General features: G+C 59.2%; 58 protein-coding genes, 1 pseudogene and 1 riboswitch (2 of these 60 cut by a window edge). Of the genes and pseudogenes, 39 read left to right on the top strand and 20 right to left on the bottom strand.

Annotated features, from left to right (window positions below; genetic code table 11):
* From rbsD to VE934_RS04705, 5 genes are all read left to right on the top strand, one after another.
* Positions 1-24, top strand: the final stretch of a protein-coding gene (gene rbsD, locus VE934_RS04725; protein ID WP_324884835.1) for a D-ribose pyranase. It extends 372 nt beyond the left edge of the window; the window shows 24 of its 396 coding nt (coding positions 373-396); the start codon falls outside the window, past its left edge; its stop codon occupies positions 22-24.
* Positions 25-213: 189 nt separating this feature from the next.
* Positions 214-624 carry a MerR family transcriptional regulator gene (locus tag VE934_RS04720; RefSeq protein ID WP_324884833.1) on the top strand — a complete coding sequence of 137 codons (411 nt, stop codon included), beginning with the start codon at positions 214-216 and terminating at the stop codon, positions 622-624.
* A 55-nt stretch (positions 625-679) separates the two neighbouring features.
* Positions 680-1,258, top strand: a complete 579-nt coding sequence (locus VE934_RS04715) for an NAD(P)H-dependent oxidoreductase (RefSeq protein ID WP_324884831.1) — start codon at positions 680-682, stop codon at positions 1,256-1,258.
* Between the two features lie 81 nt (positions 1,259-1,339).
* Positions 1,340-1,999 carry an HAD family phosphatase gene (locus VE934_RS04710; protein ID WP_324884829.1) on the top strand — a complete coding sequence of 220 codons (660 nt, stop codon included), beginning with the start codon at positions 1,340-1,342 and terminating at the stop codon, positions 1,997-1,999.
* 28 nt (positions 2,000-2,027) lie between these two features.
* Entirely contained in the window at positions 2,028-4,067 is a 2,040-nt protein-coding gene (locus VE934_RS04705) for a DUF2868 domain-containing protein (protein ID WP_324884827.1), read from the top strand.
* A gap of 180 nt (positions 4,068-4,247) precedes the next feature.
* Here the strand turns inward: VE934_RS04705 and VE934_RS04700 are convergent, their stop codons facing one another.
* Entirely contained in the window at positions 4,248-5,132 is an 885-nt protein-coding gene (locus VE934_RS04700) for a LysR family transcriptional regulator (RefSeq protein ID WP_324884825.1), read from the bottom strand.
* Between the two features lie 79 nt (positions 5,133-5,211).
* On the opposite strand from VE934_RS04700, the gene VE934_RS04695 reads away from it, so the two are divergent.
* The 6 genes from VE934_RS04695 (at position 5,212) to VE934_RS04670 (ending at position 8,446) form a co-directional block, all read left to right on the top strand.
* On the top strand, positions 5,212-5,634 hold the full coding sequence (locus VE934_RS04695; RefSeq protein WP_324884823.1) for a DoxX family protein: 423 nt from the start codon (positions 5,212-5,214) through the stop codon (positions 5,632-5,634).
* A gap of 14 nt (positions 5,635-5,648) precedes the next feature.
* The gene (locus tag VE934_RS04690; protein ID WP_324884821.1) at positions 5,649-6,326 is read left to right on the top strand and encodes a glutathione S-transferase family protein; all 678 of its coding nucleotides are present in this window, start codon (positions 5,649-5,651) and stop codon (positions 6,324-6,326) included.
* A gap of 64 nt (positions 6,327-6,390) precedes the next feature.
* Entirely contained in the window at positions 6,391-6,693 is a 303-nt protein-coding gene (locus VE934_RS04685) for a type II toxin-antitoxin system HigB family toxin (protein ID WP_324884819.1), read from the top strand.
* A 2-nt stretch (positions 6,694-6,695) separates the two neighbouring features.
* Complete coding sequence (locus VE934_RS04680) at positions 6,696-7,148, top strand: helix-turn-helix domain-containing protein (protein WP_324884817.1); 453 nt, start codon at positions 6,696-6,698, stop codon at positions 7,146-7,148.
* Positions 7,149-7,238: 90 nt separating this feature from the next.
* Entirely contained in the window at positions 7,239-7,946 is a 708-nt protein-coding gene (locus VE934_RS04675) for an SOS response-associated peptidase (protein ID WP_324884815.1), read from the top strand.
* A 119-nt stretch (positions 7,947-8,065) separates the two neighbouring features.
* Entirely contained in the window at positions 8,066-8,446 is a 381-nt protein-coding gene (locus VE934_RS04670; RefSeq protein ID WP_324884813.1) for a YciI family protein, read from the top strand.
* A gap of 105 nt (positions 8,447-8,551) precedes the next feature.
* On the opposite strand, the gene VE934_RS04665 is transcribed toward VE934_RS04670, so the two are convergent.
* Positions 8,552-9,625, bottom strand: a complete 1,074-nt coding sequence (locus VE934_RS04665; RefSeq protein ID WP_324884812.1) for a hypothetical protein — start codon at positions 9,623-9,625, stop codon at positions 8,552-8,554.
* Between the two features lie 232 nt (positions 9,626-9,857).
* The gene (locus VE934_RS04660; protein WP_324884810.1) at positions 9,858-10,907 is read right to left on the bottom strand and encodes an AraC family transcriptional regulator; all 1,050 of its coding nucleotides are present in this window, start codon (positions 10,905-10,907) and stop codon (positions 9,858-9,860) included.
* Between the two features lie 191 nt (positions 10,908-11,098).
* Here VE934_RS04660 and VE934_RS04655 point away from each other — a divergent pair, with 191 nt between their 5' ends.
* From VE934_RS04655 to VE934_RS04590, 14 genes and pseudogenes are all read left to right on the top strand, one after another.
* A complete protein-coding gene (locus tag VE934_RS04655) occupies positions 11,099-12,721 on the top strand; it encodes a carboxyl transferase domain-containing protein (RefSeq protein WP_324884808.1) in 1,623 nt (540 codons plus the stop codon).
* 3 nt (positions 12,722-12,724) lie between these two features.
* Positions 12,725-13,516 carry an enoyl-CoA hydratase/isomerase family protein gene (locus tag VE934_RS04650; protein WP_324884806.1) on the top strand — a complete coding sequence of 264 codons (792 nt, stop codon included), beginning with the start codon at positions 12,725-12,727 and terminating at the stop codon, positions 13,514-13,516.
* Between the two features lie 8 nt (positions 13,517-13,524).
* Positions 13,525-14,187, top strand: a complete 663-nt coding sequence (locus VE934_RS04645; RefSeq protein ID WP_324884804.1) for a DUF4126 domain-containing protein — start codon at positions 13,525-13,527, stop codon at positions 14,185-14,187.
* Between the two features lies 1 nt (position 14,188).
* On the top strand, positions 14,189-16,177 hold the full coding sequence (locus VE934_RS04640; protein WP_324884802.1) for an acetyl/propionyl/methylcrotonyl-CoA carboxylase subunit alpha: 1,989 nt from the start codon (positions 14,189-14,191) through the stop codon (positions 16,175-16,177).
* Positions 16,178-16,445: 268 nt separating this feature from the next.
* Positions 16,446-17,375 carry a glyoxylate/hydroxypyruvate reductase A gene (locus VE934_RS04635; protein WP_324884800.1) on the top strand — a complete coding sequence of 310 codons (930 nt, stop codon included), beginning with the start codon at positions 16,446-16,448 and terminating at the stop codon, positions 17,373-17,375.
* A gap of 4 nt (positions 17,376-17,379) precedes the next feature.
* Positions 17,380-18,288, top strand: coding sequence for a hydroxymethylglutaryl-CoA lyase (locus VE934_RS04630; RefSeq protein WP_324884798.1), 909 nt, complete (start codon positions 17,380-17,382; stop codon positions 18,286-18,288).
* An 87-nt stretch (positions 18,289-18,375) separates the two neighbouring features.
* Positions 18,376-18,882, top strand: a pseudogene (locus VE934_RS04625) (YbaK/EbsC family protein); the annotation flags it as partial.
* The gene (locus VE934_RS04620) at positions 18,859-19,128 is read left to right on the top strand and encodes a DUF1289 domain-containing protein (RefSeq protein WP_324884945.1); all 270 of its coding nucleotides are present in this window, start codon (positions 18,859-18,861) and stop codon (positions 19,126-19,128) included. The pseudogene VE934_RS04625 and the gene VE934_RS04620, both read left to right, overlap by 24 nt.
* A complete protein-coding gene (locus VE934_RS04615) occupies positions 19,125-19,766 on the top strand; it encodes a 2-hydroxychromene-2-carboxylate isomerase (protein WP_324884796.1) in 642 nt (213 codons plus the stop codon). The genes VE934_RS04620 and VE934_RS04615 overlap by 4 nt, the downstream gene beginning before the upstream one ends.
* A gap of 179 nt (positions 19,767-19,945) precedes the next feature.
* On the top strand, positions 19,946-21,622 hold the full coding sequence (locus VE934_RS04610) for an MFS transporter (RefSeq protein WP_324884794.1): 1,677 nt from the start codon (positions 19,946-19,948) through the stop codon (positions 21,620-21,622).
* A gap of 293 nt (positions 21,623-21,915) precedes the next feature.
* Entirely contained in the window at positions 21,916-22,365 is a 450-nt protein-coding gene (locus VE934_RS04605; protein WP_324884793.1) for a hypothetical protein, read from the top strand.
* Between the two features lie 397 nt (positions 22,366-22,762).
* Positions 22,763-28,663 carry an excinuclease ABC subunit UvrA gene (gene uvrA, locus VE934_RS04600; RefSeq protein ID WP_324884791.1) on the top strand — a complete coding sequence of 1,967 codons (5,901 nt, stop codon included), beginning with the start codon at positions 22,763-22,765 and terminating at the stop codon, positions 28,661-28,663.
* A 124-nt stretch (positions 28,664-28,787) separates the two neighbouring features.
* Positions 28,788-29,618, top strand: a complete 831-nt coding sequence (locus VE934_RS04595) for a DUF4399 domain-containing protein (protein ID WP_324884789.1) — start codon at positions 28,788-28,790, stop codon at positions 29,616-29,618.
* A 110-nt stretch (positions 29,619-29,728) separates the two neighbouring features.
* Positions 29,729-29,974 (top strand): DUF6139 family protein, encoded by a 246-nt coding sequence (locus tag VE934_RS04590; protein WP_324884787.1) that lies wholly within the window; start codon positions 29,729-29,731, stop codon positions 29,972-29,974.
* 21 nt (positions 29,975-29,995) lie between these two features.
* On the opposite strand, the gene VE934_RS04585 is transcribed toward VE934_RS04590, so the two are convergent.
* Positions 29,996-30,826 carry an HAD-IIB family hydrolase gene (locus VE934_RS04585; RefSeq protein WP_324884785.1) on the bottom strand — a complete coding sequence of 277 codons (831 nt, stop codon included), beginning with the start codon at positions 30,824-30,826 and terminating at the stop codon, positions 29,996-29,998.
* Positions 30,827-30,859: 33 nt separating this feature from the next.
* Positions 30,860-30,935, top strand: a riboswitch (S-adenosyl-L-homocysteine riboswitch).
* A gap of 105 nt (positions 30,936-31,040) precedes the next feature.
* On the opposite strand from VE934_RS04585, the gene ahcY reads away from it, so the two are divergent.
* From ahcY to VE934_RS04565, 4 genes are all read left to right on the top strand, one after another.
* On the top strand, positions 31,041-32,471 hold the full coding sequence (ahcY, locus tag VE934_RS04580; protein ID WP_324884783.1) for an adenosylhomocysteinase: 1,431 nt from the start codon (positions 31,041-31,043) through the stop codon (positions 32,469-32,471).
* A 114-nt stretch (positions 32,472-32,585) separates the two neighbouring features.
* Positions 32,586-33,596: a TlyA family RNA methyltransferase gene (locus VE934_RS04575; protein WP_324884781.1), complete on the top strand. Its 1,011-nt coding sequence runs from the start codon at positions 32,586-32,588 to the stop codon at positions 33,594-33,596.
* A gap of 15 nt (positions 33,597-33,611) precedes the next feature.
* Positions 33,612-34,463: a methylenetetrahydrofolate reductase [NAD(P)H] gene (metF, locus tag VE934_RS04570; RefSeq protein ID WP_324884779.1), complete on the top strand. Its 852-nt coding sequence runs from the start codon at positions 33,612-33,614 to the stop codon at positions 34,461-34,463.
* 183 nt (positions 34,464-34,646) lie between these two features.
* Positions 34,647-35,078 carry a septal ring lytic transglycosylase RlpA family protein gene (locus VE934_RS04565; RefSeq protein ID WP_324884777.1) on the top strand — a complete coding sequence of 144 codons (432 nt, stop codon included), beginning with the start codon at positions 34,647-34,649 and terminating at the stop codon, positions 35,076-35,078.
* A 48-nt stretch (positions 35,079-35,126) separates the two neighbouring features.
* On the opposite strand, the gene VE934_RS04560 is transcribed toward VE934_RS04565, so the two are convergent.
* The 6 genes from VE934_RS04560 to VE934_RS04535 form a co-directional block, all read right to left on the bottom strand.
* Entirely contained in the window at positions 35,127-35,630 is a 504-nt protein-coding gene (locus VE934_RS04560; RefSeq protein WP_324884775.1) for a GNAT family N-acetyltransferase, read from the bottom strand.
* Positions 35,631-35,692: 62 nt separating this feature from the next.
* The gene (locus VE934_RS04555; RefSeq protein ID WP_324884773.1) at positions 35,693-36,061 is read right to left on the bottom strand and encodes a glyoxalase superfamily protein; all 369 of its coding nucleotides are present in this window, start codon (positions 36,059-36,061) and stop codon (positions 35,693-35,695) included.
* 113 nt (positions 36,062-36,174) lie between these two features.
* Entirely contained in the window at positions 36,175-36,678 is a 504-nt protein-coding gene (locus tag VE934_RS04550) for a DUF2199 domain-containing protein (RefSeq protein WP_324884771.1), read from the bottom strand.
* 91 nt (positions 36,679-36,769) lie between these two features.
* A complete protein-coding gene (locus VE934_RS04545; protein ID WP_324884769.1) occupies positions 36,770-37,054 on the bottom strand; it encodes a hypothetical protein in 285 nt (94 codons plus the stop codon).
* 26 nt (positions 37,055-37,080) lie between these two features.
* Positions 37,081-37,479 (bottom strand): hypothetical protein, encoded by a 399-nt coding sequence (locus tag VE934_RS04540; RefSeq protein ID WP_324884767.1) that lies wholly within the window; start codon positions 37,477-37,479, stop codon positions 37,081-37,083.
* A 26-nt stretch (positions 37,480-37,505) separates the two neighbouring features.
* Positions 37,506-37,886, bottom strand: a complete 381-nt coding sequence (locus tag VE934_RS04535) for a hypothetical protein (protein WP_324884765.1) — start codon at positions 37,884-37,886, stop codon at positions 37,506-37,508.
* 334 nt (positions 37,887-38,220) lie between these two features.
* Here VE934_RS04535 and VE934_RS04530 point away from each other — a divergent pair, with 334 nt between their 5' ends.
* From VE934_RS04530 to VE934_RS04510, 5 genes are read left to right on the top strand one after another with little or no spacing between them, the layout of a single operon-like run.
* Positions 38,221-38,826: a GbsR/MarR family transcriptional regulator gene (locus VE934_RS04530; protein WP_324884763.1), complete on the top strand. Its 606-nt coding sequence runs from the start codon at positions 38,221-38,223 to the stop codon at positions 38,824-38,826.
* 2 nt (positions 38,827-38,828) lie between these two features.
* Positions 38,829-40,244 (top strand): cytochrome ubiquinol oxidase subunit I, encoded by a 1,416-nt coding sequence (locus VE934_RS04525; protein WP_324884761.1) that lies wholly within the window; start codon positions 38,829-38,831, stop codon positions 40,242-40,244.
* Positions 40,237-41,277 (top strand): cytochrome d ubiquinol oxidase subunit II, encoded by a 1,041-nt coding sequence (locus VE934_RS04520; RefSeq protein WP_324884759.1) that lies wholly within the window; start codon positions 40,237-40,239, stop codon positions 41,275-41,277. Before VE934_RS04525 ends, VE934_RS04520 begins: the two co-directional genes overlap by 8 nt.
* A 43-nt stretch (positions 41,278-41,320) precedes the next feature.
* Positions 41,321-41,680: a DUF6463 family protein gene (locus tag VE934_RS04515; protein WP_324884757.1), complete on the top strand. Its 360-nt coding sequence runs from the start codon at positions 41,321-41,323 to the stop codon at positions 41,678-41,680.
* A 54-nt stretch (positions 41,681-41,734) separates the two neighbouring features.
* Positions 41,735-42,067 carry a hypothetical protein gene (locus tag VE934_RS04510; protein WP_324884755.1) on the top strand — a complete coding sequence of 111 codons (333 nt, stop codon included), beginning with the start codon at positions 41,735-41,737 and terminating at the stop codon, positions 42,065-42,067.
* Between the two features lie 75 nt (positions 42,068-42,142).
* On the opposite strand, the gene VE934_RS04505 is transcribed toward VE934_RS04510, so the two are convergent.
* The 8 genes from VE934_RS04505 to VE934_RS04470 all read right to left on the bottom strand — a co-directional run bounded on the left by VE934_RS04505 (position 42,143) and on the right by VE934_RS04470 (position 51,074).
* A complete protein-coding gene (locus tag VE934_RS04505; RefSeq protein WP_324884753.1) occupies positions 42,143-43,264 on the bottom strand; it encodes a 2Fe-2S iron-sulfur cluster-binding protein in 1,122 nt (373 codons plus the stop codon).
* A gap of 11 nt (positions 43,265-43,275) precedes the next feature.
* Complete coding sequence (gene paaD, locus VE934_RS04500; RefSeq protein WP_414693811.1) at positions 43,276-43,836, bottom strand: 1,2-phenylacetyl-CoA epoxidase subunit PaaD; 561 nt, start codon at positions 43,834-43,836, stop codon at positions 43,276-43,278.
* Positions 43,830-44,597: a 1,2-phenylacetyl-CoA epoxidase subunit PaaC gene (gene paaC / locus VE934_RS04495; RefSeq protein WP_324884751.1), complete on the bottom strand. Its 768-nt coding sequence runs from the start codon at positions 44,595-44,597 to the stop codon at positions 43,830-43,832. The genes paaD and paaC overlap by 7 nt, the downstream gene beginning before the upstream one ends.
* Positions 44,594-44,953 (bottom strand): 1,2-phenylacetyl-CoA epoxidase subunit PaaB, encoded by a 360-nt coding sequence (gene paaB, locus VE934_RS04490; protein WP_324884749.1) that lies wholly within the window; start codon positions 44,951-44,953, stop codon positions 44,594-44,596. Before paaB ends, paaC begins: the two co-directional genes overlap by 4 nt.
* Complete coding sequence (gene paaA / locus VE934_RS04485) at positions 44,950-45,954, bottom strand: 1,2-phenylacetyl-CoA epoxidase subunit PaaA (protein ID WP_324884748.1); 1,005 nt, start codon at positions 45,952-45,954, stop codon at positions 44,950-44,952. The genes paaB and paaA overlap by 4 nt, the downstream gene beginning before the upstream one ends.
* Before the next feature lie 95 nt (positions 45,955-46,049).
* Positions 46,050-48,101 (bottom strand): protein kinase domain-containing protein, encoded by a 2,052-nt coding sequence (locus tag VE934_RS04480; protein ID WP_324884746.1) that lies wholly within the window; start codon positions 48,099-48,101, stop codon positions 46,050-46,052.
* Positions 48,098-49,999: a PAS domain S-box protein gene (locus tag VE934_RS04475; RefSeq protein WP_324884744.1), complete on the bottom strand. Its 1,902-nt coding sequence runs from the start codon at positions 49,997-49,999 to the stop codon at positions 48,098-48,100. The genes VE934_RS04480 and VE934_RS04475 overlap by 4 nt, the downstream gene beginning before the upstream one ends.
* A gap of 76 nt (positions 50,000-50,075) precedes the next feature.
* A complete protein-coding gene (locus VE934_RS04470) occupies positions 50,076-51,074 on the bottom strand; it encodes a 23S rRNA (adenine(2030)-N(6))-methyltransferase RlmJ (protein WP_324884742.1) in 999 nt (332 codons plus the stop codon).
* 304 nt (positions 51,075-51,378) lie between these two features.
* On the opposite strand from VE934_RS04470, the gene rplM reads away from it, so the two are divergent.
* From rplM to erpA, 5 genes are all read left to right on the top strand, one after another.
* Positions 51,379-51,807 carry a 50S ribosomal protein L13 gene (rplM, locus tag VE934_RS04465; RefSeq protein WP_324884740.1) on the top strand — a complete coding sequence of 143 codons (429 nt, stop codon included), beginning with the start codon at positions 51,379-51,381 and terminating at the stop codon, positions 51,805-51,807.
* A gap of 10 nt (positions 51,808-51,817) precedes the next feature.
* Positions 51,818-52,210 (top strand): 30S ribosomal protein S9, encoded by a 393-nt coding sequence (gene rpsI / locus VE934_RS04460; RefSeq protein ID WP_324884738.1) that lies wholly within the window; start codon positions 51,818-51,820, stop codon positions 52,208-52,210.
* 160 nt (positions 52,211-52,370) lie between these two features.
* Positions 52,371-53,081: a DUF6776 family protein gene (locus tag VE934_RS04455; RefSeq protein WP_324884736.1), complete on the top strand. Its 711-nt coding sequence runs from the start codon at positions 52,371-52,373 to the stop codon at positions 53,079-53,081.
* A gap of 34 nt (positions 53,082-53,115) precedes the next feature.
* Positions 53,116-53,517, top strand: a complete 402-nt coding sequence (locus VE934_RS04450; protein ID WP_324884734.1) for a polymer-forming cytoskeletal protein — start codon at positions 53,116-53,118, stop codon at positions 53,515-53,517.
* Between the two features lie 119 nt (positions 53,518-53,636).
* Positions 53,637-54,002, top strand: a complete 366-nt coding sequence (gene erpA, locus VE934_RS04445; protein WP_324884732.1) for an iron-sulfur cluster insertion protein ErpA — start codon at positions 53,637-53,639, stop codon at positions 54,000-54,002.
* A 40-nt stretch (positions 54,003-54,042) separates the two neighbouring features.
* Here the strand turns inward: erpA and VE934_RS04440 are convergent, their stop codons facing one another.
* Positions 54,043-55,206 carry an anhydro-N-acetylmuramic acid kinase gene (locus VE934_RS04440; protein ID WP_324884730.1) on the bottom strand — a complete coding sequence of 388 codons (1,164 nt, stop codon included), beginning with the start codon at positions 55,204-55,206 and terminating at the stop codon, positions 54,043-54,045.
* A gap of 185 nt (positions 55,207-55,391) precedes the next feature.
* Positions 55,392-55,410, bottom strand: partial view of a M23 family metallopeptidase gene (locus tag VE934_RS04435; RefSeq protein ID WP_324884728.1) — the end only. Its footprint extends 1,361 nt past the window's final position; only the last 19 of its 1,380 coding nucleotides appear in the window; its start codon lies beyond the right edge, outside the window — the gene reads right to left on this strand; its stop codon occupies positions 55,392-55,394.

Here is a 55,410-nt window from a genome sequence, read left to right as displayed (position 1 = left end):
CTCAGCGCCGGCGTCGTGTTCTAGAAGATCAGGGCATCGCGACTTCTACAATCCCTGCTTCAGGCGTATGTGCTGCTGGGCGTTATCCGCCGGCAGTTGTTGATCAAAACGGCCGTTCGCCCTTTAAGTACGGGCGCAAGTAGCTATCAAAAAAGTAGCGTTACGCTGTGAGTGACCGGCGGCTGAAACCACACAAGCATCATCTGGAGGCCCATGTTCATCGGAGAAATAGCACGGTTGACGGGCGCATCACCCAAGGCGGTCCGGCATTACGAAGGGCTGGGCCTGCTGGGCAAGGTCAACCGCGCCGGGTCCTATCGGGTGTACTCAGATGACGACGTCAGGCAGGTCAAGCTGATCCGGCAGGCGCAGGCGCTGGGTTTTCGTCTGGCGGATCTTCACCTTGTCCTGCAAGGTGATTCAAACCAGCCTGACTGGGATGGTCTGTCGCAACAAATCGCGCGCAAGCGGGAAAGCATCCAGCAGGAAATCAACGGGCTGCGCAGCCTGGACGAACAGCTGAAGCTGATAGACGCAGAAATCCGCTCATGTCCTGATACCGCCGCCAACATCGGTCAGGCCTGCGAAGCTGACGCACCTTTGCGCCGCAAAAAAAGTTCTTGACTCTGCCCCAAGGGGCAAGCTTTACCCTGACTCTTTTACTTAAGGGCAGGGCAACATGGGCAAACAGATTCTGGTGATTTTGGGTCACCCTTCAAGCGATAGTTTTTGCGGCGCGCTGGCGGGCGAATACGTTCATGCCGCTGAACAAGCTGGCCATGAAGTGAGGTTGCTGCGGCTGGGCGACTTGAAGTTTGATGTGGTTCTGCACGAGGGGTTCAAGAAAATCCAGCAAGTGGAGACCGACCTGGTGTTGGCGCAAGAGGCCATTCAATGGGCCGAGCATCTGTGTTTTGTTTTCCCGATCTGGTGGGGCGGCGTGCCTGCGCTGTTGAAGGGCTTTCTCGATCGGGCATTTCTGCCAGGCTTTGCTTTCAAGTACCGCGCAGGCGCTGCGTTTCCAGACCAGCTTTTGAAAGGGCGCTCAGCCCACATCCTGGCAACCATGGACACGCCGCCCTGGTATTTCAGGTGGATTTACCGCATGCCCGCTATTCACCAGATGCGGAAAACCACGCTGGAGTTTTGCGGAATCAAACCGGTCAAGGTGTTGAGCTTTGGGCCAGTGTTGGGCTCCAAGCCGGCGCAGCGCGAGGCGTGGCTGGAAAAGGCGCGCATTGCCGCGTCTCGTATTTAGCCTGATGGCAGGTGGGCGTTCCTGCCACTTCTACAATCACATCCATGGCGCCCATCGCGGCGTTGAACATGGAGAACATCAGTGCGTTTTGAAGCTGTGCTTTTTGATTGTGATGGTGTGCTGGTAGACAGCGAGCCCATCACCAACGGTGTTTTGCGCGACATGCTTGAAGAGGCTGGCTGGAAGCTCAGCCCGGCTGAGTGCATGCGACTTTTTGTTGGAAAGGCGGTCATCGACCAGACGGTCCTGATTGAGGCCAACACTGGTAAACCGCTCACCTCCGAATGGCTTGACGAGTTCCGGGAACGCCGCAACCAGGGGTTGGTTGCAGGCCTTGTCGCCATTGATGGGGCCGTTGAAGCTGTGGCGAAAATCCACAAGCTGAGCAACGGACGCATTGCCTGTGCGTCAGGCGCGGACCGCTTCAAGGTGGAAATGCAACTGGAAAAGTGTGGCCTCATGCCTTACTTCAAAGGCCACATTTTCAGCGGCCACGAAATGCCGCGCTCCAAACCCGCCCCTGATGTGTACCTGGCCGCCGCTGCCGCGCTGGGTGTGGACCCCAAACGCTGCGCGGTGATCGAAGACACGGTCACCGGCGTGATGGCCGGCATTGCGGCCGGCGCCACGGTCTTCGGCTACAGCCCGGCAGAAGCGGGACATGACGCGCCTGCTGCGTTGATCGAAGCCGGCGCCAGCCTGATCTTCACCGACATGGCAGCCTTGCCAGGCATGTTGTGAACACTTGCTTCGCTCCGGACGCTCTCCGATGACTGAAACTGAGCACCGGGCCCGCACAACCGTGCTAGCGCAGGCGCTGGAGAACGATGACCCCCGGGGTGATCTGGTGGACCTGGCCGCGCGCAAGGCTGCTGCATTGGCGGCCATGAATGAGCTCGGCCAGATTTCGGCAGATGGCCGTGTTGTCCCCGATGATCAGCTGCTTGCCACACGTGCCAGACACCTGGTGGATCTGCTGGCGGCAAAACATCCGGCCTTGGCTGCACTGCAACGCCCTGGCACCCTGAGTACCAGGCTGATGCTGGCGCTCCCGGTGCTGGCCTTGCTGGCAGGCTTCGCCACCGACCGTATCGGCAATCCCCATCGGGTCGACCTGCTGTCTGCGCCCTTGTTGATCATCATCGGCTTCAATCTGGTGGTTTATGGCGTGCTGGCCGTACTGGCTTTGCGGTCAAAACCGCTGGCGCGCGCATCGTGGCTATCTTCCCTGCTCCAGCAGGTCGATAGCTGGCGCTCGCGTCAGCCCGGGCCCAGCGCCAGAGTGATGTCCGGTTTCCATCAGCGCTGGCAGCTTGTGGCCGGCCACCTCAACGCCCATTGCCTGAAAACCGTGCTGCATGTTTCTGCCGCGGCGTGGGGCGCAGGCGTCGCCTTGTCGCTGGCGGGCCGCGGATTGTTTGTTCAGTACAAGGTCGGCTGGGAAAGCACGTTTTTGAGTGCAGAAACCGTGCACCGCCTGCTGGACCTGATTTTCTGGCTGCCGACCCGGGTGTTCAATCTCACACCGCTCACTCTGGGTGAAGTGACGGCATTGCGCAACTTCCAGAACGACAGTGTGGCCGGCGCGCGTTGGGTCTGGATGTACGTCGGGTTAACGGCCTTGCTGGTCATTCTGCCGCGCTTGCTGCTTGCCGCCTGGTCCGCCGTGCGCGCCCGCACAGCGAGCCACCAGCTGCGGCTGGATCTTTCTGCGCCGTATTACCAGGGCGTTCTGGCCTCCATGCGGCGCGTCCACTTGAAGATCGGTCTGGCCTTTGCCAGTGCCGCGACGCATGCGCAGTTTTTCGGCCTGGCACGGCTGGTGGCGGACGATCCGCTGGCGCAGCAACTGGCGATCTCGACGCCCGAGGGAGATCGCCTGCAGTGGGTCGAAGAGCCAGTCGCCGCTTCGCCGGTGGACTGCGTTTTGTCTACCGATACCGGTGGACTGCTTGAAAAGCCCGTGCCACCCGTCTGGTCCGGTCTGCCCTCCGTGGTGGTTCCGGCTTATCGATTGACGAACAGCTGGCCACAGTGGCCGGTGTTGACGCGGGCCCTGGCGCTTGCAACGGGCTCCGGTTCCCAGGCGGGGTGGGATCGCCTTGAGAGCAAGCTGCAGCACGGGCAACAACAGCGCCTTGAACGCAGCATGACGGCAGTGGCGACCTGCCTGACCGGCATTGCGGTCCACATCAACGGCGACGGCTCGGTAACGGCCATCGAAAAAGCGAGGGACGAACTGTTTCTGGCCTTGCAGCAAATACATCGCCTGGACCGGGCGACAGGTCTGGCACTGGCCGGACAAGTGGTGCAGTACAACTCCCCCGCCTCCACCATGGGGAAGAAGTCGCTCACTGCGGCCAGCGCTGCGACCGGCGCCAGCGTGGGTGCAGTGGTGGATGCATCGACGGGATTTTTGACCCTGGGCGCGGGCACTGCGCTGGGTGCGCTTCTGGGAGCCGGCATCGGCTGGGTGACCGCGCTGCGGCACAAGAAGGGTGTTGATGCCGATGTGATGAGGCGTCTGACGGAAGCTGCCCTGCTGCTGTATCTGGAGGTTTCCAATTCGGTCAGGGTGCATGCCGACATGCGGGGACCCCGGGATGCCTGGGAAAGAGAGCTGGCCAAAGAGATCCAGCAGCGAGAGGAGGCGCTGTCGCGTCTCTGGTCCGCCAGGGAGGGGGCGGCCACAGATGCCATCGCGTCCGAGGCGGAGCCCGTGCTCATGGCAGCCGTGCAGGCAGTGCTGGCCACCCTCTACCCGCCCACGACTCCCGTAGAGGTCGTCGGCCCGGGCGCACAGCTTTAAGGCAGCGCTGACCCAAGCCCTGCGCCGCGCGATCAGCCGTATCAGGGTTTTGGGTTTTTGAGGCGAGTTTGTGCATCAAATTAGCCTCTAGCCCTTTTTTGGCGGGCGCAACCAGCTATCCAATTGATAGCAAATAGGGCCCGGCGGCGTATTGCTCACATAGATTTGTACGCCACGCGCCTAAGTCAACACCATGTGTTTCGCCAAGTGGCTGAACACCGTAGACACCCGCCGCAGGTGGCGTGATTCGGTGTGCGTCAAAAGCCAGAGTTCTGTCTGGCACTCGTCCAGCGCCGCTGTCAGCGCCACCAGGTCAGATCGGCCGTTTGCCATGAACATCGGCATCAGGCCGATGCCCACGCCTTGCGCCACCAACTCTGCCACCGTGAGGATGCTGTTGACCCGGTAGCGCGGCATCACCCTGGGAAAGTGCTTTTTGCGCCACGCCACAGAAGGGTGGTCGGGCAGTGCGTCGTCCGGTGCAATCCAGTTGGCGGTGCTGGCCATGTCTGCGTCAAGGCGCTTGAGCCTGCTTTTTTTAGCGGCATACACAGCCATGCGAATCGGCCCCACATGTTTGCCCACCAGGTGTTGTGGCGGGCGGCGCGTGGCACGCACGGCAATGTCCGCGTCGCGCCGCGTCAGGCTGGCCGGCTCATTGCCGGCATGCAGCTCATAACTGAGCAGGGGGTGGGTTGGCAACAGCAGCTTCAGTGCCGGTGCCACCAGCCCGTGCAGGATGGTGTCCGTGGTGGTGATGCGCACGCTGCCGGACACCTGCTCTGGCTCCGCTTGCGCGGCAGAGCGCGCGGACTCCAGCTGCACTTCAAGTTGCTCACCGTGCGTGGCAAGCACCTGCGCCAGCTCCAGCGCTTGATAGCCCGTGCGCGACCGCTCAAACAAGCGCTGGCCCAGCCCTTTCTCAATGTGTTGCAGCGAGCGGAACACGGTAGACGCATCTACGGCAAGCCGTTCACCCGCCTCTGCCAGCGTCTTGGTGCGCACCAGGGCCAGCACCACCTCTACATCCGGGGCACTGAGTTTGTATTGCGTTTGTGCAGTCATGGTTTGCGTGTGCGCCTATTTTCATTGCGTAATTGCAATACTACATTAGCTCCATCAACTTACCCAATGGAGAAACGCAATGACCCAAATTCAAACCACCAACACCGCCGACTACGGCGTGAGCCTGCTCCGCATCAGCCTGGGCGTGATGTGGATCGCCCATGCCTTGTTGAAGTTATTCGTTTTCACGCTGGCGGGCACCGCACAGTTTTTTGAAAGCGTGGGCATTCCCGGCTTCCTGGCTTACCCCGTGTTTGCTGCAGAGCTGCTGGGCGGCGCGGCCATATTGTTTGGTGTTTACGCACGGCAGGTGTCGCTGGCACTGGCGCCTGTCATGGCTGTGGCGGCGTCGGTGCACTTTGCCAACGGCTGGCTGTTTACCAACAAGGGCGGTGGCTGGGAGTACCCGGTTTTTCTGGTCGTCGCATCGCTTGCGCTGTGGCTCGCAGGCGACGGCGCCCTGGCGCTGCGCCGCAGCCAGCGCTTTGTGCCCGCCGTGTGACCAAGAGGCACGCCATGACACCCCACCTCACATTGATCAGCCACAAGTTGTGCCCCTATGTGCAGCGCGCGGCCATCGTGCTGGCTGAAAAAGGTATTGCCTTCGAGCGCAAAGACATTGACCTTGCCAACAAGCCCGACTGGTTTCTAAAACTTTCGCCGCTGGGCAAAACGCCGGTGCTGCTGGTGAACGGCGAAGCCATTTTTGAATCCGCCGTCATTTGTGAATATCTTGAGGACACCGCCGCTCCGCGCCTGCACCCAGAGGACGCACTGCAGCGCGCTCGGCACCGCGGCTGGATGGAGTTTGGCTCAGCAGTGCTCAACAACATCGGCGCTTTTTACAACGCACCTGATGAAGAAGCCCTGGTAACCCGCGCAGCCGAGTTGCGTGCAAAGTTCCAGCTGATTGAGGTTGCGCTTGGCAAGGGGCCTTACTTTGCGGGCGGACACTTCAGCATGGTCGATGCGGTTTTTGGTCCGGCGTTTCGCTACTTCGATGTGTTTGACGAGATTGGCGATTTCGGTGTCTTTGCCGATATGCCCAAAGTCAATGCCTGGCGCCGCGCGCTTGCGGAACGTGAGTCAGTGCGCAGGGCGGTGGGGGCTGACTATCCGGAACTGCTTCGGGCTTTTCTGCAGAAGCGCGGCTCGGCGTTGTCCAGGCGTATGGCTGTCTCGTTACCGGCTTGAGGGGCCAGTTTTGTGAGCCGCAAGGGTGCTTGCATGATACATATCATTTTGATATAATCAATGCATGCACGTGATTTCCATCAAGATGCTTCGGGAATTTTGGAAGAAGCATCCACAGGCAGAAAACGTTCTACGCGAATGGCACTCAGTTGTTGAGCATGCCGCGTTTGAAGACTTCAACCACTTGCGTGAATTTTTCAATTCAGCGGATTACGTGCCGCCGTTCACTGTGTTTGACGTTGGTGGAAACAACTATCGCGTGGTGGTCATTGTCCGGTACCGATTCAAAAAGGTTTTTGTACAAAAGGTCATGACGCATCGAGAGTACGACGACTGGAACAAGCTTTATCGGAAAGGCAAGGTGTGACCATGCAAGCAGCCACTGCTCATCGCGGAAACAGAACCAAAAAGGGGATCGACATCCCAGCCCTGCAGGCCTCCTGGCAGGCATTTGACACTGTCGCACACCTGCGTCCCATTCACAGCGAAGCTGACTACGACCGCATGGTCGCCATGATGAATGCGCTGTTGGACGTGGCTGGAGACGATGAAGACCATCCCTTGTCTGGCTTGGTGGAACTGCTTGCTGATGTGGTGTCCCGGTACGAGCAGGAGCACCACGCAATAGAGGCGGCCAGCCCCAACGACACCCTGCGGTTTTTGATGGAGGCGCGGGGCCTGAAACAGGACGATCTCTCGGCCATTGTTCCCCAAAGCAACCTGTCAGCGATTCTGGCGGGCAAGCGAAAAATCAGCGCCACCATGGCAGGCAAGTTGGGCGGGTTTTTTGGTATCAGCCCGGCCGTGTTTGTGCCCAAGTAGGCAAGCCTGATGAAACCGCAACGCTTCGTCTGACAATTTGCGACGTTGCCTGGCGCAACAGTTTCTGCCGTCGCAACTCCGCACCCGACCATGTGTTCCAACTACCTCCCCGTCACGCGCTCTGACAGACTGCTGTCTTTCTTCGGGGTCGAGCGCGCTCGCGACGAAGCGCCTGTAGATGTATGGCCTCTCGGGCTGGCCCCTTTTATTCGGTTGGCTGATGACGGCTCGGGCAGCCGTGTCATTGACGACGGCATCTTTGGCCTGTTGCCTGACTTCGCCGCCGAACTGGCCGCCGGCCGGAGAACCTACAACGCCAGAAGCGAAACAGTAGCCCGCCTCCCCAGCTTTCGCGAGTCATGGGCCAAAGGCTGGCGCTGCATCATTCCTTCCGAAGTTTTTTACGAGCCCAACTGGGAGAGCGGCAAGGCTGTGCGCTGGGCCATCCAGCAGCCCGGCCAGGTGCCCATGGGCATTGCCGGCATCTACCGCAAATGGCGCCACCCCAACGGTCGCGAAGACTTCACGTTTGCAATGCTCACGGTCAACGCAGACGGGCACCCCGTGATGCAGCGCTTTCACAAGCCTGGAGAAGAAAAGCGCATGGTGGTGATATTGGCGCCGCAAGACTACGGCAACTGGCTATCGTGCCCCGTGAAAGAAGCCGCCAGCTTTTTCAAGGCATGGGCTGGGCCACTTGAGGCGGCCGCCGCCGCTCTGCCCCCGCGCGCTCCAAAAAGCAGCAGCGTGCTCACCTCGCGTATGCCGCCCCCGCCTGACACGGGCGAGCTGTTCTAAAGCGGAGGGTTTTACCCTGACCTGAAGAAATAAATGTCGAGAATCGCGCCGACTGTTCGTCATGCAGAGGTGACGGCGTTAAAAGCCGCATATCAACCCCAACCCGAAGGACTTCCGTTATGAAATACCTGTGCCTTGCCTACTACGACCCCGAAAAAATGGACGCCATGGCGCCTGCCGACATGCAGGCACTTGTGGAGGCCCTGCCCGCCAAGGACGCCGCCCTCGCAGAGACGGGCAAGCTGGTCTGGAGCGGCTCGCTCGAAGGCCCCAAAGCCACCTTCGGCATGCGCCCGCGCGGCGGCAAACCTGTGGTGACCGACGGACCTTATGCGGAAGCCAAAGAGATGGTCGGCGGCTTTTTTGTGATCGAAGCTGCCGACAAGGAAGAGGCGGTGCGCATCGCCTCATTGCATCCCGCAGCCACGTTGGGCGAGCACATCGGATGGGGGATTGAGGTGCACCCGATTGGCACCTGTTCGGTCAAGACACAAAAATAGAAGGCGCAGGCTTGCAATTCAAAAGAGGAAAAATCGATCCCGTTGCTCAGAGGACAAGCGTTTTTGATCGCATGTGCGAGGGTGTCGTTGAAGCGCCATAAGAGGCTATTTTTGCTGCGCCCTACGAAGGCTCAGTGTGAAGTTTGGTCCCCGACCAGAAAAGGTAGCGACAAGTTTTCCATCGTGGCCCATAGTGAGGGAAATTTGCGAGTCTGCCGCAGGGGTTGAAGAGAATGTGGCTCCATCTAAAGTCATGTTAAGTCGCCTGCCTTTGTATGGTTTGCTTCGCCCTTTCGCAATCATCAATACGGTTACTTCATTCGCGGAAACAAATTCCTCGAATGCAAACAGAATTTCTCCAGCTAGCAACAAATTCCCTGACCACCATCCTGTGAGTTTTCCCGGGAGTTCGCCAAGCGATGGCGAGGGATTTTTGATTGAGAAACCTTGCGGGAGTTCTACATCATCAAGCACGATCCCCACAACTTGCGGCGAGGCGTTTTCCATTGCAGGAGCTGCCTGTGACAGCGTTCGGGCATGGTGACGCTCCAAAATCCTGTCACCTTCAGCTTCTAGTGCCAGTAAAAGGTCTGAACTTCCCTTTACTTTGACTTGGGTATCTATCGCGCTATTGGGGCAACGCTCAAGCCAGGCGTTCTTTGCAGTTGAAAGATCTATCTTCGCTCCTGCTTTTTCTAGCGCCTGACGGGTTTGCAGGTACGGCTTGTCTTCAACAGGGGATTTGTAATAAGGCTGGACCTGGAAGATGGGAACCCAAGAAAATGGGTCGCTGAGTATTTGCGGCCTGCAGGCCCACAAAGTCTGGCGGAAAGCAAAGTTCGCAAACATCCATGACGTCGTGTTGTTCGGTCCGATGTCGTTGATGGACGCTTTGACTTTCTCCGATTTGAGCAACTCGTTGACTAGGCCCGGAAAGCCATGCGCCGACGCGAGCATCAACGGGTTTACGCCGTCCAGATCTTTTCTGGTCAATGCACGATCAGAAGGATCCTTCGCAACTAGTTGACGAAGCTCTTCTGCTGATTCTGTCTCAGCAGCTCGGTAGTCAGCCTGACTAGCTGTTTGCGTGCTAATCCATTGAATTTTCTTTCGGAGGTTTTCAATGACATGTACGACATCGTCGGCAACGGTCTGAGCCCCGACTAAATGCGGGGCCATAAACCCGACCGCTAGCACACCTCTTGCAAAACGGCAGAGCCTCATGGCGTACTTTCGGAGTCAACGTCGGCCGCGCAAGGGCTGCAGTCAGCATAGGTTTGAATGACAGGTCGAGCATTCATTGTTGCCTCTAAATCTTTGATGTCGGCAGTCTAACGGGTATAACTCTCGAACTCAGTTTCGTCGAGAGATGACCTATGACGGTTTCATCCCAAACGCTATTGCAACGACTTCATCCCAGCGATGAGCGTCTGAACCCCGCAGGAGATACCGCCGTCGCCTCCCGAAAGGCCCGCATAAAGCTTTTTTCGTTCTTGAAACCAGCCGCTGTCGCAACCTGCTTTATCGGCTGGTCGCCGCGATTCAATAAGTCTTTGGCTCGGTCAAAACGAACTTCGTCTTTCAATAGTTGCAGTGACGCGCCTTCTTCCTTCAGTTGCCGATGCAACGTCCGCGTAGAAATATTTAACAGCGACGCAACACCCTCAGCGTTGCGCGCGCGATCAGGATAAGAACTTAACACCTGCCTCACCTGCTGCACCAACAACCTGTCCCGCCGGTACTGCAGCACTGTCAGCGGCAACGCCCGCTGCAGCATCTGCTGTAAAGCCTTCTCATCACGACGTAGCGGCAGTGCCAGGTAGCGCGCATCAAACCTGATCTCTGCCTGCGCAGCGTCAAAACGCAGCGGGCCGGGAAACATCAGCTCATAAGCATCTCCATGCGCAGGCGCAGCAAACGGAAAACGTGCACCCTGTAGCGGAATGCGTGAATCGATGTACCAACATGCCAGCCCGTGGATGTTGCGCAATACGTGCACCAGGCAAAACTCTCGGGCGCCTCGTTCAAGTCGGTCCAGGGCGGCGCTCTCCTTGATCTGTATCGCTGCACTGTCGCCGCTGGTCACCACCTTGAGGGTGAGGTCATCTGCCAGCAGGCCGTGGTGGCGGCACCAGCGTTTCAGGGCCACACCCAGGTTTGGCGCGCTGAGTGAGGCTCGGGCCAGCATGCCGTAGCTGCCCCAGGGCAGCTTGCGTGAGAAGGCACCCAGCCCTTCGTCGTCCAGCTCTTGCATGGCCGTGCCTGAGAGCACTTCCATCTGGCGGGCGGTGATTCTGGCGTCTGATTGCTGCAGTTTTGATGGCGTGATCTGTGCCTGCTTCAAGGCCTTGGCCGGGTTTTGGCCGTGCTTTTCGTATGCCGCTGCAATCACCCGTGCAAGGGCCATGGGGGTGGCGGCCACGGGCTGTGAAGCAGGGGCAGGTGGGCGACGGCTAGGCATCAGGCAAGTTTGCGTGAAGTTGGCACGATTTGCAACCTCTGCGGCGCTTGCTGAGGAGTTGTGGCGGTCCGCGCCGGGCGGTTTGGAGGTAAGGTGTGGCTTCGGGCCAGAGCCCGAAATGGCTTCGACAGGCTCAGCCCGAACGGGAGATGGGTTGTATCGAGGTCGCGCGATTCGAATCGAGGAGACACATGCCAGTTCTGGAGACAAAACTCAACGCCCGCTCTGCGGACTTTCAGGCCAACGCCGCTGCCATGCGCGCGCTGGTTGATGACTTGAAACAGCAGGTGGCCAAGGCCGCTGCTGGCGGTGGCGAAGCGGCTAGAGCCAAACACGTGGCGCGCGGCAAGCTGCTGCCGCGTGAAAGGGTGCAGATGCTGCTGGACCCGGGCACGCCCTTTCTGGAACTGGCGCCGCTGGCTGCGCTGGCCATGTACCCCGACCGTGACGGCACAGACAGTGCACCCTGCGCAGGCGTGATCACCGGCATTGGCCGCGTCAATGGTGTGGACTGCATGATTGTGTGCAACGACGCCACCGTCAAAGGCGGCACCTATTACCCCATGACGGTGAAAAAGCACTTGCGCGCGCAAGAGGTGGCGCAGCAAAACTGCCTGCCCTGTGTGTACCTGGTGGACTCGGGCGGCGCCAATCTGCCGAATCAGGACGAGGTGTTTCCCGACCGCGACCACTTTGGCCGCATCTTTTACAACCAGGCCAACATGAGCGCGCAGGGCATTGCGCAGATTGCAGTTGTCATGGGCAGCTGCACGGCGGGCGGTGCTTATGTGCCCGCCATGAGCGACGAAAGCATCATCGTCAAAGACCAGGGCACCATCTTTTTGGGGGGCCCGCCACTGGTCAAGGCTGCCACCGGCGAAGTGGTCACGGCTGAAGACCTGGGCGGTGGCGATGTGCACACCCGCCTGTCAGGCGTGGCCGACCACCTGGCGCAGGACGACCTGCACGCGCTGGCGCTGGCACGCAACTGCGTCAAGAATTTGAATAAAAACAAGGCTCCGGCCCAGTATGTACGAGCGCCAGTAGCTCCTGAATTCATAGCAGAAGAGCTTTACGGTGTGATCCCCGTGGACACACGCAAGCCGTTCGACGTGCGCGAGATCATTGCCCGCATCGTCGACGGCAGCGAGTTTGACGAGTTCAAAGCGCGGTATGGCACCACGCTGATCTGCGGTTTTGCGCACATTGAAGGCATGCCGGTCGGCATCATTGCCAACAACGGTATTTTGTTCAGCGAGTCGGCACTCAAGGCGACGCACTTTATCGAGCTGTGCTGTCAGCGCAAGATTCCGCTGGTGTTTTTGCAGAACATCACCGGCTTCATGGTGGGCCGCAAATACGAAAACGAAGGCATCGCCCGCAACGGCGCCAAGATGGTGACCGCTGTGGCCACCGCACAGGTGCCCAAGTTCACCATCATCATTGGCGGCAGTTTTGGCGCAGGCAACTATGGCATGTGCGGCCGCGCTTACTCACCGCGTTTTCTCTGGATGTGGCCCAACGCGCGTATCAGCGTCATGGGTGGCGAGCAAGCCGCCGGCGTGCTGGCAACAGTCAAGCGCGATGGGATTGAGGGCAAGGGTGGCAGCTGGAGCGCCGAAGAAGAAGAAGCTTTCAAAGCCCCGATACGCCGCCAGTACGAAGACCAGGGCCACCCCTATTACGCCACCGCCCGGCTGTGGGACGACGGCGTAATTGACCCCGCCGACACGCGCCGGATGTTGGCGCTAGGCTTGAGCGCCGCGCTCAATGCGCCGATTCCGGATACGAAGTTCGGCCTGTTCAGGATGTAAACCGTGCAAAACCTGCAACTCCAAGTAGAAGACAGCGTTGCCACGGTGACCCTGAATCGCCCCGAAGTCCGCAACGCCTTCAACGACGAAACCATCGCCGAAATGACGGCCTGCTTTAACGAGCTGGCCACGCGTGACGACGTGCGTTGCATCGTGCTGGCCGCCAACGGCAAGGCCTTCAGCGCCGGGGCTGATTTAAGCTGGATGAAACGCATAGCCACTTACACACGCGACGAAAACCTGTCCGACGCCGGCGCGCTGGCTGAGATGCTGCGCGTGATCTACACCTGCCCCAAACCCACCATTGCCAAGGTGCAGGGCGATGTGTATGCCGGCGGCACGGGCCTGGTGGCGGTCTGTGACATGGCTGTATCGGTCGACACCGCAGGCTATTGCCTGAGCGAAGTCAAACTGGGGTTGATTCCGGCCACCATCAGCCCCTATGTGATTCGCGCCATGGGCGCGCGTGCGGCGCACCGCTACTTTTTAACGGCAGAGCGCTTTAGCGCAGCCGAGGCCTTGCGCATCGGTTTCATCCATGAGGTGGTGACAGCTGACGCGCTGGACGCCAAGGTGGCAGAGCTGACCACGGCCCTGGTTAATGCCGGTCCCGCTGCTGTGCGTCTGTGTAAAAAGCTGGTGCAAGACGTGGCTGAGCAGGCCATTACGCCGGCGCTGATTCAAATGACGGTAGACAGCATCGCCGACATCCGGGTGAGTGCGGAAGGTCGTGAAGGCGTGCAATCGTTTTTGCAAAAGCGCAAGCCAAACTGGTTGCCCGGGCAAACTGAATAGGAGTCAACATGCAAGCCATGGACACCGTACAACTGATTGCCCTCGCAAGCGCACTGGGTTGGGCCAGCGGGGTGCGCCTCTACCTGGCGGTGCTGCTTACTGGGCTAGCCGGTTTTATGGGCTGGATCCAGCTGCCGCAGGGCCTGCACCTGCTGGCCAACCCTGTTGTGTTGGGTGCCAGTGGCTTCATGGTGTTTGTCGAGTTTTTTGCCGACAAGATTCCTGGCCTTGATTCACTGTGGGACGTGGTGCACACGCTGATCCGCATTCCGGCCGGCGCTGCGCTGGCAGCGGGCGTGTTTGGCGCTGACAGCGGTGCGATGGCCCTGGTGGCCGCGCTGATGGGCGGCACACTGGCTGCCACCAGCCATGCGGCCAAGGCAACGACGCGCGCCGCCATCAATACGTCGCCCGAACCGTTTAGCAATGTGGGCGCGTCATTGCTTGAAGATGGCCTGGTGCCCGCAGGGCTGTGGCTGGCGCTTGCGCACCCGGTTGTGTTTGTTGTTGTGCTGGTGCTGGTGTTGATTCTCAGCGTCTGGCTGATTCGCACCTGCTGGCGGTTTTTGTCGCAGCTTTTCGCGCGTGTGGCGCGCATCTTCAGCGGCAAGCCAGATACCGGGCCAGCGCCCGCCTTCACTCTCAAATCTCCCTTCTCAAAGAACGACTGACATGTTTAAAAAAATACTGATCGCGAACAGAGGCGAGATAGCCTGCAGGGTAGCGGCCACCGCGCGGCGCATGGCCATCCAGAGCGTGGCTGTGTATTCGGACGCCGATGCCAACGCCAAACATGTGAGCGTGTGCGACGAGGCCATTCACATCGGGGGCAGTGCGCCCAAGGACAGCTATCTGCGCTGGGAAAAAATCATTGAGGCGGCCAAAGCAACCGGTGCGGACGCCATTCACCCCGGCTATGGATTCTTGAGCGAGAACGAAGAATTTGCGCAGGCCTGCGCGGCCGCTGGCCTGGTTTTTATCGGCCCTCCGGCCTCGGCCATCAAGGCCATGGGCCTGAAGGCTGAGTCCAAACAACTGATGGAAAAAGCCGGCGTGCCGCTGGTGCCCGGCTACCACGGCGCGGACCAGGACCCGGCGCTGCTTAAACGCGAGGCTGACCGCATTGGCTATCCGGTGCTGATCAAGGCCAGCGCAGGCGGCGGCGGCAAGGGCATGCGGGCGGTGGACAGGTCTGAAGACTTTGACGCGGCACTGGCTTCGTGCAAGCGCGAAGCCATCAACAGCTTTGGCGACGATGCGGTGCTGGTCGAAAAATACGCCCAGCGCCCACGGCATATCGAGATTCAGGTGTTTGGTGACATACACGGCAACTACGTTTACTTGTTTGAGCGCGACTGTTCTGTGCAGCGTCGCCACCAGAAGGTGCTGGAAGAAGCACCCGCGCCCGGCATGACGGAGGCGATGCGCAAGCAGATGGGCGAGGCCGCGGTGGCTGCGGCGCGCGCCGTCAACTATGTGGGGGCCGGTACGGTCGAGTTCATCGTTGAGCAGCGAACCGACGGCAGCATGAACTTCTTCTTTATGGAGATGAACACGCGGCTGCAGGTGGAGCACCCAGTGACCGAAGCCATCACCGGGCTTGACCTTGTGGAGTGGCAGCTGCGCGTGGCGTCGGGGGAGAAGCTACCTTTGATGCAAGACCAGTTGCGCATTCACGGCCACGCTTTGGAAGCACGCATTTGTGCCGAAAGCCCGGACAACAACTTTTTGCCCGCCACCGGCACGTTGCATGTGTATGGCCTGCCGGCTTCAGTTTCCTTTGAGCGCGGGCTGGTGCGCGTGGACGCCGGCGTGCGCGAGGGCGACGCGATCTCCCCGTATTACGACTCGATGATTGCCAAACTCATCGTGCATGGCGACACGCGTGAGCAGGCGCTGGCCCGCATGGACGAGGCGTTGGCGCAAGTACACATCGTGGGCCTGAGCACCAATGTGCAGTTTTTGCGCCATGTGGTGAACAGCCGCTCGTTTGCAGAGGCTGATCTGGACACGGCGTTGATTCCGCGCGAGACAGCGGTGCTTTTCAATCAGGAAAAAATCGGTTTGCCGCTGGCTGCAGCAGCCGCCGTGGCCCTGACCCTGCTGGAAGAAAATGCGCAGGAGACGGCAGACCCTTTCAGCAAGCGTGACGGATGGCGATCACACGGCGTGGCGCTGCGGCGGTTTGAGTTTGAGTTTCATGGCGAGACTGCGCAGGCTGAACTGAGCTATCTGCACGATGGCGCGCTGCAGCTCGCAGCCGGTGGCGTGTCGGGACTGCTCACATTTGCGCGCGGCGGGGGCGCTGTGACTCTTGGTTTTGGCGCACTGCGTCTGGCCGCAACCATTTACCGCCGCGGCGAGGTGGTGCACGTATTCGCGCAGCGTGGCGCCACGCAGATCACGGTGATCGACCGCCTGGCTCACGCGGGCGAAAGCCACGGCGAGGCTGGCCGCCTGACCGCGCCCATGCCGGGCAAGGTTGTGTCCTTCTCGGTCAAGGCCGGTGACAAGGTTGAAAAGGGCCAGGCGCTGGCGGTCATGGAAGCCATGAAGATGGAGCACACCATTGCCGCGCCCGCCGACGGCGTTGTGCAGGAGCTGCTGTATGCGCCGGGTGATCAGGTGGCCGAAGGCGCAGAGCTGCTGAAGATGGCCTGAGGATTTGTGATTGCTATTTAATCGATAGCGAACTGTTCCCGTGAATAAAGGGCGAGGTGCCGATTTCTTTCCAGGTCTGAGGCGAAGAGGCTCTGGTTGGCCAAAACGCCGGTATCTCGGCTGGGCACCGGCTTTGGTTTGCCGGCATGGATTGCCGGTCAAGCCGGCAATGACACAGTCGGGGGGCGAAAGTCTGTCATCCCCGACTCGATCGGGGATCCATGCCGCATGAGCCACCGCCCCAACACGACAAGAGAGAATGCAACCCATGCGAATCACTTTCTGCTGCACCGACACCAACGCCGAACCATGGCTGGCGGGTCTGCGTGCCGCCTTTCCGAACGACACGGTTGAACTCTGGGCTCCCGGCGCTGCGGCCGCCGACTACGCAGTGGTGTGGGCGCCGCCACAGCAGTTTCTGGATGAGCAATCAGGGCTCAAGGCCATGTTCAACATAGGCGCTGGCGTCGATGCATTAATGAAACTGCGCTTGCCGCCCGGCGCTGCCGTGGTCCGGCTGGATGATGCGGGCATGTCGGTACAGATGGCCGAGTATGTGAGCCATGCGATGATCCGGCATTTCCGTGAGCTTGACGGCTACGAAGCTGACGTGAAGCAGGGCAAGTGGTCCTTCCGCAAGCCCCGCGCGCGGGCCGATTTTCCGGTCGGCGTGATGGGGCTTGGCGTACTGGGTCAGCGAGTGGCCCGGACGCTGCTGCAATTTGATTTTCCGGTGCGCGGCTGGAGCCGCTCTGGCAAAACCGTGGAGGGCGTTTATTGCTTTTCAGGTGAAGAGGGCTTTGACGAATTTCTGGCCGGCACTCGTATCCTGGTGTGTCTGCTGCCGCTGACGCCGGAGACACAAGACATCATGAACCGGCAGACACTCTCACGACTGATGCCCGGCGGCTATGTCATCAACGTGGCGCGTGGCGGGCACCTGGTGGAAGATGACTTGCTGGCATTGGTGGACAGCGGGCACCTGGCTGGGGCGATGCTTGATGTTTTTCGCACAGAGCCGCTGCCAGCGGGCCACGCCTTTTGGCAGCACCCGAAAATTTCCGTGACGCCGCATACCTCGGCCCGCACACTGCGTGATGAAAGCATTGCGCAGATCGCAGGAAAGATTGCCGCGCTGGAGGCCGGGCAGCCTATTGCCACACTTGCCGGCGTGGTTGACCCTGAAAAGCGATACTGAACATATGACCCTCCCAACCAAAGTAAAAATCGTCGATGTCGGCCCACGCGATGGCCTGCAAAATGAAAAAGGCGCGGTGCCTGCTGCAGTCAAGATTGAGCTTGTGCACCGCTTGCAGGACGCTGGCTTGACAGAAATTGAAGTCGCCAGTTTTGTCTCGCCCAAGTGGGTACCGCAGATGGCTGATAACGCCGAGGTCATGGCGGGAATCAGGCGCAAGCCCGGCGTCCGTTACTCGGTGCTCACGCCCAATATGAAGGGATTTGAAGCGGCGGTGGTGCACAGACCCGACGAAATTGTGGTGTTTGCCGCTGCAAGCGAAGCCTTCAGCCAGCGCAACATCAACTGCTCCATCGAAGAAAGCATTGAGCGCTTTCGCCCCGTGGCTGAGGCGGCCCGCGCCGCCAACATCTATGTTCGTGGCGCGATCTCCTGCGCTGTGGGTTGCCCTTACGAGGGTGAGGTGTCTACTGAAAGGGTCGAGATGGTGGCGCGCCTGCTCAAGGGTATTGGTGTACAGCATGTGGGCGTTGCCGACACGATTGGCGTGGGCACGCCGCTCAAGGTGCAGCGCGCCATGGAAGCCGCGCTGCGGCACTACAACATCAACGACGTGTCAGGCCATTTTCACGATACCTATGGTCAGGCGCTGGGCAACACGCTGGCCTGCCTGCAGATGGGCGTGTGGCAGTACGACACTTCGTGCGCCGGGTTGGGCGGCTGCCCTTACGCCAAGGGTGCAACCGGCAATGTGGCTACAGAAGACGTGGTCTACATGTTGCAGGGCATGGGTATAGAGACCGGCATTGATCTGGACAAACTGATCGACGCGGGCAAGTTCATCAGCGACTTCCTCGGCCGCAAACCCAACTCGCGCGCTGCGACTGCCTTGCTGAACAAGAGGGCCGGGTAGTGCGCCGCGCCGGGCCGCCCCAAGCAAGCACAGCCCCCTCGGGGGGCAGGGCGCTACGCCAAGCGAGCAACCGTGGGGGCTTTTAACGTGTGTGGAGCTGAGCTCAAGGTTCTTCCCGAGGGCGTGCAGCGTGTCGCTTCGGTGCTGCAGTCCAAAGGCCATCCCCACATGCCCGTGATGCTGGACGATGCAGCCCGCACGGCGCAACAGGCTGCCGATGCGCTGGGTATTGGGCTGGGGCAAATCGCCAAAAGCATCATCTTTCGCCGCAAATCCGATGACGCGGCCGTGCTGGTCATCACTTCTGGTGATCAACGCGTGGACGAAAAGAAGATTGAGGTATTGCTCGGCACCGAAGGCAGGCGTCTTGGTCGCGCGGATGCTGCCTTCGTCAAGGAAAAAACGGGGTTCTCGATAGGCGGCGTGTCGCCGGTTGCGCATGTCACGCCCAGCATCACCCTCATCGACAAGCTTCTATTTCGCTTTGAAGAAATTTGGGCTGCGGCCGGCCATCCGCATGGCGTCTTCAAACTCAGCCCGCAGCAACTGGTGTCGCTCACCGGCGCGCCGGTGGCCGACGTAGCGGTTGATCCCGTGCTGGAAAAGCAGGCGCTTGCGCACGCTGTTGGGCTGGTTAGTGAACGGGCCCGAGAAATCAAAGGGCAAGAAACAGATCTGCCGTCGCCTTGCATATCGGTGTGCCGCATGGATGCCCGTGGCTTGTGCGAGGGCTGCTTTCGCACGGGCGCCGAAATTGCCGCATGGAGCCAGGCGAGTGATGCACACAAGCGGCAGGTGTGGACACTGATTGAGCAGCGGATGCTCGCCATTCAAGCATGAAACACATTACCTTCTATCTGGATTTCATCTCGCCCTACGCTTACCTGGCGTTTGAAAAGCTGCCGGAAACGCTCAAGGGAATTACCCATAGCGTCACGTACAAGCCGTTGCTGTTTGCGAGCCTGCTCAAACACCATTGGCAACTCGGACCGGCTGAAATTGAAAGCAAGCGCGACTGGACCTATCGGCAAGTGTTGTGGCTTGCATCGCAACAAGGCACTGCTTTGCAGATGCCCGCAAGCCATCCGTTCAACCCTCTGGCCTTGTTGCGTCTGGCGATTGCTTCCGATGCGCAAGGCGCGCCAAATCGTTACGTGTGTGAAACACTCTTTCGTCATGTCTGGCTCGGCGGTCATGAGGCCGCTGATGTGCAGCGCCTCGAAGCCGTGACTGCGCAGCTGGCCCCGCAGCGGGCCGCGAACAGTGACGAGGTGAAGGCCCAGCTAAAAGCACACAGCGACGAAGCGATTGCAGCCGGTGTGTTTGGTGTCCCGACATTTGTGGTGGATGGCAAGGCCTTCTGGGGCCTGGATGCGCTGCCCATGTTGCGCGATTACCTCTGTGCCGGCGCTTTTTTTGCTGAATCAAACTGGGATTCTGTCAGCCAGGTTTCTCAGGGTATTCCCCGAAGAAAATAGCCGCGCTCGCTCCGATATCCGCATGCTGAAAAAATTCTCGGGGGTTTTCCCTTGAGTTGTCAGCCGCTGTTAAGTTTGGTGCAAGCTCCTGTTGGTTTCAGGTCAGGGTTGGGTCAGTGTCTCGCAAAACAATCGCCTCAGCTCCCATGTTGGGCGCGTTAATTATTGGAGACAACATCATGTCAACAGCCATAGACAACAGGCCCATGAGCAAGGAGCAGAAGAAAGTTATCTTCGCTTCTTCGCTGGGTACGGTATTTGAGTGGTACGACTTTTACCTGTACGGCTCGCTCGCGGCAATTATTGCCAAGCAGTTCTTCTCGGGCCTTGACCCTTCCGCCGCTTACATCTTCGCCTTGCTGGCGTTTGCTGCCGGTTTCCTGGTGCGTCCGTTCGGCGCCCTGGTGTTCGGCCGTTTGGGCGACATGATTGGCCGCAAGTACACCTTCCTGATCACCATCGTGATCATGGGTGCGGCGACCTTTATTGTTGGCTTGCTACCCAACTACGCCACGATCGGTATTGCCGCTCCTATCATTCTGGTTGCCTTGCGCATGCTTCAGGGCCTGGCGCTGGGTGGTGAGTACGGTGGTGCTGCTACCTATGTGGCCGAGCACGCGCCGCATGGCAAGCGCGGTTTTTACACATCATGGATTCAAACCACTGCGACGCTGGGCCTGTTCCTGTCGCTGATGGTGATTCTGGGTGTGCGCCAAGCTGTTGGCGAAGCCGCTTTTGCTGACTGGGGCTGGCGCGTTCCGTTCCTGGTGTCCATTTTGCTGTTGGGCGTGTCGGTCTACATTCGTCTGTCGATGAATGAATCCCCCGCCTTCCAGAAAATGAAGGCCGAAGGCAAAACTTCCAAGGCGCCGTTGTCCGAGTCTTTCGGTCAGTGGAAAAACCTGAAGATCGTGATCATCGCCTTGCTGGGTCTGACCGCTGGTCAGGCTGTGGTTTGGTACACCGGTCAGTTCTACGCGCTGTTCTTCCTCACGACCATTGCCAAGGTTGACGGCGTTACCGCCAATTTGCTGATTGCTGCCGCGTTGGTGATCGGTACGCCTTTCTTCATCTTCTTTGGCATGTTGTCCGACAAGATTGGCCGCAAGTCCATCATCCTGGCTGGTTGCTTGCTGGGCGCGGTGACTTATTTCGCCGTGTTCCCGATGTTGCTGCAGTACGCCAACCCCGCGCTGAAAGCTGCACACGACACCGTGACCGTGACCGTGACTGCCGATCCAAAAACCTGCTCCTTCCAGGGCAGCCCGATTGCACGTGAGATCGACTTCACCAGCTCTTGCGACCAGGCCAAGCGTGTACTTGCACAGAACTTCATCCCGTACAAGAACGTTGCTGGTCCTTCGGGCTCCATCGCTTCGGTTCAAATCGGAACGACGTCGGTGCCTTCGCTGAACGCCACTCTGAACGACAAGCGCAATGCCTTCTCTCCCGAGAGTGCAAAGGGCATTGCCGACTTCAAGAAGGCAGTGCTTGACAACGCCAAGACCGCTGGCCTGACCACCAAGGCTGACGACAAGAGCATGAACAAGCTCATGATCGGCGTCATTCTTGTGTACCTGGTCATCCTGGTGACCATGGTGTACGGCCCGATTGCAGCGATGCTTGTTGAAATGTTCCCGACGCGGATTCGTTACACGTCGATGAGCTTGCCGTACCACATTGGTAACGGATGGTTTGGCGGCTTGTTGCCCACCACTGCGTTTGCGATGGTGGCGGCGACGGGTGATATTTATTACGGCCTCTGGTATCCCGTGATTGTTGCGGCCGGCACATTTATCATCGGCATGCTGCTGGTCCGTGAGACCAAAGACGTCGATATTTACGCAAACGACTGACAGGAAATCGCCCGAAAGGGGCTCTCGGTGAAAACGAGGGCCCCCCAACTTTGTAAAACTCGATAGACTCTTGCTCAAGGGCGGGAGTCTTTTTTATTGGAGACTGCGGAATGTGGAAATTAGTTGTTGGATTTGTAGCCTTTGCGGCGCTCGCCCTTTATATGCTCAGCCGAGGTGGCGATATTGACCTTGGGGGTGAAAAGCATGGTGCGGACACCGCCCATCCACCTGCTGCGGCGAGTTCTCCACCAGCACCGGCCCGCTAAATCAAGGGGCCACACTTACATGACACCATGAAATACCACAAATCTGAAGCCGGGCAACTTGCCCTGAAAGACCGGTCCCTGCTGACCCCCCGTCAAAGGTCCGCTTTCATTCTGTTTGATGGAAACCGCGACCTCGCGGCGGTGTTGCAGGCCACGGCCAGCATGGGTGTGACCACTGAAGACATTGATCATCTGATCGGCCTGGGCTTTTTGGTGCCACTTGTGGCGCAAGAGACACAAGCCCAAGTTGATGTTCGTGAGGCAAAAGCAACGAAGCTGACCGGACAAGAGCGCTACAAAAAAGCATATCCCATCGCGGCGCAGTTGACCTCGGGTTTAGGGCTGCGGGGCTTTCGGCTTAACCTAGCTGTTGAGGGTGCCGGTGATCTGGACGCACTGCTTGCGCTATTGCCTGCCATCCGCGAGGCTGTAGGACCGGCTAAGGCTGAGGCTCTGGAACAAGCTTTGCGTGACTGATTGCGAATTTTTCTTACGCGATGCTGCGTGAGGTTTGAGCTCAAAAGCCCTGCGGGGCTTTTTTAACGTCTGGATACAAACCTCGCGGAGCTTGATGCCTGTTTGACTCCAGCCCGCCAATGTCGAGCTTGGAAATTCCTCCGGCGAGATTTTCAGTTTGTCGCCGCTTGCTGTGCACTGGCCCGACGCAAGCTTTCAGCCAGGGGTTTGGCTTCAGCAATTCCTGACTTTAGGGCGCCAATTTCACAGCCTGCTATTTCATCTCTCCTGAAACTGCCGTTTTGTAGGGCGACATGTTTCAAGGTGTGTGATGAACCAAGCGCGTGTTTAACCCTACGAGCCGGCAGAAGGAAGGGCCTGTCTAGAATGTTTGACCTCACCAGAAAGCAGCTCACCCATGTCTCAGGGAACCATCCGCATTCGCGGTGCACGGCAACACAATCTCAAAAATATTGATCTGGATATTCGCACCGGCGAAATGACAGTTGTGACCGGGCCGAGTGGGTCCGGAAAGTCGTCTCTGGTGTTTGACACGCTGTTTGCCGAAGGCCAGCGCCGATACGTTGAAACGTTTTCTGCATACGCCCGGCAATTTCTGGATCGCATGGACAAGCCCGCGGTGGACAAGGTTGAAGGCGTCCCACCGGCTATTGCGATTGACCAGACCAACCCGGTGCGCAGCTCGCGTTCCACTGTGGGGACGATGACCGAGCTCAATGACCATTTGAAGCTGCTTTATGCACGCGCAGCGCAGCTGTTTGACAAAAAGACCGCACAGGCTGTGCGTCATGACACGCCCGAATCGATTTATGCCGAACTGATGGCGCGTACGGTGGGCAGTGATGCGAGAGTGATCATGACCTTCCCGGTGGAGCTACCGGGCAACACTACGGCTGAAGAAGTTACTCAGTGGTTATCGGCAAGCGGGTTCACGCGTGTGCATGCCGAGCGGGAAGTCGCGACGCCAACCGGGCCGCACAAATTGCTCGACGTGGTGGCCGATAGGTTTCGCGTTCAAACCGCGGAGAAGGCCCGCGTGGTTGAGGCCATTGAACTTGCCCTTAAACGCGGCGGGCGGCTCAACGTCTATGTGCAAGCGGCTAAAGAGGGCCAGCCAGAAGACATGTGGCGGTTTTCCACCGGCTTGCATTGTCCGGACAGCGACCTGCGTTATACCGAGCCCACGCCATCGCTTTTCTCGTTCAACTCTGCCATGGGCGCCTGTGAAACCTGCCGCGGCTTCGGGCGCGTCATTGGCGTTGACTACGGGCTGGTGATTCCAAACGACAAGTTGACCCTGCGCGCCGGTGCCATCAAGACCCTGCAGACGCCAGCCTGGGCTGAAAACCAGGACGACCTGATGCGTCACGCTGAGGCAGCGGGCATTCCACGCGACACGCCCTGGTACAAGCTCACCCCCGAACAGCAGCATTGGGTGATCCACGGCACACCGGCCTATAAAAATGGCCAGTGGAAAAAGCAGTGGTACGGCATCAAGCGCTTTTTTGCTTACCTGGAAACCAAAGCCTACAAGATGCACATTCGTGTGCTGCTGTCCAAGTACCGCAGCTACACGCCATGTGAGACCTGTGGCGGTGCGCGCCTGAAGCTCGAAGCGCTGCTGTGGCGCCTGGGTTCAAAAGAAGCCGCTGACGCCGCACTGCCGCCGGCCCAACGATTCATGCCAGTTGGTGTGGACTGGAGCCGTGCGCAGCTTGAGGCCATGCCTGGGTTGAGTCTGCACGACCTGATGCAGTTTCCGATAGACAGGCTGCGCGAGTTTTTTGTTTCCTTGACCGCTCACCCTGAACTTGTCGAAGGGCAAGCTTCCACAACCCCAGCCAGAACGGGTGAGGAAATGGCGCTCAAGTCCCTGTTTGAAGAAATCCACACCCGCCTCAAATACCTGTGCGACGTTGGCATTGGCTACCTGACGCTGGACCGGCAAAGTCGCACACTGTCCGGCGGTGAGGTGCAGCGCATCAACCTGACCACGGCGCTTGGCACTTCGCTTGTCAACACGCTGTTTGTGCTGGACGAGCCGTCCATTGGCCTGCACCCACGCGACATGAACCGCATCACGCAGGCCATGCACCGGCTGCGCGATGCGGGCAACACACTGGTGGTGGTGGAACATGACCCAGCGGTGATGCTGGCCGCCGACCGCATGATTGACATGGGCCCCGGGCCGGGCGAGAAGGGCGGGCAGATTGTCTTTGACGGCACGCCTGAAGACCTCAAACACGCCGACACATTGACAGGCGCTTACCTCGGTTCGCGCAAGCAGGTGGGCATGGGCCTGAAACGCGCGGTGAGCGACAACACGCCGCGCCTGATTCTGGAAGGCGCGCGCGACCACAACCTGAAAAACCTGACGGTGGAGTTTCCCCTGCAGCGCCTGGTGTGTGTCACCGGCGTCAGCGGCTCTGGCAAGTCGACGCTGATGCAGGACATTCTGGCCCCGGCTTTGCTGCGCCAGTTTGGCAAGGCCACAGAAACGCCGGGCTTGCATGACCGCCTGATGGGCGCGGACTACCTGACCGATGTGGTGTTTGTGGATCAGTCGCCGATTGGCAAGACGGCGCGATCCAACCCGGCCAGTTATGTGGGCGCGTGGGATGCGATTCGCGAGTTGTTTGCGCAAGCGCCGCTGGCAAGGCAGCGCAGCTATACCGCCACCAAATTCAGCTTCAACAACGGCGACGGTCGCTGCCCGACCTGCGGCGGCTCAGGCTTTGAGCATGTGGAGATGCAGTTTTTGAGCGACGTTTATCTGCGCTGCCCCGACTGCGATGGAAAGCGGTACCGGCCCGAGATTCTGGAAGTCACAATTGAGCGCAAGGCGATAGGGGCTGTGTATCCGCGCTTGATGAACGTGTCTGATGTGCTAGACCTGACCGTCAGCGAGGCGAGCCAACTGTTTGCGCAAGACCGCGAAGTGATTCGTGCGCTGCAACCCATCGTGGATGTGGGTCTTGAATATGTGAAGCTCGGCCAGCCCGTGCCTACGTTGTCGGGCGGCGAGGCGCAGCGCCTCAAGCTGGCTGGTTTTCTGGCCGGCGCTTCAAAGACCGCTAGCGCCAGCCGCCAGCCTCTGGCGTTGAAAAACATCAACCGCGGTACGCTGTTTCTATTTGACGAGCCGACCACCGGCCTGCACTTTGACGATATTGCCAAGCTGATGCGCGCGCTGCGCAAGCTGCTGGATGTCGGACATTCGCTGATCATCATCGAGCACAACCTGGATGTGATTCGCTCGGCTGACTGGCTGATTGACCTCGGACCCGAGGGTGGCGAAGCGGGCGGTCTTCTGGTGGCCCAAGGCACCCCTGAGGAAGTACGCGAGCATCCGACATCGCACACGGCACTGGCGCTGCGTGAGTATGAGCTGGCCATGGGCAAGGTACACGGCGTGGAAGAAGCACGCCCCAAAACATGGACCACCAAGCCAGGGTTCTCCAATCTGATTCAGATCGTCAACGCGAAGGAGCACAACCTCAAAAGCCTGTCGGTCAACATTCCGCGTGGGAAGTTCAATGTGGTGACGGGTGTATCGGGCTCGGGCAAGTCGACGCTTGCGTTTGACATCCTGTTCAACGAAGGCCAGCGGCGTTATCTCGAATCGCTCAACGCTTACGCGCGCAGCATTGTGCAGCCGGCGGGGCGCCCGGAGGTTGATGCGGTTTACGGCATTCCACCAACCGTAGCCATCGAGCAGCGCCTGTCGCGCGGTGGCCGCAAGTCCACCGTGGGCACGACCACCGAGGTGTGGCACTTCCTGCGTCTGCTGTATGTGAAGCTGGGTGTGCAGCATTGCACCAAAGACGGCGCGGCCGTGATGCCGCAAAGCGCCGAGAGCATTGCAGCGCAATTGCTCAAGGCCTACCGCGGCCAGCACATTGGTTTGCTGGCACCGCTGGTGATCAACCGCAAGGGCGTCTACACAGAGCTGGCCGACTGGGCGCGGCCGCGCGGCTACACCCACCTGCGCATTGATGGCGAGTTTTTGCCGACCACCAACTTTCCGCGCATTGACCGCTTCAAGGAGCACACGGTTGAGCTGCCGATTGCAGATATTCATGTGACGCCTGATAACGAAGCCGCGCTGCGTCAGGCGCTGACAGCCGCGCTGCAACATGGCAAAGGAGTTGTGCATGTGCTCGCGCCGCTGGATGGTTTGCGTGGCGCGATGATGACGGGCAGCTCCACCAAACATCTGGGCCACCTGCATGCGTCGTCTACCCGGCGTGCCTGTCCGGTGTGCTCTACATCTTTCCCGGAGCTGGACCCGCGCCTGTTCAGCTACAACAGCAAACACGGCTGGTGCCCGGATTGCGTGGGCACCGGCGTCAAACTCACCAAAGAACAACGAAAGGTGTTTGATGATTCCGTAGCCGACGCAGAAAACAAGGGGCGTGAGCAAAGTTTTGCGGAGCCTGAGGCCGAAGATGTGACGGACGCCGCTTGCCTCGGTTGCTCCGGCACGCGGCTGAATGCGCAGGCTCGCGCAGTCAAGTTTGCCGGTGTTGGTATTGCTGATATCGCGGCTTTGTCGGTAACTGATGTGCGCCGGTGGGTCGAAAAGCTGGCGCTGGAAGGCCGTGAAGCCGGTATTGCGCGCGATTTGATCCCTGAAATCAAAAGCCGACTTGAGTTTCTGGAAGATGTTGGTTTGGGCTACCTCACGCTGGACCGTGGGGCGCCCACGCTTTCGGGCGGCGAGGCGCAACGCATCCGGCTGGCCGCGCAACTCGGCTCCAACCTGCAGGGCGTGTGTTATGTGCTGGACGAACCGACGATTGGCCTGCACCCGCGCGACAACCAGATCCTGCTGCGCGCACTGGGCAAGCTCAGCGATCGGGGCAACACCCTGGTGGTGGTCGAGCATGACGAAGACACCATACGCCGCGCGGACAACATCATCGACATTGGTCCCGGTGCCGGCAAGCGCGGTGGACAGTTGGTCGGGCAGGGGACGGCCGCACACCTGGCTACGCTGCCTGGCTCACTGACCGGGCGTTATCTGGCGCAGCCGCTGGTCCATCCTTTGCACCCGCGGCGCGAGACGCAGACGGGCGCAGCACCCTTGGCGCAGGCGGTTGAAACTGCGGCAAAGGATGTGGCTCCCAAAGTGAGCAAGCAAAAGGCCGCGGTCCTGAAAGCGGCCGCGTTAAAAGCCGCAGCCGCCAGTGCGAGTGCGTTGCACAACGCGGCGCCTGCAGCAGCCAGCGTGTTTACGTCCTGGATTGATGTGGTGGATGCCGATTTGCACAACCTGCAACATGTGTCCGTGAGCGTGCCTCTGTACCGTCTGGTTGCGGTGACTGGTGTGTCCGGATCAGGCAAATCAACTCTGGCGCGCGACGTGTTACTCACCAATGTGCAGGCGGCAGTGATGCAGCGCTCCACCAAAGCCGGGCGCGACGCGGACGACAAAGGCCAGCACCCTGTATGGACAGGCTGCGAACGCATCGAAGGTTATGGCGTGGTAGACCGTGTGCTGGAGGTCGACCAGACGCCCATTGGCAAGACACCGCGCTCGTGCCCCGCGACCTATATTGGTTTCTGGGACACCATCCGCAAGCTGTTTGCCGACACGCTGGAAGCAAGGGCGCGGGGGTATGCAGCCGGGCGCTTCAGCTTCAACACAGGAGAAGGGCGCTGCCCAACCTGTGAGGGCGCGGGTGTACGCACCATTGGCATGAGCTTTTTGCCGGATGTGAAGGTGCTGTGCGAAACCTGTCACGGCGCGCGATTCAACCCCGAAACCCAGGCGGTAACCTGGCGCGGTAAAAACATTGGCGACGTGCTGACCATGGAAGTTGATGAGGCCGTCGACTTTTTTGCGTCCATGCCCAACATCGCGCACCCCCTGCAGTTGTTGAAAGACGTGGGGCTGGGTTACCTGACGCTTGGTCAGCCTTCACCAACGCTGTCAGGCGGTGAGGCGCAGCGCATCAAACTCGTGACTGAGCTGAGCAAGGTGCGGGACGACATCACCCGGCGCGGTCAAAAAGCGCCGCACACGCTTTATGTGCTGGACGAGCCCACGGTAGGCCTGCACATGGCCGACGTTGAAAAACTCATCCATGTGTTGCATCGCCTGGTTAACGGCGGGCATAGCGTGGTGGTTATCGAGCATGACCTGGATGTGATTGCCGAGGCCGACTGGGTGATTGATCTGGGCCCGGACGGTGGCAATGCGGGAGGCCGGGTGGTAGCGGCTGCACCGCCGGAGCAGGTGGTCGGGTTGGGCACTGCAACTGGCAAGGCGCTGGCACCCGTGTTGGCGCGTTAAAGCGGCAAAGACCCCCCAGCCCCTGGGGTTTTCCCTGAGGGCTGGCAGAATAAATACTGATCAGTCATAAAATTACCGTTCAGTGCAGATCATCCCGATTCGCACAAACCGGATGAATCCCATCATGCTGCGTCCTGCCCTCAATTATCTTTGTATGTGTGCCCTCGCTTTGGTGCTGGCTGCCGCCATTCCGGCGACTGCACAAACGCCGGTTGTGGCGACCGATGAGGTGGAAGTGCCTGCGCATCCTTGGGTGGTGCCGTCGCCCCGTTCGGCAGAAACCTATTTCACCAACCTCAAGGATGGTGTGACACTGGAGGCTCCGTTTGTAGCCCGTTTTGGTCTGTCCATGCGTGGCCTGGTGCCGGCGGGCAAAACGGCAGGGCGCGCCGGTCACCACCACCTGCTGGTCAATCAGGGACTGCCGCTCGATTTTAAAAAGCCACTGCCCTTTACGGAGCAATACATCCACTTTGGCAAGGGCCAGATGGAGATGGTGGTGAACCTGCCGCCGGGCACTTATGACTTGCGCTTGTTGCTGGCCGACCAGGGGCACATCCCTTACTTTGTCTATAGCAAGCCATTGAAAGTGACGATCAGCAAGCAAAACAAAAATGTGAACCCTGCGAGCGTGCAAGGCCCGGCGCGGGTGGAGCTGCTTGCGCCGAATGATCGCGAAACGGTCAAGCCGCCATTTCAGGTTCAGTTCCACGCCAGTGGTTACAACGTTTCTCACCTTGCTCCCAAAGCCCCTGATACGGGTCATTTCCGGCTCACCGTAGAGCGCGCGGGGCGCAAGGCCGAGGTGATCAACTTCACGGGCGGGCAAACCGAAACATGGCTCAACCCGCCAGCGGGTGACTACACGATGCGGCTTGAGCTGGTCAGCAATGCTGATGGGGGCAAAGTCCTCACGGCCGCCAAGCCGTCCGCGCTGACCGTGGCTGCGCGCTAAGGTTCACGTTTTTCACGGGGTCAGACCAGAGCGGCACTGTCCTACACCGGGACACCCGCTTGGGGGCGATAAACACGAACCACTTCGTGAATATTGAAAGGACAGTCCTCATGCAACTGGATATCTACCGTCGCTCCGAACCTGATCACAAGCTTTCTTACCTGGCCGTTCCAGCTGGCAAACCGATCCCCGACGAAGCTACCAATGTGGAATGGCTGGAAGAGGCCCGCGCCCTGGATCTGGATGAAGACTCGCCTGACCTGGAGGGTTATGCAATTGAGTCCGCGGGGCAGCAAATCCTTGAAAAGGGATATGCCATTACCAGTGTTGAGCATCAAGTCGAGGCTGGCAGCTAGCGTTGCAGCCGAGGCAATTGGTTAACGCCTGCGCGCGTCGAGAAGCGCCGCGGCCACTTCGGCAAAACCGGCGCCGCGTTCTCCCTGGCTGATATAGCGCGGTTTATGCGTTAGCTCGGACTCAAAGCGGCGAATGTTGGCCACCCCAACTGCGTGCGCGAAGGCCTGGAACATCAGTTCGTCGTTGGTTGAGTCCCCAACATACACCCAGCGCTCCATCTCCGCATTCAGATCGCGGTTAAACAATTCGCGAACGATCCAGCGCGCGCCTTCCAGTTTGTTGTGCCCCCCAAACCAGCCGTTGATGTGGATGGAGCTCACAGTTGCTGTCATGCCTTCCGCCCGCATGATCTGCATCGTCTGGGCAATGCGATCGGGCGATAGCTGCACAAATTCGCTGTGGTCAATCGCAATGTCCGTCTCACGCCCCGCACTGTCTTCGGACAACACCGCGCCCGGTACCTCCAGCACCACACGCTGAGCCACCTCCTGCATGCGGGTGTAGTTGGTGCTGCGGGTAGCGGCGTCCTGCTGATATCTTTTTGATAGCAAACTATCGCCGTCGATATTGGGCAAAGAGCTATTTTTGTTCTGAAGAAGAGCCACAGCACCGTTTTCAGCCACGATGGCATCGACCGGCCAGCTCAGCGCAAATGGCTCGCTCCACCCGACCGGACGGCCGGTGATCGGGATGACATGCAGGCCCGCGGCTTTCAGGTCGCCTAGCGCCTGCAATGCATCGGGCGTGATCGCCCCTTCAGTGGTCAGGGTGTCGTCAATGTCGGTGAAGACGCCGGTGATGCGCTGGCGCTCGGCCAGGGGCCAGTTTTTCAGGGGTTCAAAACGGTGCATGACGAAAGTGTCGCATGTCTGTACAATGGTAGGCTTCCTGAGGAGCGTTGCAACCCACGGCATGTGGACTAGGCTCAGGACGTATCAATTGCAACCACGCTCACCCGCATGTGCTTTGAAGCCGGGTGAGTCAAACCAAACAGACTCCTCCCTCATCAAGCCATGCGTCGTGGCTATTTTGCCCAATTGACCTTTGACCTTCGGAGAATCCTCAATGAGTGCCGTATTGAAATCCACCCCTGACTACGTGATCGCCGACATTTCCCTTGCTGCCTGGGGCCGCAAGGAACTGAAAATCGCCGAGACCGAAATGCCTGGCCTGATGGCCATCCGCGAAGAGTTCGCAAAAGCCCAGCCGCTCAAAGGCGCGCGCATCACTGGCTCGCTGCACATGACCATTCAAACCGGCGTGTTGATCGAGACCCTGCAAGCTCTGGGCGCTGACGTGCGTTGGGCATCGTGCAACATCTTCTCCACACAGGACCACGCCGCCGCTGCCATCGCTGCTGCTGGCACACCCGTGTTCGCCATCAAGGGCGAAACCCTGGCCGACTATTGGGATTACACGCACCGCATTTTTGAATTCACTGGCGCCAAGGGCACGCCTGAAGAAGGCCCGAACATGATTCTGGACGACGGTGGCGATGCAACCCTGCTGATGCACCTGGGCACCAAGGCCGAGAAGGACGCATCCCTGCTGTCCAAGCCCGGCAGCGAAGAAGAAATTTGCCTGTTCAACTCCATCAAGGCCAAGCTTGCGCAAGACCCCACCTGGTACAGCCGCCGCCTGAAAAACATTGTTGGCGTTACCGAAGAAACCACGACTGGCGTGCTGCGCCTGAACGAGATGTCGGTCAAGGGCACCCTGGCCCTGCGCGCCATCAACGTCAATGACTCGGTGACCAAGTCCAAGTTCGACAACCTGTATGGCTGCCGCGAGTCCCTGGTTGACGCGATCAAGCGCGCCACCGACGTGATGGTTGCCGGCAAGGTCGCTCTGGTCGCTGGCTACGGCGACGTGGGCAAGGGCTCTGCCCAGGCCCTGCGCGCCCTGTCCGCACAAGTGTGGGTGACCGAGATTGACCCGATCAACGCCCTGCAGGCCGCGATGGAAGGCTACAAGGTCGTCACCATGGAATATGCAGCCGACAAGTGCGACATTTTTGTGTCCGCCACCGGCAACAAAAACGTGATCACCTACGAACACATGGCGGCCATGAAAGACCAGGCCATCGTCTGCAACATCGGCCACTTCGACAACGAGATCGACGTTGCTGCACTCGAAAAATGCACTTGGGAAGAGATCAAGCCGCAAGTCGACCACGTGATCTTCCCGGACGGCAAACGCATCATCCTGCTGGCCAAAGGCCGCCTGGTCAACCTCGGCTGCGGCACTGGCCACCCGAGCTTCGTCATGTCGTCCAGTTTTGCCAACCAGACCATTGCGCAGATCGAGCTGTTCACCAAGCAGGCCGACTACGAAGTGGGCAAGGTTTATGTGTTGCCGAAACACCTGGACGAAAAAGTCGCGCGCCTGCACCTGAAGAAAGTCGGCGCGATGCTGAGCGAACTCAGCGACGAACAGGCTGCGTACATCGGTGTCAGCAAGGCTGGCCCGTACAAGGCAAATACGTACCGTTATTGATAGCTGGCTGTCATGCCGGACTTGATCCGGCATCCATGTCTTTCAGCCTATTTGTTCGCAGGCATGGATTGCGGGTCCGGCCCGCAATGACAACGCCGTTACTTTCGGAGGCCTATGCGCGCTGATTTATTCCTCGTCGAAACCGGCCATGCCACCACCCGCTCTCAGGCCCAGCGCCTGATTGCGTCGGGTGTGCAGTGGCGCGCCGAAGAAGGTGGTCCGTGGAAAACGGTTGCCAAGAACGGTGACGAGGTGCCGCCCGGTGCCGAGATTCAGGTCCCGGACACCACCGAGGCGAAATACATTTCGCGCGGTGGCCTCAAGCTGGAAGGCGCACTCAAAATCACCGGCGTTGATGTGGCTGGCTTGCGTTGCCTGGATATCGGTCAGTCAACCGGCGGCTTTACGGACTGTCTGCTGCAGCATGGGGCTGCCCAGGTGGTGGGCGTGGATGTGGGCCATGGCCAGTTGCACGGTAGCATGCGGGATGACCCGCGTGTTGTTTGCATCGAAGGGGTCAATGCCCGTGCACTCACGGCGAACGATCTCATTGATCATTACCTCCAGGCGTTGCACGCAGGCGAAGAAGTCGATGAATTTGATGAAGAACTCGACGGCGATAGCGAAGTCGACTTCGACCCGGTGTTTGACTTTCTCACCGGCGACCTGTCCTTTATTTCCCTGACCTTGGTGTTGCCAGCGGTGGTGCGTTTGCTCAAGGCCGATGGTCACATGCTGATGCTGGTCAAACCGCAGTTTGAACTGCAGCCCGGTCAAATCGGCAAGGGCGGCATTGTGCGTGACCCTGCGCATTTTGAGTTTGTCGAAAAGCGTCTTCGCGACACCTGCACCAGCCTCGGTCTGGATGTGCTCGGCTGGCTGGACTCCCCTATTGCAGGCGGTGACGGCAACCGTGAGTTTTTTGTGCACGCCAAAAAAGGCCACAACGTGGCGGGCGAGGATGTTCCGCTGGTCGCCGCGCCACCGCGCAACCTGCCCAAGCGCACACCACGCAGTGAGATGCGCGCCATGCATGAGGCCCACGAAGATTCGGAAGAAGCGCATGCCGGTCAGCATGGCCCGGCGCGCGGCAAGCGACGCGACAAAGACGCCGACAAAACATAAAACACAAACACAAGAATGAGTGCGGAGGTTGAAGTGAATCTACCTGTCAGTTTTGAATTTTTCCCGCCCAAGACGCCCGAAGGTGTCGACAAGCTGCGCGGTGTGCGCCAGGCGCTATATGCACACAAGCCCGAGTTTTTCAGCGTCACGTATGGCGCGGGCGGCTCCACACAAGGCGGCACTTTGCAGACCGTGCAAGCTATCATTGGCGACGGCTTTGACGCTGCGCCGCATTTCTCGTGCATAGGCGCTACGCGTGATGGTGTACGCGCCCAGCTCGCGTCCTTCAAGGCTGCAGGCATCAAGCGCATGGTCGCGCTACGCGGCGATTTGCCCAGCGGGTTCGGCGCATTTGGCGAGTTCAAATACGCCAGCGAACTGATTGAATTCATCCGCGCGGAAACGGGTGATACTTTTCATATCGAGGTGGGCTGCTACCCTGAAACGCACCCCCAAGCCAGGTCGCCAGAGGCGGACCTGCAGGCGTACCTGATCAAGGTCAAGGCCGGCGCAAGCTCAGCCATCACCCAGTATTTTTTCAACACCGACGCTTATTTTCGTTTTGTTGACGACACCCGAAAACTGGGCGCCGACATTCCGGTGGTGCCCGGCATCATGCCCATCATCAGCTCCACGCAGCTGATGCGGTTTTCCGATGCCTGCGGTGCAGAGATTCCCCGCTGGATTCGCCTGCGCCTGCAGTCCTATGGCGACGACACGGCGTCCATCAAAAGCTTTGGCCTAGATGTGATCACCGAGATGTGCGACAGGCTCAAGACGTCCGGTGTGCCCGGCATTCATTTTTATACGATGAATCAATCGACAGCCACGACGGAAATCATTCGCCGTCTCCATTTGGCGGGATAGGGTTCGAGCTTGAACACTTGCGCCATCAGGATTTGCCTCAGCGTCAGCTTGCTTACCTTGTTGGTGGCTTGTGTCACGCCTCCTTCGTCAGAGACTGCGGCTACACCAGCAGCCCCAACCGCCATCCTTCCGGCGCCTGCAAAAGGATCTGCTTTACCTGAGGCGCCCGTGGCGGAGGCACCAATGCTTGCAGTGCCTGTTGCGGAGCCCCCGAGCTTGCTGGCCGGCGAAACACCCAAAGAGTTCGAGCAGGGCAAGGCTTCCTGGTATGGCCCCCGCTTCCATGGCAGGCGCACCGCCAATGGCGAGCGCTACAACATGAACGAGATGACCGCCGCACACAAAACCCTGCCTTTTGGCACGGTGGTGCGCGTGCGCAGCCTGGTCAACGGCAAAGAGGTCGATGTACGCATCACCGACCGGGGCCCGTTTAGCCGAGGCCGCGTGATTGACCTCAGCCGTGCCGCCGCCGAGTCCATTGGCATGCTGGGGCTGGGCGTGAAAGACGTGTTGCTGCTGGTGCCGGATTCCACGCCCTCACTCACCCGGATCTCGCCAGCACCCCCAGCCAGAAAGCGCCAACCCGTCGCCCGGAGCACGCCGCGCCCGCGCTGACTTGCCTTGGCTGGTGTCTGGCTCAGGCATCAAATCGGCCTCCGGCCTTTATCCATCGGGCGCAAGCAGCTCCTGAATTAACAGCGTGTAGGGTGGCGCAGAAGGCAGCGCCATGCGAAAGCTGTAGCCGTGGCGCTCAAACTCAAGTGACTCATAAAACGCGTGCGCCTTGTCGCGTTTGAGGTTGGACGACAGCGTGAGCTTGTAGCACCCGCTTTGCGTTGCCAGCGTAATTGCATGGCGCATCATGGCCTTGCCGATGCCACGGCCTTGCATCGCAGGGTCTACCGCTACATCTTCAACAATCGCAGAGGGCGCACCGAGATGACCGATGTTATCCATGATGAGCAGCGCAAAGGTCCCCACAACACCTGCGCCCTCCACAGCCACATGCAGCTTGTAGTTGGGGTAGGTGGCCATACGCTCCCAGAGGCGCGTTGCGTCCGGCAAGGCAAGAACATCTCCGTCGTCAATGTCTGGCTGGGCGTAAAGGCGCAACACGCCCGGCAAGTCAGACGCGATGGCAGGGCGCAGGGTGAGTGGATCGGTCATGACATGACTTTTCGCGGGCAATGTGTCGGTGGGATGACATAGCTGCCTGCCGACAGCACTCTTTATGTGCTGATGGTGTTGGTGAAAGTGAGCCGGTTGCCAAATGGATCCTTGATGGACATGTCCCGGCTGTCCCAGGGTGTGTCTTCGATGTGCAGTTTGGCATAGGTGTATTGCCTGGCCAGCAGTTCCGCCTGAAACGCGTCGATTTCGTCGGTTTCAATCCGCAGCGCCGCGCCGGGACTGCAGTCGCCATGATGCTCTGACAAATGGATGACGCAGCCGCCTTTGGATACCTGCAGGTACAGCGGCATGCCTTCTCCAAAACGGTGCTCCCAGTCGACCGTGAAGCCCAGAAACCCGACATAGAATTCGCGCGCCTTGGCTTCGTCGAAGATGCGGAGTATGGGAGTTGTTTTGCCGAAGTTCATGAGACGCGCTCCTGTGGGAGGGTGGTAAAGAGGTTGCGAGCTAAATTGGCACCTCACCCTTTAACAATGGACAAAGTTCGCTATCAAAATAAGAGCAAAAATTCTGGATGGTGCTAGTTGCCCAATGGCCGCAATCGCCCCGCCGCCACATCGTGCCAAAAGTCCATCGATACGCCCGACGCCAAAATCGCCGCTATAGCCGTGCCCGGCGCGACCCACTTGATGTAGGGTGTCGGATCGCCTTTGATCACTTTGAACTTCACCGGCGTTCCGTACGAGTGGGCGATGCCCTGAACCGGGTTGGCGAGTTTTCCCTCGACCAGGTCCGCATAGTGGGGCTGTGCGTCTTCGTTTTCCCTGAAGTGGATCAACCGTTGGTAGTCGGATAGCGACACCTCGACCCAGCAGATACATCCCAAGGGGTCGCCTTCGGCTTCAGCCAGCGGCAACTCGATTTCGCAGTGCACAAAGAACTGGCTGTCCCCGCCGCGGCACATGGATTTGCTGTCTTCCACCACGTCAATGACGCGGCCCTGGTCAGTTTCCGGAGCGTGCCACATGAAGTAGCGCGGAAGTTCATCGTGTGTGTTGCCGCAGTGGGAGCATTTGTAGGACATAGATTCTTTCAGCGAAACGGCAAGTCATTGAACAGAACTTCAACTCGACTGCGCATGCGCGGGAACCGAACGCAGAGTTTCTGAAGGACATTCAACCACCGCCCCCAAAGCTGGAAAACGGCAAACAAACCACAGAAACAATCTTCGGAAAAAAGATGCCGAGCATGACCCCGAGGAGTACAGAGCCCAAAGCCCACCACCCCAGGGCAGACACAGAGACAGGCAAGGGACCCAGCGCGAGCCTGCCGAGAACGCCGATCCAGAAGCAACCCATGCCGCCGATGACAGCGCCAATGATGCGGTCACGCCGCGTCGCCGGGGCGTGCCGCCAGCGCACATAGTTCTGGTACCTGGTCTGGAGAAAGCTGGTCGTCATTGCGCGCTCCATTTGGGTCGAGGCGCCTACTGTAGCGCCTTGACGGCGTACCAACGCGCTCCGGCGCCGGAGAACAGCCAGTACATTGCGAGCAGTTCCAGAATGGAGCTGAGCCAGAAATTGGCCTCTGTCCACCATGGGTCAGGTGTTTCTGACGGCAATAAAAAATAGCCCGCGCTTGTACTGATGACGGAGATGAGCAGCGCGATTCGCGCCCAGTTTTTTCGTCGTGCTGCAAAGGTGATGAGCGTGGCGTACACAGCCAACACGATCAGAAACAGAAAGACAAGAAAGCCTGTTTCCCCGGCCATGTCGGGCTCGGGATTGATCAGCGTAAGAACCGCGTCAATCACCACCACGATTTGCGCCACCCAGAGCAGGATGATGGCCTGGCGAACTTGGGGCGGGGTCTCTGGTTGGAGCATTTGGTTTGCGTGGTCAGGGTCACACATCACTCACTATTGCCCCACTGGCGGATGTCATCGACGGGTTGCGGAAGACGCTCCTCAAGCAACCTGGCGACGGTGTCAGGCTTGAAAGAGGGCTCTGGGCACTCAATGACCCAGGAAAGAAACTCTGCAGGTCCACCATTCATGTAACGCGGCGGCGAGACGGGTTTGAATACGGTTGGCAGGCGTTCGTCGATGGAAAGATAGTTCAAGACGTGGCCAAGCTCTTGAACCACATGCCAGGCGAGCTTGTTGTCAGTGTCGATGGATAACTTGACCCACCACCGGCCATCGTTCTCAATTCCGTGACCGAACGACGAATGCACTCCAGGAATCGAACGAAGGAAAGCCTCCAGGGATAGAAAGTCGGGCACGTTTTCCATGACGTTAGTTTTGTAATTGGGACCTGCGCCAAAACCATATGGCTATGAACTTGCGCTTGGTATTCTGGACGTGTCAAATACGCGTGCGCTTTAGCTTTTGCATGAATGTTCCTCATTTTCTGCTACCCCTCACTCGGATAACCAAGCGCCAAACTTCGCAGCCGCGAGTTTAGGCGCGGCGGGCCGCATCGCGCCCCCTCATCTGGACGGCCTCCGTTTCGGGGTCCGTTCGCAAAACCCCCTGAATCGCCATGGCAAAAGAACATGAAGCTTGATCTGCATCAATATTTCCTATAATTTCAGTAATTCCTGAAAACTCAGTAAATCAAAAGCCATGAACCTCGCCCCCCTGACCCAGCGTTTTGTCCTGCATTTCGGCGAGATGGGAAGCCGGTGGGGCATCAACCGCACTGTGGGGCAAATTTACGCGCTGCTGTATGTGTCCCCGCGCGCGCTGAATGCTGATGAGATTGGCGAGGCGTTGGCTTTTTCCCGCTCCAACGTGAGCATGGGTTTGAAGGAGTTGCAGTCGTGGAATCTGGTGCGGCTGCAGCACCTGCCCAACGACAGGCGCGAGTATTTCCAGGCGCCTGAAGATGTGTGGGCCATCTTCCGTACGCTGGCCGAGGAGCGACGCAAGCGCGAGATTGATCCCACCTTGTCCATGCTGCGCGACGCGCTGATGGAGCAGCCTTCTACTGGCGACGACATCCACGCCCAGGCGCGCATGAAGCAGATGCACGATTTGATCGAGCTCATGACCGGCTGGCTGGCCGATGTGCAGAAGATGGACTCCGCCACTTTGATCAAGCTGATGAAAATGGGCGCCAAAGTGCAAAAGCTGCTGGAAGCCACGGGCAAGGTCACCAGCAGCGTGAAGGCCGGTTTGACAGGGCGACCCGCAGGACCCAAAACCCCAACTAACGAGGAAAGAAGCTGACCATGGACGGCCTTGACGCATTCCTGCTCGCGCGCATCCAGTTTGCGGCCAACATCACTTTTCACATCCTGTTTCCCACCATCAGCATTTCGCTGGGCTGGGTGTTGCTGTTTTTCAAGTTGCGCTTTGTCAAAACTGGCCAGCAACACTGGATGGACGCCTATCAGTTCTGGGTGAAAATTTTTGCGCTGACCTTTGCGCTGGGCGTGGTCAGCGGTATCACCATGAGTTTTCAGTTCGGGACCAACTGGCCGGGCTACATGCAGAAGGTGGGCAACATTGCCGGGCCGTTGCTGGCCTATGAGGTGCTGACGGCATTCTTCCTGGAAGCGACCATGCTGGGCGTGATGCTGTTTGCGCGTGAGCGTGTCAGCGAGCGCATGCACACCATAGCCACCCTGCTGGTGGCCGGCGGCACCACGCTCTCGGCCTTCTGGATTCTTGCGCTCAACTCCTGGATGCAAACGCCTGCCGGCTTTGAAATGATCAATGGTCAGGCCCATGTGACCAGCTGGTTTGAGGTGATCTTCAACCCATCATTTCCCTACCGATTCACCCACATGATGCTGGCCTCGGGACTGACGGTTGCGTTTCTGGTTGCTGGCATTTCAGCCTACCGGTGGCTTCGCAACGACCGCAGCGCCGAGGTGATCGCCGCTCTGAAAACCGGCGTCTATCTGGCCGCCATGCTGATCCCGCTTCAAATCATTGCGGGCGATCTGCATGGCCTGAATACGCTGGAGCACCAGCCCGCAAAGCTGGCTGCGATGGAGGGTATCTGGAAAACCGGCAAGGGCGCGCCCGCCGTGTTGTTTGGCTTGCCCGACAGCGAGGCCAAAGAAAACCGGTATGAAATTGCAATTCCCAAACTGGCATCGCTCTACCTCACACATTCGCTTGATGGAGAGATCAAAGGCCTGGACCAGTTCGAAGGGAAGCACCCGCCAGTGGCGCCGGTGTTCTGGGCTTTTCGCATCATGGTCGGTATGGGCTTACTGATGTTGGCGGTGAGTTGGTCCGCCACGTGGCAACTCGCTCCGTGGAAAAAGGGTACCGATCGCACGCTGCGCCCCTGGCATGCAAAGCTATTGGTCGCCATGACTTTTGCCGGCTGGGTGGCGTTGATTGCAGGCTGGTACGTTACTGAAATTGGCCGGCAACCCTGGCTGGTGACCGGCGTGCTCACCGCAGCGGAGGCGGCTTCGACAGTGCCGGCGCCGCGCATTGCTTTCACGCTGGTGCTGTACCTCGTGTTGTATGCGGCGTTGACGGTTGCCTACATCTCGGTCGTGTTTTACCTCGCGCGGCACAAGAAGCACGCCGACAAACCTTTTGGCGATGATGAAACCGCCGGAGATACCGAGAGGCAGCTCAACGTGGTGAACTACCCGGAGCAAGAAGGAGCCCCCAATGCTTGATTCTTCCATCCTGATGCCCGACCTGACGCAAGCCGCCGGCTGGATGCCGATTGTCTTTCTGGTGGTGATGGGACTGGCCATGCTGGCCTATGTGATTCTGGATGGCTACGACCTGGGTGTGGGCGTGTTGATGCGCCGCGCCAGCGATGATGACAAGGACACCATGATCGCCAGCATCGGCCCATTCTGGGATGCCAATGAAACCTGGCTGGTGCTGGGGGTCGGCATCATGCTCACCGTGTTTCCGCTGGCCCATGGCGTGATCCTGGGCGCGCTGTATTTGCCGGTGGCCATGATGTTGATCGGGCTGACGCTGCGCGGGGTGGCCTTTGACTTTCGCGTCAAGGCGCGGGCGGCGCACAAGCCTTTGTGGAACCGACTGTTTTACACCGGTTCACTCCTGGCCAGCTGGAGCCAGGGCTACATGCTGGGATCGCTGATCACCGGCTTTGCGTCTGACTGGTGGGTCATGGCTTTTAACGGCCTGATTGGTCTGGCGCTGGTCGCAGCGTATTGCCTGCTCGGCGCGGGCTGGCTGATCATCAAGTCTGAAGGTGAGCTGCAAATGAAAGCCGTGCGCTGGGCGCGTGCCAGTCTGCTGTTCACCATGGCGGGCATTGCCGCGATTTCAATCGCAACGCCGCTGGTCAGTCAAAGCATTTTTGAGAAATGGTTTTCGTTTCCGAACATCGTTCTGCTGCTGCCGATTCCTGCCGCCACGGCGGTGTTGTTTGCCGTGATTTACCGCAGCCTGCAGCGCTTGCCAGTGCGGCTGGCGCAGGGCAACGAGTACGGCGCGTGGGTCCCGTTTGGCGCAACGGTCGGCGTGTTTCTGCTGGCTTTTTATGGACTGGCCTACAGCCTGTTTCCCTGGCTGGTGATTGACCGAATCACCGTCTGGCAAGCCGCCACCGCGCCCGAAGCCATGGGCGTCATTCTGGTTGGCGCGGCTGTGGTTCTGCCCATGATCATTGGGTATACCGTGTTTGCTTACCGGGTGTTTTGGGGCAAGAGCACTGCGCTGAAGTACTAAAAATGGTCTTCTCAATCAACGTCAATATTAGAGGGAGCGGGGCATGTCAAGAGTCGTCGTGTGGGCCGTCTTTGTTTTGGGCGTCGCCCACATTGTTTTCGGTCTGTTGAAATTTCAGGCGCCTCTCATGGCCGCCTTGATGGACGGTTTTACCGGTCAATTTGGTGAACCAGAGATCAGGCGCACGGCGTTTTGGTTTGTCATGGCGGGCCCGCTGATCATGCTGGTGGGGCATCTTGCAATTCGTGCGGTGAGCGCTGGTGATTTCGGGGCGCTAAAAGTGATCGGCACCTACATGCTGATTTTTTCGGCTGTGGGTGTGGCGGCTTTTCCCGCTTCACCTTTGTGGGCGTCACTGGTGCTGTCGCTTCTTCTGATCGCCTCAGGCTACCGCTTGATTTAGGGAAACCTGGCAGTAAGATCGGGCCCTATCTTCGCCCACAGGTTGTAAGCAAACATGACATCACAGACCCGATACAACGCCTCATTGCTGGGAGCGCCGGACCTGGCTGACGAAAAGCGCAAGGCGGCAGAGGACAAGTATTTGCAGGTGCTGGAGCGTATTTTCGGCGGCGCGTCCGCCGTCCGGGGCGCTTATTGCGAGTACCTGGCCGTGCGTTCCATGCGCGCTGAAAATCCGCGCGAGGTCCGGACCGATGAAGAAATCCAGGTTGTTGCGCGTTGGGAAAAGGCGGCGTCAGAAGCATCGCAGTCCGTGCTCAAGCTTATGAAAATTCCGCCGGACGGTTCTTCCTTCGAGCTGCACGTGTGGAACTCCCGCACGCGGTAGTCGAATCTGCCGGTCCTTGGGGCGGATCCTTCGACAAGCTCAGGATGAACGGGATGCAGCGTCCGTGGAAGCAACTTACCTTTCGTCGTAGCTAATGCTGACGTGTTCCGTCAGTGCCCGGGCCTGGCAGCTGAGCACAAATCCTTTGTTGACTTCCCATTCTTCAAGGGTGAAGTTTTTCACCATGGCTACTTCGCCAGCAAGCACTTTGGCGCGGCAGGTGCAGCAGACGCCTCCCTTGCAGCTGTAAGGCAGGTCCAGCCCGGCAGCCAGCGCCACATCGAGAATCCGGTCCTCAGCTGTCATTCGTAGTTCGTGCGATTTGCCGTCCAGCACCACCGAGAGGCGGATGGGGGCCTCTGGCGCTGGCAGTTCATGATCATTTCGCTGGTTTGCCCTTTTATGTCGGGCGAAGCCTGCTATCAATTTTGAAGCGTCTGGTCCGACGGCTGTGCTGAAGCGTTCCGCGTGAATACGCTCACGAGGGACACCTGCCGCGAGCAGGGCCTTCTCGCAGTCTTCAATCATGGCCTCCGGGCCACAGATAAAGGTTTCGTCAATGCTGCTGCCAGGCACCAGGCTGTTCAGCAACTCGCCCACCTTCGCGGCATCCAGCCGGCCAGTGAACAACGCTACTTCCTGCGCCTGACGTGACAGCACATGGATGAGGCTCAGGCGTGCGGGGTAGCGGTCCTTTAAATCCTGCAAGGCTTCGTTGAATAAAATGGAGTCCATACGGCGGTTGCAATACACCAGCGTAAAACGCGAGTCTGGCTCGCCGGCCAGTGTGCTGGCCATGATGGAAAGCAGCGGCGTGATGCCCGAGCCGGCCGCCCATCCAACGCGGTGCACGGCGCCGTTCAGGCGTGGCGTGAAGCGGCCTTCGGGCGGCATCACTTCCAGCGTGTCGCCGGCTTTTAATTGCGTCGCCCAGTTGGAGAACACGCCGCCTTCAACGGGTTTGATGCCCACTTCAACCTCATGTGCCACAGCATAGTGCTGCGTGCTGCTGCAAATCGAATAACTTCGCCGCAAAGACTCGCCGCCCACATTCGCTTTGAGCGTCAGGAATTGCCCCGGTTTAAAACCATAGGCCTGCCGCAATTCCGGCGGAACAACAAAGCTGATCACCACGGCGCCAGCCGCATCTGGCGTGACGCGGGAGATGAGCAGCGGATGAAATTGCGGAACCGACATCAGAAGTGTGTTCAGTAGGGCTTGAAGTAGTCAAACGGTTCGCGGCAATTAAGGCATTTGTAGAGGGCCTTGCAGGCGGTGGAGCCAAAATGCGATGTCTCCGTGGTGTTGCTGGATCCGCATTGTGGACAGGCCACGTCTTCGGCATCCTGACGTCGGGATGCGAAGCGAATGACCTTGTCGCTATCCGCTGCCAGGGTGTGCGGCGGTGCGATGCCGTAGCTTCGCAGCTTGGCTTTGGCTGCAGCGCTGATCCAGTCCGTGGTCCAGGCCGGTGCCAGTTGGGTGGTGATGCGCGCGTTGATGTTGTGCTGCGCCAGCGCGGAGCGAATGTCATCCTCAATCTGACCCATGGCCGGACAGCCGCTGTAGGTGGGTGTGATGACAATTTCCAAACCGTCGGTGCCAACCCGCACGTCCCGCAAAATGCCCAACTCGCGAATTGACACCACCGGGATTTCCGGGTCGGGTACGGCTTCGAGCACGTCCCAGACGTGCTGCAGAGTGATCGCTAGCGGAGGGGTTTCATAACGGTTCCCCGGGACGTGCGGTGGGTGCAAAGCGCTCACCATAGAGCGCCCGGGTGCGCGCGCGCCAGGCCTTGCATCTCGCTCAGTAGAGGCGCCAGGTGTTCGCTGTGCCGACCACGCGTGCCTTGAGGCAGCGTCGCCGTGACGTCTGGCCGCTTGAGACCGGCCTCCATGAATGCTTCATTTACCCACTCGTCCCAGCTGGCTTGCAGGGCGGCAGTGTCCGCATGGTCTATAACTGGGGACAACCAGAACTCGGCGGTGTACGGCATCAGAAGGTTAACCGCTGCCTGTGTGCGGTCATGGGATTCAGGCGTTCCATCGCCCAGCCGCACCAGCCAGTCGCGCGAGTGGCGAAAGTGGTAGCGAACCTCCTTCACCGATTTGCCGGCGATGGCCGCAAGCTGTGTATCTTCCGACCCCTGCAAGGCTTCCCACACCAGCAGCATGAACGCGCTGTAGAGGAAGTTGCGGACGATGGTGACTGCGTAGTCCCGCTCTGATGATGACGATGTGTGCGGAAGCTCCAAGAGGGTGAAGTTGCGGAAGTCTTTGGCGTCGCGAAAGTAGGCGAGCAAATCTTCTGTCGCGCCATCACCCTGCACCACCGCCGCGTGTTGATACAACATGCGCGCCTGGCCTATCAGGTCCAGACTCATGTTGGCCAGTGCAATGTCTTCTTCCAGCACTGGGCCGTTGCCACACCATTCGGCATTGCGCTGGCCCAGCACCAGCGCGTTGTCGGCGAGGTGCAGAAGAAGGTCCAGCGGCGCAGTGAGGGTAGGGGCTCCAACCGTTGTCACATGTGGCCCACTTCATCAGGGATTTCGTAGAAAGTTGGGTGGCGGTAGATCTTGTCGGCCATGGGTTCAAAAAACGCGGCCTTGTCGTCGGGTTCGCTGGCAGTAATGTTGTTGGACGGCACGACCCAGATGCTCACGCCTTCCTGTCGCCGCGTGTAAACATCGCGCGCCATTTGCAGGGCCTGCTGTGCGTCCACCGCGTGCAGGCTGCCGCAGTGTTTGTGCTCCAGGCCCTGCTTGCTGCGCACAAAAACTTCCCAGAGTGCCCACTCGGTTGCCACCGTTCGGGCTGAGCCTGCCGAAGCCGTGGTGAGCCCATCGACAGGCGCATGGCGAACGGGAAGGTTGGTCTTCATGCTGCCTCCTTCAATGCCCGCGTGCGTTGTTTATCGCCATAAGCCTGCGCCGCGTCTCGCACCCACTGCCCATCCTCATGCGCTTTCACGCGGTTGGCCAGGCGCTCTTTGTTGCACGGTCCGTTGCCGTTAACCACGGCCCAGAACTCTGTCCAGTCGATGGCGCCGTAGTCGTGTTGCTGGCGTTCTTCGTTCCACTTCAGGTCGGGGTCTGGCAGCGTGACGCCAAGAACCGCGGCCTGCGGCACTGTGGCGTCAACAAACTTCTGACGCAGGTCGTCATTGGAAATGCGTTTGATGCCCCAGCGCATGCCCTGCGCCGTGTTGCTGCTTTCTGCATCTGGCGGGCCAAACATGGCCAGCACCGGCCACCACCAGCGGTTCACCGCGTCCTGCACCATGGCGCGTTGTTCGGGTGTGCCTTGCATCTGCACCATCAGGCTTTCAAAACCCTGGCGCTGATGAAAGCTTTCTTCCTTGCAGATACGGATCATGGCGCGCGCATAGGGCCCGTACGAGCAGCGGCAAATGGGCACCTGGTTCATGATGGCTGCGCCGTCCACCAGCCAGCCAATGACGCCAACATCCGCCCACTGCAATGTGGGGTAGTTGAAGATGGAGCTGTACTTGGCCTTGCCGGTATGCAGCGCGTCCAGCAGTTGTTCGCGCGATGCGCCCAGTGTTTCCGCAGCCGAATAGAGATAGAGACCGTGGCCGCCTTCGTCTTGCACTTTCGCAAGCAAAATGGCTTTGCGCTTGAGCGAAGGTGCGCGCGAGATCCATTGCCCCTCGGGCTGCATGCCAATGATTTCGCTGTGGGCATGCTGGCTGATTTGTCGCACCAGCGTACGGCGGTAGGCCTCCGGCATCCAGTCCTGCGGCTCGATTTTCTGGTCGGCGTCTATCTTGCAGTCAAAGTGGTTTTGCAGCGCGTCGGGGGCAGTTTCTGCCCCGGGAGGTTGTGCCGATGCATCGGCCACGTCCAGCGATTGGGTATACATGCTTGGGGCTCCTGGGAGGGGCTGTCCATTCCAGTATATCAATTAACCGACCGTGCGGTCGGTTAATGATTCAATGGCTTTTTTGGATGGGTTTGTCAGCTTGTTCGCGTCAAATCCGCCAGCAGTGCATCGGCCGACGCATACCGGTCTTCCGGATTTTTGGCCATCAGCTTGTTGACGATGGGCTGCAGTGCTGCATGAGCGGCGGGAAGGGCCGGGGTTTCGGCGTTGAGGTGTTTGGCCAGCAGCAACTCCAGCGATTCCGCTGTGAAAGGGCGACGGTTGGTCAGCATCTCAAACAGCATGACGCCCAGGCTGTAAAGATCGGAGCGGGCGGTGACGACTCTGCCGCTCGCCTGTTCAGGACTCATGTAATACGGCGTGCCCACCAGATCCCCATGGCGCGTTTGCGTGAAGCCCATGTTTTCGGACTGCAGCATGGACTTGGCAATACCAAAGTCGGCCAGCGCGACGCTGCCGTCCACGCGCAACATGATGTTTTCGGGTTTGATGTCCCGATGCACGATGCCGTGGTTGTGAACGGCCGCCAGCGCCAGCGCTATCTGCTCCACCACGGTAACTGCGCGCTGCGGCGTCAGTTCCGGGCCAAACAAGGTGCGCAGATCACCGCGTTCAAAATACTCCATGGCGATATAGGCGTACTCGTCACTAAAGCCCTGGTCGTGGATTTTGATGACGTGCGGGTGATCGATCTTGGAGAGCAGGGCGTATTCCTGAATGAACCGCACCAGGTGCACCGAAGCCTCTTTGCCACGCGAGTCCAGAATTTTGAGCACGATGGGAAGCCCGTCCGCCTCGCGCTCTGCAAGGTACACCTCGGTCATGCCGCCGGAGCCAATCTTTTGTGTGATGCGGTAGCCCTTCAGGCGCACAGTCACAGCGGTCGGGTCAAACCCCTCGCCGCGAAGCACTGAGAGTTTGGAGTCCAGCGCGCTTTTCACGGCCCGTGCGGTGATCTCTGAATTACTTTTCACGGCGGCGCTGATTTCCAGCGCACGCTCGGTCAGGCTGGCCATGCCGTGCAGCTTGTCGGCCATGGAGGTAACGAGGCCGGTGACCTCAAACACGTTGATGGCGGACTCCTTGCCACGGACTGACAGAGCGGTGTGCGAGCCTGTTTGAATGCCTTCGCCTGCACCCGTCAACACTGTGTCGCTAGCGACCACCGTCCAGCCCAATTCCTTGCTGGCGGCTTCCAGGCGAGCGGCCGTGTTGACCGTGTCACCAATGGGAGATGTCTCCTTGTTGCGCACAACGCCCAGCTGGCACAGCGTGACTTCGCCACTGTGAAGGCCGACACCTATGGCAAAGTCCGGCAGCCCGCGGCCGGGGAAGCGGTGCTCCAGCCAGCTGCGAAACTCGTGCGCTGTCAGGGCCATGGCCAGTGCTGCAGAAATGGCCCGGCGCGGCGCCGGAAGCGGCGACCCGTGGGTGGTGTTGGTGAAGACCGACATGAGCCCATCACCAATAAATTTAAGATGTCCACCGCCGTTTTTCAGCACGGGCTGGCAGGCGTGTTCAAAATATTCGGTCAACAGTTCGGCGACTTCGCTGGAGTTGAGTTTTTCAGCCAGCGAGGTGAAATTGCGGATGTCTGAAAACAGCACGGTGGCATCTGGCAGTTGCTCGGTGATGGCGCCGTCGGGTGCGTCGCTTCGGAAAGTCCCCGACAGGTTGCCGCCAATGCGGTCTGAAAAGACAGCTCGCAAGCGGTCTTCGCTGGCCGCCAGTGCCGTGTCCAGGGCATCCTGGATCAGCCCGCGCTTGCGGATCTGTGCGTTCACCGCATCGAGCAGCTCTACACGGGTAAAGGGTTTGGCCAGATAGTCATCGGCGCCCGTGGTCATGCCGCGGCGCATGCTTTCACGGTCGTCCAGCGCGGTGAGAAGGATAAAGGGCAGGGTAGCCAGGGTTTTGTCGGCGCGTATGGCGGCCAGCAACTCAAAACCGTTCATGCCGGGCATGCCAACGTCTGAAATGATCAGTCCGGGTTTGAAGGCCTGCGCACGCTCCAGCCCTGTGCGGCCATCCGGCGCGGAGATGGGGTCAAACCCCTCAAGCTTGAGCAGGCGGACGATGTTGTTGCGGATCGCGTCGTCGTCTTCAACGATAAGAATGGTGATCATGCTGCGTTGCTGCCTGGCTGTTTTGTATCAATTCCCGAGGTCGGAATGCGGACCGTGAACAAGGTACCTGATTCTGGCTGGCTCTGTACCGCAATGCTACCCCGATGCAAGTCCACGGACCGTTTCACAATGGCCAGACCCAGGCCTGAGCCGGGCTGGCTGGTGACATTGCTGCCGCGGTAAAAACTTTCAAACAATCTTGGCAGATCTTCAGCGCCAATGCCAACACCCATGTCACTGACTTGCAAAACCAGGTAAAGACCCTCGCGGCTCAGGCGCAACACCACCTCCGCCCCGGCCGGGGAGTACTTGCAGGCGTTGGACAGCAAGTTGCTCAATATGTGGCGTATCAGCCGCTCGTCCACCAGCATGGCCGCGAAGTCGCTGCTGCTCTGCGTGCATTCAAGCCGGATCGCATGGGCACCGCCGTCGCTGGTGTGGGCTTCGGTCAGAAGCTTCTGGCAAAGACGGCCCACGTCGATGACCTCAAGTTTGAGCTTGAGCCGGCCCGCATCGGCCTGACCTACAGTGAGCATGTCTTCCAGCATGCCCTGCATGCGTTTCACGGCGGTCACAAGGTCCGTCATGATCTCCTGGCGTTCTCCGGCATTGATCTTTTCCCCGTAGTGCTCAATCAGCTCGGCTGACGAAAGAATGGTTGCCAGCGGCGTGCGAAATTCATGCGACGCCATGGATACAAACCGGGTCTTGAGTTCGCTGAGTTCCCGTTCCCGCTCCAGCGCATGGCGGGTTTCCTGCTCGGCTTCCTTTCGGCGGGTGACATCGACATACGTCCAGACCGTGCCTTCCTCCGGGTTTTCCCGGCTCAGGGCGGTGCCGTCCAGTTGCACCCAGATCAGCTCGCCGTTTTTGCGCTGCATACGGGCCTCGGCAGAGAAGGTGCCGGTTTGTGCAATCTGAAAGTAGGCCTCTTCCCCCAGTAACTCAAACTCTTCATCGCTGGGGTAATGGATCCGGGTCTCCTGGCCAAGCAGCTCGGACGGCGTATAGCCCAGCATGTTTGCCAGGGTTCGATTGAGCCACTGATGACGGCGGTCCTTCAGAAACGTCACGCCAACGGCCGTGGTTTCCAGAATCGCTTCGCGCTGGGCGAGGGCGCTTTTGAGCCGTTCGTCCAGTTCCCGGCGCTCACTGATGTCCGACATCATCACCAGCAAAGCCGCTTCGCCGTCCCAGTCAATCCGTGTGCCGTAGATATTGGCCCATCCGACACGCGGCGCTGGTTGCACTGCGGCACCCAGGCTTTCGGCCGGGGGGCTTAAAAAGCGGGCCTCATAGGCGCTGACCAGGGTTCCGGCCTGCATCAGCTCGCGCCGCTGCAACACGATGGCGCGGTCGTCTGGGTGAATCATGTTCAGGGACGGTGTGCCCGCCAACGGTCTGCCAAACAACAGCTCGGCACTGGCGTTTGAGAACCGGATGACGCCATTCTGGATCACCACGATCGCGTCGTTGACGTTTTCCACCACAGCGCGGTAACGCTCGGCTGCTGCGTGGGTCAGCACTTCCAGTCGCCTGCGCTCGGTGACATCTTTCAGAAAAAACAGATTGGCGGGCGCGCCTTCCCATTCGATCAACACGCCATTGATTTCCACCCATGAAATCGAACCGTCGCGTCGCTGGAAGCGGGCTTCAAAAGCGGGCACCCGCTCGCCGAGTGAGCGCTTTTCCTGCTGACCGGAAACAAAAGCCCGGTCCTCCGGATGCACGTACTCAATCATGGGGCGGTCGGCCATGTGTGCGGTGTCGGTTCCAAGCAGGACAAGGCAGTAAGCGTTGGCAAAGCGCAGCAAGCCGTGCTGACCAACGCAGATGCCCTCAGCGGCATGCTCGACCATGGTCTGGTAGTGAGCCAGAGAAGTGCTTGGCGACGTCATGACTTCAAGTGCAGAGGCAGGCTGAAACTCAAGTTCATTTTGCCGCCCTGAATCGTTTTGCTACAGCGCGAAAAGATCAGGACCCATGGTCCAGCGTGAATCCGGCATTGCGGTCCTGCCCCAGACGCGCCACCATTTGCGGCAGGGCGGCCTGGAGGTCAGCCTTGAGAGTGTGCGGCGGGTTGATGACAAACATGCCGCTGGCTGGCAGGCCGGGGCGAACCACCTCGCCTTCCTGATCGGTGGTGAGTTTGCTGGACTTGACGGTGAGCGTGGCGTTGAGCCATGCCCGGCCCGCCTTGGTCGCCAGGGTTTTCAGTTTGCGCGGCAAATCGTGCGCTTCGGGCCGCGGGATGATGGGATACCAGACCACGTAGGTGCCTGTGGCAAAACGCTTGACGGCATCGGCCATGCAGGCGGCCACGCGGCCATAGTCGGACTTGATCTCATAACTCGGATCACACAGCACCATGGCGCGCCTTGCCGGTGGCGGTAAAAAGGTTTTCAGGACCTCAAACCCGTCTTCTCTGGCGACGCTGACTTGGCGCCCCACACCCAGTTGCTCAATGTTGCCGGTGAGGGATTTGAAATCCGTAGGGTGCAGCTCAAACAGTTTGAGCTTGTCGCGGCCACTGAGAAACTGCTGCTCGATAAACGGCGAGCCAGGGTAGATTTTCAGGTGGGCGGGGTCGCCGGTCTCCGAAAACTGCTGGTTCAGTCCGCGCAACACGTCCAGATAGTCCTGCAGGGCGGGCGCAAGCGCTTCATCGGCGGACGTCTTTGCGGTGCTGCCGGGTTTGGCGGGCGCTACCTTTTTAGTAGCAATGTTCGACCGATCTGAAAGGGCAGGAGCGGGTTTTGATGCCTGAAACAGCTTGAACACCCCTTCTTGGGCCTCCCCGCTGGTCTCGGTGTAGTCCCCATCCAGGCGGTACAGCCCGGCCCCCGCATGGGTGTCGATCACGGTCAGCGCCGTGTCTTTTTGGGTCAAATACTTCATCAACGCGATCAGCGTGGTGTGCTTGAGCACGTCGGCATGGTTGCCGGCATGAAAGGCGTGGCGATAGCTAAACATGGGGCTATGTTAACGGGCGCCACTCCGCTTATGTGAGGCTAAAACAACGTGGCACTTGGTCCGCGGCCCGTTTGGACGCTCTTTTGGGCGGAAATGGCTGAAAAATGCCCAAAAAAGCCGTGAAACCGCAGGTTTGGTGCCGGAGCCCGATTTATTAGCCACGCGAAGCCCCGACTTTGTATAATCGAGGGCTTCGCAGCGATTGGCTGGCCCCGCGGCGAAGCTTGATCCCCACCTAAGAGGTTTCCATCAGAGAAACACCGACCGTGGAAAAGGGCTGCTCAAACCAACTGTAAAGTAACTTATGACAACCTTCAGCGCAAAACCCGCTGACGTGGTCCATGAGTGGTTTGTGATTGACGCGACCGACAAGGTCCTCGGACGAGTAGCCAGCGAAGTTGCTCTCCGTTTGCGCGGCAAACACAAGGCCATTTATACGCCTCACGTCGATACCGGTGACTTCATCGTCATCATCAACGCAGCCCAGATCCGTGTCACCGGCGCCAAGTCGACCGACAAGATCTATTACCGTCACTCGGGTTACCCCGGCGGTATTTCTGCGACCAACTTCAAGGACATGCAAGCCAAGCATCCTGGCCGCGCTTTGGAAAAAGCCGTCAAAGGAATGTTGCCCAAGGGCCCGCTTGGCTACGCCATGATCAAGAAACTCAAGGTGTACGGTGGTGCAGAGCATCCGCATACCGCCCAACAGCCTAAAGTGCTGGACATCTAAGGAGCTATTGATGATTGGTGAATGGAACAATGGCACCGGCCGTCGCAAATCAAGCGTCGCCCGCGTGTTTATCAAAAAAGGCACAGGCAAGATCACAGTTAACGACCGGGACATTCAAACGTTCTTCGGCCGCGAAACCTCGATCATGATCTGCAAGCAGCCGCTGCACCTGACCAACCATGTCGAAACCTTCGACATCATGGTCAACGTTCACGGTGGTGGTGAGTCCGGCCAGGCCGGCGCAATCCGCCACGGCATCACGCGCGCGCTGATCGACTACGACACCACCCTCAAGCCGGCTCTGAGCCAGGCCGGGTTTGTGACCCGTGACGCACGTGAAGTCGAGCGTAAAAAGGTCGGTTTCCGTTCGGCACGTCGCCGCAAGCAGTTCAGCAAGCGTTAATTCGTTTTGCTGTTCGCCGAAAGCCGTCTGGTTTGCGCCTGGCGGCTTTTTTCATGGCTTGTCGCAAATGCTTACCCGTGCTTTGCCCGGGCCCGATTCGCCTCCGCGCCCGCTGAGTGCACAATGCACCCTCCCGAACAGAAAACCGCAGCTACCGCCTTTGAAATTTCGCCTATTTCGCCGCCGCCTGACCATCAGCTCGCCCCGCATGGCTATTCGCAGTGCCATGCCATGGCCTGTGCGCTGGGCCTTGGGTGCCATGATGCTTGGCTTCTCGGCGGCCATCGCGCTTTGGACGTTTGAACTGGGTGTCAGCCTGGCGGGGCTTGACAGGGCCGCCAAGGCTGAATTGACCAAACTGCGCGAAGAAGTCGCAGCCCTACGTCAGGAGCGCGACAAGTCGCAGTCCATCGCCAACACCTCTGGCAGCCTGCTCACGGCGGAAAAAGCCGCGCAAGAAAAGATGATGTCCCAGATCAAGCAACTGGAAGCGGACAACCGCATGCTGCGCGATGACCTTGGATTTTTTGAGAAGCTTTTGCCCGCAGGCGGCGCCGAAAGCGCCACCATTCGCGGGTTGCAGGCGGAAGTGTTATCGGACATGCAGATCAAGTGGCAGGTGCTGGTGATCCAGCCTGTCAAGGACGCCCCGGTGTTCAACGGCAAGCTGGAATTGACATTCAGTGGAAAGCTGGCCGGAAAGCCGTGGACCACAGGCTTGCCAGGCGGCGCACAGGCCCTTCAGTTCAAGCAGTACGGGCGGATCGAAGGAGTGCTCGACCTGCCCCCCCAAGCCGTGGTACAAACAGTTACAGCGAAGGTGATGGAAGGCGCGACAGTGCGTTCTGTGCAAACGTTCAAGCTGAATTGACGCCTCTGACACCCCTTAAATCACTGGATTGACTATGTTTGGCAAAAGAAACCAACCCCCCATCAAGAGCCTGATAGCCCAGGGCAGTTGCATTGAAGGCAATCTCAAGTTCACCGATGGCCTGCGTATTGACGGGGAAGTCATCGGCGACATTCGGGCTGTTGAAGGTACGCCCAGTATTCTTGTGATCAGCGAATCTGCTTGTGTCACGGGACACATCCATGCCGACCACGTCATCATCAATGGCCGTGTGATGGGGCCGGTTCACGCTTCTGAGCTGCTTGAATTGCAACCCAAGGCAAAAATCCAGGGTGATGTGTCATACAAGGCGCTCGAAATGCACCAGGGCGCCGTTATCTTTGGGCAGTTGCGTCCGACTGAACTATCTGAGGTTGGCGATAAACCTCTTCTCAAGCTGGCGGCCAACAACGCCTGATTCGTAAGGCCATCTCAGTTAGTTTGCGCTCACAACGGGGTGCAGACAAAGCCAGCACCGACCCTATGGTTGATTGATTTGCTATACCATTCGGTATTAGTTGAGAACGGAGTTTCCCCATGAGCGCACTAGCCGAAAATCCCCCGACCCAGATGCCCGACCCTTTTGTCTTCACCGACAGCGCGGCGGCCAAGGTCGCAGACCTGATCGCTGAAGAGGGCAATCCTGATTTGAAGTTGCGCGTTTTCGTTCAGGGTGGCGGTTGTTCCGGTTTCTCGTACGGTTTTACGTTTGATGAAATCACCAACGAAGACGACACCACCATGACCAAAAACGGTGTGTCGCTGTTGATAGACGCCATGAGCTACCAGTACCTGGTGGGTGCAGAAATCGACTACAAGGACGATCTCGAAGGCGCACAGTTTGTGATCAAGAATCCCAACGCCACCAGCACCTGCGGCTGCGGCTCCAGCTTCTCGGCTTGAGCTTTCCCAGCTGGCAAAAAAGGACCTTCGGGTCCTTTTTTTACGGCTGTTTCAGTGGTGCCCGGTACAGCGCACCCAGTACGCGCAACCCAGTGGCTCCAGTTACCGCCGGCAAATTGCCGGGTTCATTGCGATGCCAGGCCCGGGCCAGCCAGGCAAAGGCTGCGGCCTCCACCTGCAGCGGAGGCAATCCTTTGCTGGCGGTTGATGCAACTCCGACGCCTGGCAGAGCCTCGGCCAACTGACGCATCAACTCAGTATTGAAAGCACCCCCGCCGCACACCAGCAATTCGTTCGTTTGGGGGGCGTGCTGCACCAGGTCGCGCGCGCAGGCCCGTGCGGTAAGAGCCGTGAGGGTGGCTTGCACATCCTGCGGCGCGTGTTGTTCAAACCCCTGCAGCTGGTTTGTCAGCCAGGACGGATTGAACAGATCGCGTCCGGTACTTTTGGGCGGGGTCTTCTCAAAATAAGGCGCAGCCATCAGGCGCGCCAGCAGGTCGGGGATGGTTTTTCCTGTTGCGGCCCAGGCACCGTCTGAGTCATACGCCTGTCCAGTATGTTTGAAGCACCAGAAGTCCATCAGGGCGTTGCCAGGGCCGCAGTCAAAGCCCTCTGTACCGTCCTGCCCCTTGGGGGGTAACAGAGTCAGGTTGCTGATGCCGCCGATATTGAGCACGGCCAGGGCGACTCCGGGCTGCGCAAAAACGGCTTTGTGAAAGGCGGGCACCAGTGGCGCGCCCTGGCCGCCAGCGGCCAGGTCTGAGGTACGAAAGTCTGCGACCACATCGATGCCCGTAAGCTCAGCCAGCAAGGCCGGGTTGTTCAACTGCAGCGTGTAGCCCGCGCTGGCGCCGCCACTGAGCACGTCCTCAGCGAATTCCTGGGGACGGTGGCGCACGGTTTGCCCATGTGCGCCTATCGCCTGAATCTGGGCAGCAGAGATACCAAGCGAGTTGGCTTTTTCCACGAGTGCATTGACAACCCGCGCGTAAGTCGTGGCGAGTTGATTAGCGGCCAGCGCAGCACGGTGCAATTCATCAGCACCGGAGGTGTTTAAAGCCAGCAGCTCGGCTTTGAAGGCAGGTGAAAAAGAAGCCGACTCGGCCAGCAAAACGCGAGGCGCGGAAGCGGAAAAATCAACCAACACACCATCCGCACCATCGAGCGAGGTGCCCGACATCAAGCCTATGTAGAAATCACTCATGCGGCCATTTTGCCGCACCACACGCGTAGACGACGAGCTAAAGCGACGAGGACGAGGAGAGGGGGCAGGGAGCTACACGAAGTGAGTGACTCTGGGGGCCCGTTTTTCCGCCGGGCAGCCCCAAGGAAAAATGCGCCCCCCTGGGGGGCAGGGAACTACACGAAGTGAGTGACCGTGGGGGCCATCTACTCTACCCGTGTCTGA

The organism is Polaromonas sp., from assembly GCF_035638815.1.
GTDB lineage: Bacteria > Pseudomonadota > Gammaproteobacteria > Burkholderiales > Burkholderiaceae_C > Polaromonas.
This window is presented reverse-complemented; position numbering and strand designations above follow the sequence as displayed.

Coding starts and splice junctions, on each gene's coding strand:
- VE934_RS04720 (WP_324884833.1), top strand. CDS start 214: ATGTTCATCGGAGAAATAGCACGGTTGACGGGCGCATCACCCAAGGCG.
- VE934_RS04715 (WP_324884831.1), top strand. CDS start 680: ATGGGCAAACAGATTCTGGTGATTTTGGGTCACCCTTCAAGCGATAGT.
- VE934_RS04705 (WP_324884827.1), top strand. CDS start 2,028: ATGACTGAAACTGAGCACCGGGCCCGCACAACCGTGCTAGCGCAGGCG.
- VE934_RS04700 (WP_324884825.1), bottom strand. CDS start 5,132: ATGACTGCACAAACGCAATACAAACTCAGTGCCCCGGATGTAGAGGTG.
- VE934_RS04695 (WP_324884823.1), top strand. CDS start 5,212: ATGACCCAAATTCAAACCACCAACACCGCCGACTACGGCGTGAGCCTG.
- VE934_RS04690 (WP_324884821.1), top strand. CDS start 5,649: ATGACACCCCACCTCACATTGATCAGCCACAAGTTGTGCCCCTATGTG.
- VE934_RS04685 (WP_324884819.1), top strand. CDS start 6,391: ATGCACGTGATTTCCATCAAGATGCTTCGGGAATTTTGGAAGAAGCAT.
- VE934_RS04680 (WP_324884817.1), top strand. CDS start 6,696: ATGCAAGCAGCCACTGCTCATCGCGGAAACAGAACCAAAAAGGGGATC.
- VE934_RS04675 (WP_324884815.1), top strand. CDS start 7,239: ATGTGTTCCAACTACCTCCCCGTCACGCGCTCTGACAGACTGCTGTCT.
- VE934_RS04670 (WP_324884813.1), top strand. CDS start 8,066: ATGAAATACCTGTGCCTTGCCTACTACGACCCCGAAAAAATGGACGCC.
- VE934_RS04665 (WP_324884812.1), bottom strand. CDS start 9,625: ATGGCCCCGCATTTAGTCGGGGCTCAGACCGTTGCCGACGATGTCGTA.
- VE934_RS04660 (WP_324884810.1), bottom strand. CDS start 10,907: ATGCCTAGCCGTCGCCCACCTGCCCCTGCTTCACAGCCCGTGGCCGCC.
- VE934_RS04655 (WP_324884808.1), top strand. CDS start 11,099: ATGCCAGTTCTGGAGACAAAACTCAACGCCCGCTCTGCGGACTTTCAG.
- VE934_RS04645 (WP_324884804.1), top strand. CDS start 13,525: ATGCAAGCCATGGACACCGTACAACTGATTGCCCTCGCAAGCGCACTG.
- VE934_RS04640 (WP_324884802.1), top strand. CDS start 14,189: ATGTTTAAAAAAATACTGATCGCGAACAGAGGCGAGATAGCCTGCAGG.
- VE934_RS04635 (WP_324884800.1), top strand. CDS start 16,446: ATGCGAATCACTTTCTGCTGCACCGACACCAACGCCGAACCATGGCTG.
- VE934_RS04630 (WP_324884798.1), top strand. CDS start 17,380: ATGACCCTCCCAACCAAAGTAAAAATCGTCGATGTCGGCCCACGCGAT.
- VE934_RS04615 (WP_324884796.1), top strand. CDS start 19,125: ATGAAACACATTACCTTCTATCTGGATTTCATCTCGCCCTACGCTTAC.
- VE934_RS04610 (WP_324884794.1), top strand. CDS start 19,946: ATGTCAACAGCCATAGACAACAGGCCCATGAGCAAGGAGCAGAAGAAA.
- VE934_RS04605 (WP_324884793.1), top strand. CDS start 21,916: ATGAAATACCACAAATCTGAAGCCGGGCAACTTGCCCTGAAAGACCGG.
- uvrA (WP_324884791.1), top strand. CDS start 22,763: ATGTCTCAGGGAACCATCCGCATTCGCGGTGCACGGCAACACAATCTC.
- VE934_RS04595 (WP_324884789.1), top strand. CDS start 28,788: ATGCTGCGTCCTGCCCTCAATTATCTTTGTATGTGTGCCCTCGCTTTG.
- VE934_RS04590 (WP_324884787.1), top strand. CDS start 29,729: ATGCAACTGGATATCTACCGTCGCTCCGAACCTGATCACAAGCTTTCT.
- VE934_RS04585 (WP_324884785.1), bottom strand. CDS start 30,826: ATGCACCGTTTTGAACCCCTGAAAAACTGGCCCCTGGCCGAGCGCCAG.
- ahcY (WP_324884783.1), top strand. CDS start 31,041: ATGAGTGCCGTATTGAAATCCACCCCTGACTACGTGATCGCCGACATT.
- VE934_RS04575 (WP_324884781.1), top strand. CDS start 32,586: ATGCGCGCTGATTTATTCCTCGTCGAAACCGGCCATGCCACCACCCGC.
- metF (WP_324884779.1), top strand. CDS start 33,612: ATGAGTGCGGAGGTTGAAGTGAATCTACCTGTCAGTTTTGAATTTTTC.
- VE934_RS04565 (WP_324884777.1), top strand. CDS start 34,647: ATGCTTGCAGTGCCTGTTGCGGAGCCCCCGAGCTTGCTGGCCGGCGAA.
- VE934_RS04560 (WP_324884775.1), bottom strand. CDS start 35,630: ATGACCGATCCACTCACCCTGCGCCCTGCCATCGCGTCTGACTTGCCG.
- VE934_RS04555 (WP_324884773.1), bottom strand. CDS start 36,061: ATGAACTTCGGCAAAACAACTCCCATACTCCGCATCTTCGACGAAGCC.
- VE934_RS04550 (WP_324884771.1), bottom strand. CDS start 36,678: ATGTCCTACAAATGCTCCCACTGCGGCAACACACACGATGAACTTCCG.
- VE934_RS04545 (WP_324884769.1), bottom strand. CDS start 37,054: ATGACGACCAGCTTTCTCCAGACCAGGTACCAGAACTATGTGCGCTGG.
- VE934_RS04540 (WP_324884767.1), bottom strand. CDS start 37,479: ATGCTCCAACCAGAGACCCCGCCCCAAGTTCGCCAGGCCATCATCCTG.
- VE934_RS04535 (WP_324884765.1), bottom strand. CDS start 37,886: ATGGAAAACGTGCCCGACTTTCTATCCCTGGAGGCTTTCCTTCGTTCG.
- VE934_RS04530 (WP_324884763.1), top strand. CDS start 38,221: ATGAACCTCGCCCCCCTGACCCAGCGTTTTGTCCTGCATTTCGGCGAG.
- VE934_RS04525 (WP_324884761.1), top strand. CDS start 38,829: ATGGACGGCCTTGACGCATTCCTGCTCGCGCGCATCCAGTTTGCGGCC.
- VE934_RS04520 (WP_324884759.1), top strand. CDS start 40,237: ATGCTTGATTCTTCCATCCTGATGCCCGACCTGACGCAAGCCGCCGGC.
- VE934_RS04515 (WP_324884757.1), top strand. CDS start 41,321: ATGTCAAGAGTCGTCGTGTGGGCCGTCTTTGTTTTGGGCGTCGCCCAC.
- VE934_RS04510 (WP_324884755.1), top strand. CDS start 41,735: ATGACATCACAGACCCGATACAACGCCTCATTGCTGGGAGCGCCGGAC.
- VE934_RS04505 (WP_324884753.1), bottom strand. CDS start 43,264: ATGTCGGTTCCGCAATTTCATCCGCTGCTCATCTCCCGCGTCACGCCA.
- paaD (WP_414693811.1), bottom strand. CDS start 43,836: ATGGTGAGCGCTTTGCACCCACCGCACGTCCCGGGGAACCGTTATGAA.
- paaB (WP_324884749.1), bottom strand. CDS start 44,953: ATGAAGACCAACCTTCCCGTTCGCCATGCGCCTGTCGATGGGCTCACC.
- paaA (WP_324884748.1), bottom strand. CDS start 45,954: ATGTATACCCAATCGCTGGACGTGGCCGATGCATCGGCACAACCTCCC.
- VE934_RS04480 (WP_324884746.1), bottom strand. CDS start 48,101: ATGATCACCATTCTTATCGTTGAAGACGACGACGCGATCCGCAACAAC.
- VE934_RS04475 (WP_324884744.1), bottom strand. CDS start 49,999: ATGACGTCGCCAAGCACTTCTCTGGCTCACTACCAGACCATGGTCGAG.
- VE934_RS04470 (WP_324884742.1), bottom strand. CDS start 51,074: ATGTTTAGCTATCGCCACGCCTTTCATGCCGGCAACCATGCCGACGTG.
- rplM (WP_324884740.1), top strand. CDS start 51,379: ATGACAACCTTCAGCGCAAAACCCGCTGACGTGGTCCATGAGTGGTTT.
- rpsI (WP_324884738.1), top strand. CDS start 51,818: ATGATTGGTGAATGGAACAATGGCACCGGCCGTCGCAAATCAAGCGTC.
- VE934_RS04450 (WP_324884734.1), top strand. CDS start 53,116: ATGTTTGGCAAAAGAAACCAACCCCCCATCAAGAGCCTGATAGCCCAG.
- erpA (WP_324884732.1), top strand. CDS start 53,637: ATGAGCGCACTAGCCGAAAATCCCCCGACCCAGATGCCCGACCCTTTT.
- VE934_RS04440 (WP_324884730.1), bottom strand. CDS start 55,206: ATGAGTGATTTCTACATAGGCTTGATGTCGGGCACCTCGCTCGATGGT.